Here is a 57,671-nt window from a genome sequence, read left to right as displayed (position 1 = left end):
CGCCCGCGATCTGGGTCGCCCACTGCCAGCAGACGGCCACCTGGCTGCCCACGTTCAGCATGGAGAACACCGCATCGGTGATCGCCCCGCCCAGGTTGTCGAAGTATTTGTCGACGCCGTCCGGGGCCGCCGCCCGCAGCGCCTCGCGGACCTTCTCCGGGGCGTCCCCCTGCTGGTAGTGGACGACGTCGTCGAAACCCAGCTCGGCCAGGTACCCGGCCTTCTCCGGTGAGCTGGTGGTGCCGATCACCCGTGCGCCGGAGCGCTTGGCGAGCTGGCCGGCCAACGAGCCCACCGAGCCGGAAGCACCGCTGATCACGAACGTGTCGCCCGGCCGCACGGTGAAGAACCTGGTCAGCGTGCCCCAGGCGGTCAGTCCTGGTGGGCCCATGACGCCGAGCGCGGTCGAGAGGGGCAGCGCCTCGTCGTAGTGACGCGGATCCAACTTCCGGTACGCGGGGAACGGCACGGGGAACTCGCCGTGTTCCCACCGCCACCCCGCACCGGTACTGACGACATGGCTGCGCCAGCCGCCGAAGCCCTGCACCAGGTCGCCGACGGAGAAGGACGCCCGCGGACCGGCAGCGATCACCTCCAGGATGCTGTGCGCGACCATGTGTGCGCCGATGGGCGTCTCAAGGGCGAGGCCCTGCAGATAGGGATCCAGGGACACATAGAGGGTCTTGAAGAGCATCTCGTCCTCTCTGAGGGAGGAGATGTCCACCTCCTCGACCACCTTTTCGTAGATCCGGTCGACATCGGGAGAGCCCGGCACGTGCTCGCGCACGGTCCACTTCTCGATCTTCATTCACACTCCTGGACGGTGGGGGCCGGTGCGCTCCGGGACGGGGCGGGGCGCCGGCCGACCGGGATGACGATGTGTGTGGGCGGCGGCTGGGTCCGGTCGATGTCGGCGGTGAACCCCACGCCGTCGTCACGGCAGATGAACTGCATGACATGGCGGCCCGCGGCAGCCGCCCGGATGAGACCGCCGATCGTGGACCAGACACCGGCGAGGTAGAAGTTCTCCAGTCCCGGCGCCACCGGACCGTTCTTCTTCACTTCCTCCTCGACCGTCTCCGCGCTCTCCACGAACGGCAGCCAGCCGGCGATGGTTCCGTCGTAGTTGCCGGTGTAGCGGACCTGGGTGAGCGGCGTCCCGATGTCACGCGCCACCACCGCCTCCGCCAGCCCCGGGAACTGTCGGTCCAGGAATTCCGTGACGGCTCGCTTCACCTGGCGCTTCGCGGCGTAGTACGCACGGCCGCGGCGTACCGCCAGGGTGTGGATCTCCTCTCCCTTGTGCATGCGGCTCCGCTGCTCCGGCCCCTCGCTCAGCTTCCGCCAGACATCGGTGTCGGAGAAGTAGCTGACGAATACGACGGTGCTCTCCCGCGGTGACAGCTCCGGGTAGTGGATGCTGCGGAACTGGACGTTCATGCTGGGCTTGCCCATGCCGACGAATTCCGCCGCCTCCTCCTCGCCCAGCAGGTACGTCGTACAGGGCTCGCCCGCCGGGAAGGGGCGGTCCAGACCCAGGAACACGGTCACGTAGCCGGGGTAGAGCATCCCCGGTTCGTCGATGGTCTTCGTGTAGAGGCGCTCGTAGGTCTCGTTGAGATACCGGCCGCCGAGCAGCCGCATCATCGTGGTGTGGCCGTCGCAGGCCGAGACCACGATGTCGGCGCGGAACTCCCGTCCGTCGCTCAGCCGGACTCCGACGGCACGGTCGTTCTCGACCAGTACCTCTTCGACCTTGGCGTTGTAGGTGATCCGCCCGCCGAGCCGCAGATAGCGCTCCTCGACCGACCTGGAAAGGCCGAGCGAGCCCCCTTCCGGCACGCCCGCCGTTGCGTTCGCGTGCGACGCCAGCTGGAAGTGGAAGGGCAGCACCGGAAACGCGGGGTGGTACTCGTAGAGAATGTAGTTGAATGCCTCGCGCAGGAGCGGGTCGGTGAACTTCGCGGAGTAGTCCGTCATGAGCGTCGTCATCGATCGCCGGATGACGTTGATGTACGGGACGAACGCGGCCAGCGTCCTCCAACGCTCAAGCCGTCCCATCAGCCCCATCGGTTTGAGGAAGGGGTAGACGGCCATGCACTGCTTGAACTTCCGCAAGTCGTCGCAGAATTGCCTGATCGGCTTCGCGTCGGTGGGGGAGAGGTCGAGCAGGTGCGCTTCCAGGCGGTCCGGATCGGAGTAGAAGTACACCGCTCGGCCGTCACGGGCGCGCACGACGTTGAAGACGTCGAAGTTGCGCATCTGTTTGCCTTGCAGCGCGCCGAGCTCCAGCCAGATCTGGTGCATCTCGTTGCCGGGCCCCGACCCGAGCAGCCAGCTGACGCACCAGTCGAAAGTGAAGTCGCCCTTGTCCCAGGAGGTACAGCAGCCGCCCGGGATCTCGTGCATCTCGAAGATCCGGGTCTGGTAGCCGTTCATCTGCGCGTAGCAGCCCGTGGACAGACCGCCGAGCCCGGCACCGATGACGATCATTGTCTGGCGTCGGCGTTTGCGCACGTCACGAGCCACACGCCTCACCTCCCAGCGCGACGTCGTAGGCGCCGATGCCGGTCTCGCTCAGACACCTGGCAAGGGCCGAGCGGGTCAGGTCGGCGTTGTGCGTGACATGGCCCGGGTCGAGCATGTCGGCGTGGACGCCGGAGCCGCACAACACCGTGCTGTGCGTGGCGGAGCTGTCGTCCCAGGTGCCGCGCTCGCCGGCCGCGTAGAAGGCGACCTTCCGCTCGTCGGAGATCACGGTGATGGGAGCGCGCACCATACCGAGATTGGGTGTACGACCGCAGAAGCCGATGTAGTCCCTGGCCTGGTCGAGGGTCTCCTGGGCGAGGTGCTCCGACCCGGTGTGCTTGCGCAGGTGCTGGCGCAGTTCGCGCTCGAACTCCTCCAGATGGTCGGCGCTGACGGTGAAGGAGGCGGGGATGCGGTACGAGTCCAGGATGACGACGTCACCGACCTCGCGCCCGCGGTGTTCGAGTTCCTTGGCGACCTCGAAGGCGAGGTTGCCGCCGAGCGAGTAGCCGAGCAGTTCGCAGGGGCCGTGCGGCTGGAGGGCGTCGACCAGATCGGCGTAGCGGGCCACCTTGTCGTCACCGGTGATGTAGTTGAACGCGACGAGTTCGAACTCCCGCAGCTCCGCCGCGAACAGCCGGTAGACCAGCCCGTGGCCGCCGGCGGGCGGGAAGCAGAAGACGACGGACCCGGCGCCGCGGTTGAAGCGCAGATAGGGCTGGGCGCCGGGGAGCCGGCCGGTGACGATGTGCTCCACCGTCCTGGCCATGCCGTGCAGCGTGGTCACCTTGAAGAGCTGGCTGACCGGGATGGTGATGTTGAACTCGTTCTGCAGGCCGTGGATCAGCTCGATCAGCTTGATGGAGCTGCCGCCGGACTCGAAGAAGTCGTGCTGGAGACCGACGTGGCCGAGTCCGAGGACGGCTCGCCAATGCTCGGCCATCCGCGTCTCGTAGAGGGTCACGGGCGGGTCGTGCCGTTCGTCGTCGGCGGGATACCGGGGCGCGGGCAGCGCCGCGATGTCGACCTTTCCGTTGAGGGTGAGGGGCAGCTCGGGCAGCTCGGTGAAAGCGGCGGGGATCAGATACGTCGGCAGATGCCCGGCGAGGTGACGGCGGAGCTGCCGCCAGTCCAGCTCCGTACCGGGAGCCGCCACGCCGTACGCGCACAGCGTGCTTTCCCCGCGCTGGTCCGGCCGCAGAGTGACGACCGTCTGCGCCAGCGCGGGCCACTGCGCGAGACGGGACTCGATCTCGCCGATCTCCACGCGATGGCCGTGCACCTTGACCTGCGAGTCGGCGCGGCCGAGGAGATGCACTCGCCCGCCGCTGTCCCAGCAGGCGAGATCGCCGGTGCGGTAGAGACGCACAGGTCGTGCGCCCGGCTCGCGGCTGAGGGTGCGGGTGACGAAGCGGTGCGCGGTCTGCTCCGGGTCCCTGGCGTATCCGGTGGTGACACCCGCGCCGCCGATCCACAGCTCGCCCGGGACTCCGGGCGCCACCGGATCGCCGTGCTCGTCGAGGATGTACACCTCGGTCCCGGGGAAAGGCCGCCCGATCGGCACCATCCGGCTCGGCTCCAAGCCGTCCGTCGGCCCCTCGAAGTAGGTGCTGTCGATGGTGGCCTCCGTGAGGCCGTAGGAGTTGACCAGGCGGGTGTCCGGACCGCACAGGGCGCGCAGCCGGTCGTACTCCTCGACCTTCCAGCTGTCGGAGCCGACGATCAGCAGGCGCATGAAGTCCAGGCGGCTGCCCTCGTGCTCGCAGTGGGCGATCAGGCCCCGTACGACGGAGGGCACGAACTCCCCGCAGTCGACGCGCTCCTCCCGCATGGCGGTGTACAGCCGCGCCGTGTTGAACAGCAGCTCGCGTCCGATGAGCACCAGGGTGCCGCCGGAGCACAGGGCGCGCACCAGGTCGCCGGTGAAGACGTCGAAGGACGGGCTCGCCATCTGGAGGTGGACGGTGACCTCGTGGCCGAGGCGGTACTCCACCCGCCATGCCTCGTACGCCGAGGCGATGTTGCGGTGGCTGACCGACACCGCTTTCGGGTTGCCGGTGGAGCCGGAGGTGTAGATGACATAGGCGGGGCCGTCCATGTCGACAGCCGGCTCAGGTGCGTCGCCGGACGTCTCCACGGTGAGGTCGCCGAGGGTGAGCACCTGGCACGGCAGGCCGGCGAACCGCTCGCGTCCGGCGTCGTCGACCACCAGCACCGCGGCTCCGACGTGCGAGACCATGTACGCCAGCCGGTCGGCCGGGTTGTCGGGGTCGAGCGGCAGGTAGGCGCCGCCGGCCCTGAGCACCGCCAGCAGGGTGACGACGAGCTCGGGTGACTTGTCCAGGCAGACGGCCACCACCGCTCCATCGGCGACGCCCAGCTCGCGCAGCCGCCGGGCGCGGCCGCGGCTGCGGTGCTCCAGCTCGCCGTAGGTCAGCCGCCTGCTTCCGCCGTCCTCGGTGGGAGCGGAGACGGCGATCGCTCCGGGCCGCTCGGCGGCGATCCGGCTGATGAGCCGGTGGACCGGCACGTCGGGCGCGGCGGCCCGGTTCCCCGCTCCGCTCCACTGGCCGACGATGCGCTCGCGCTCCTCATGGCCGAGCATCTGCAACCGGCCGGCGGGCTGCGAGGAGGCGGCGCGGGTCAGCGCGTCGAGCAGGTTGACATAGTGGGATGCCAGCCGCCGCATCGTCGAGGCGAGGAACAGGTCGGTGTTGTACTTGAAGACGCAGTGGAAACGCCGGTCGGCTTCGTCCTCGTACACCGAGAGGGTGAGGTCGAACTGCCCCTCCTCCTCGGGCAGCTCGATGTACTCCAGGCGGTAGCCGTACTTCTCGGTGGCCACCTTGTGGGTCAGGAGGATGAACATCGCCTGGAAGACGGCGGACCGGCTCGGGTCGTGCCGCAGGCCGAGTTCCTCCACCAGAAGGACGAACGGGTACTCCTGGTTGTCCAGTCCGCCGAGCACGATGTCCCGGACACGGGCGAGGAGCTCGGCCACGGTCGGTGAGTCGGCCAGGTTGAGGTGAAGCGGCAGCGGGTTGACGAAGTAGCCGTAGACCCCGGCGAACTCCTCCTGGGTGCGGCCTGTCACCGGACTGCCGACGATGATGTCGTCCTGGCCGGAGTAGTGGTGGAGCATCAGGTAGTAGGCGCTGATGAGCACCATGAAGACGGTGACGTCGTGCTCGCGGGCGAGGGCGTGGACGCGTGCGCTGAGGTCGGTGTCGAGGACGAAGAACTCCGAGGCGCCGTTGTGGGTCTGGACGGCCGGACGGGGCTTGTCCGTCGGCAGGTTCAGGACCGGCGTGTCGGCCGGCAGATGACTCTTCCAGTAGTCGAGCATCCGCCGGGCGTCGCGGCCGGCGAGGAACTGGTTCTGCCAGTTGAGGAAATCGAGGTAGCGGGCCGGGACGGGCGGCAGCTCGGGGCGCCGGCCCCGGCTCAACGCCTCGTAGATCGCGAGCAGCTCCTCGATGAAGGTGAACGTCGAGATGGCGTCGGAGATGATGTGGTGCACAGCCTTCATCAGCACCCAGCGGTCACGTCCGCGTTGGAAGAGGCGCAGCCGGATCAGCGGGTCGTGCTCCAGGTCGTACGGCTTGCGGTACTCACTGACGATCAGATCGTGGATCTCCTCCCACGGCCAGTCCTGGACGTCGAAGACTCCGACGTCCTGCCGGAACACGGCGTCCTCGGGCGGGGCGACCTTCTGGACGGGCCGGCCGTCATGATGCGTGAAGTTGGCGCGGAGGCTGGGATGGCGTTCGATCAGGGCGCGGAACGCCGCGAACATCAGGTCGGGGTCGAGCTCCACGCGTACCTCGACCGCGCCGCCGATGTTGTAGGCGAACCCGTCGGGGTTGAGCTGCTTGAGGAACCACAGCGCCTTCTGGTTCTGGGTCAGGGGATGCTGCCGCTCGTCGTGGAAGAGTTCGACGACGGCCTCGTCCGCGGAGGCGTCCGCGTCGGCTGAGACCAGGTCGACGAGTCCGTCGTACAGCTGGCTGACCAGGTCGCTGACGGGTGCGCTGCTGAGCAGGGCGACGACCGGCAGCGCGATGCCCAGCTCGGCCTGGACACGGGAGCGCAGCTCCATCGCCAGGAGGGAGTCAAGGCCGAGGGCGCCCAGGCCGGCGTCGGGGTCCACTTGTTCGGGCCGCACCCGCAGCACACCCGCGACGATGTGGGTGAAACGGTCGGTCAGCAGGGCCCGGCGGGTGTCGGCGTCGGTGTCGCGGAAGGCGGCGTGGAGCGTGTCGAGGCCGCTGCCGTCGCTGTCCGCGGCGGAGGCACCGTCCGTCGCCGCGGCCAGGTCGGTGACCAGCAGCGGTGGCGAGGGGTACCAGGCGAGGAAGACCGGCCAGTCGACGACGGTGGCGACGAGCAGCTGCGAGCGGTCCTGGCCGATGACGCGTTCGAGGACGGCCATGCCTGCTTCGGGGGACAGCGAGCTCATGCCGCGATGGGTGCGGTAGTGCTCGATCAGCCCCAGTTCCTCGATCATGCCCGTGGCCCAGGGACCCCAGTCCAGGCTGAGGGCGGGCAGGCCGCGGGCGCGGCGGTGGTGGGCGAGCGCGTCGAGAAACGCGTTGCCCGCGGCGTAGTTGGTCTGGCCGGCGGTGGTCAGCAGCGAGGCGATCGAGGAGAAGAGGACGAAGTGGTCGAGCGGCTCGTCCGCCAGATGACGGTGCAGGAGGTACGCGCCGAGGACCTTCGGGTCGTACACGGCGTCGAAGGCCGCCCGGTCCATCTCCGGCAGGAGGGTGTCCTGGACCTGGCCGGCGAGGTGGAACACGCCGCGGATCGGCGGTGACTCCCGCCGCCTGTAGTCGGCGAGCCAAGCGGTCAGGCTCGTCTCGTCGCTGATGTCGAGCGGGGCCAGGATCGGCTGGGCGCCTAGCTCCTCCAGCTCCTTCAGGAAGCGGACACGGTCGCCGGCGGCGGAGCCGGGGTCGATGGTGCGCCACTGGTCCCGGTCGGGCAGCCGGGTGCGGCTGACGATGACGAGGCGGCGGGCACCGCGGGCGACCAGCCGGCGGCAGAGGTGCCGGCCCAGCGCGCCGAACGCGCCGGTCACCAGGTAGGCACCGTCGGCGCGCAGACCCAGCGGCAGCGGGCGGGGCAGGTCGGCGACCGGTGTGAGGCGGCTGGTGTAGCGGCGGTCGCCGCGCAGCGCGATCTCCTCCTCGCTGTCGGCGGCGGTCGCTTCCCGCAGGATGGCCCGGGCGTCCGCCGTACGGGCCGCGCTGTCGTCGCCGGAGGCGGGGTCGAGGTCGATGAGCCTGCCGCGGTGGGCGGGCAGCTCCTGCTGCCCCAGTACGCGCCCGATGCCCCAGGCCGGTGCGGACAGCGGCTCGACCGGATCGCCGGGGGCGGCGGCCTGGCAGCCGCGGGTGACGATGTGCAGCCTGCTGCCCGGATGGTGGGCCGGCAGCGTCCGGGCGAGCGCGACCAGTGCGTAGCCGCCGAGGCCGGCGCGCTCGCGGAGGCCGACTGCGGTCCGGACCGCGTCGATGGGCGGGAGGTCGAGACTCCACAGATGGGCTACGTGGTCGTAGGGCCCTTGCCCGGCCGCGCTCAGCTCGGCGAAGAGACGTTCCAGGTCGGCGGAGGAGCCCGGTGCGACCGTCGACTCGCGCCGGTCCGGGGACATGCGGTAGCCCGGGCCCGGCCGCACCAGATGGCAGCGCCCGCCGCGGGCGGTGACCTGCGCCGCCAGCTCATCGGCGACGCCCTGCGCGTCGGCGAGGACGAGCCAGTCCTGGGCGGGAGCTTCGGACGTACTCGCCGGCCCGGACTCATGTGGGGTCTCGACCCAGGAGATGTCGGCGAGCCAGGAGTCGATGGTGGTCAGGCCGACGGCGGCGGATGCCTTCTCGACGTCGGCGGCGCGGAAGCCGGTGATGCCGCCGAGCGGAGTGCCGTCGTCGGCGTAGACGGCGATGTCCCCGACGAGTTCGCCGTCGGCGCGGCTGGTGAGGGTGGCGTGCGCCCACAGCGGCTGGTCCCCGACGGCGTCGAGGCGTACCTCGGCGATCGAGAGCGGCAGCCGGATGCCGGTGCCGGGCGCGGCATCCTGGCCCTGGGCCACCAGGAGTTGCGGCGTCAGCAGCGTCTGGAAGCAGGCGTCGAGCAGCACAGGGTGCAGATGGTGCCGGGCGGCGTCGTCGCCGATCGGCGCGGGCGGTCGGATGCGGGCGAGCGCCTCGTCGGGGCCGGTCCATACCTCTTCGATCCCTTGGAACGCCGGCCCGTAGTGGTAACCGAGCGCGGCGAGTGCCGCGTAGCACTCGGCACCGTCCATCCGACGGGCGCCGCTCCCACGGATCGCGTCGGCGTCGAGCCGGGGTGCGCTCCCGCGGAGTCCGCGCTGGGCGGAGCGCAGGACGCCACGGGCGTGCACGCTCCGCTCACCCGTGTCGCCCCGCGGAACGCCCGCGATGGTGAACGCGGCGTCTTCGGTGCTGACGGACAGCTGCACCGTCGCACTCTCGCCGCCGGGGCTCTCGGGGCCGGTCGGCAGGAACAGCGCCTTGCGCAGGTCGACGTCGACGAGGACGGCGTCGCCGCCGGTCAGTACCCGGGCGGCCTGCGTCGCCATCTCCACATAGCCGGCCGCCGGGAAGACCGTGCTGCCCTGGATCCGGTGGTCCCGCAGATACGGCAGGGACTCGACGTCGAGCCTGGCTTCCCAGACCGGTTCGGCGGTATCGAGGCGGCGCCCGAGCAGGGGGTGGTCCAGGCGGCCGAGACGGACCTGCTCGACCGGCTTGGGCTCCGTCCAGTACCGGTCTCGCTTCCACGGATAGCGGGGTAGCGGCACCGGCCGGCCTGTGGGATGGAGGACGTCCCAGGCGATGTCGACGCCGAGGTTGTGCAGCGCCGCGAGAGAGAGGGTGAAGCGCTCGCTCTCGTCCTCCTGGCGGCGGATCGACGGCAGGACCCGCACGTCGCCGCCCCGGGCGCCGACACATTCGTTGATCGAATGGCCCAGGACCGGGTGCGGGCCGATTTCGAGGAAGACCCGGTGGCCGTCATCGGCGAGACGATCGATGGCGTCACTGAACCGGACGCTGTCACGGACGTTGTGCCACCAGTAGTCGGCGTCCAGCTCGGGACCCTCGGCGCGTCGGCCGGCCGCCTCCTCGCCCGCGGTCGTGTAGAGCGGGACGCACGCCGGCCGCGGCTCGATGCCGGCGAGCGAGGAGAGCAGTTCGTCTCTGATGGGGTCCATGTACGGCGAGTGGTACGGCACCCGCACGGTCAGGAACTTGGCGAAGATCTCCTCGGACCGCAGCTCGTCGGCGAGCTCGGTGAGGGCCTGCTCGTCTCCGGCGAGGGTGAGAGCGCCCGGACTGTTGACGGCGGCCACCGACACGCGGCCGGCGTAGGGCTGAAGGCGCCGCAGGGCATCTGCCTCGGACAGGCTCACCGCCAGCATGGAACCGGTGCCCACCAACCGCTGCTGGAGACGGCTGCGGTGGACGACGATCCTGGCCGCGTCACGCAGGGTATAGACACCGGCCTCGTAGAAGGCGGCGACCTCACCGGTGCTGTGCCCGACGATGGCGTCCGGTCGCACGCCATGGCTGCGCCACAGGGCCGCGAGGCCCACCTGCACGGCGAAGTTGGCGGGCTGGGCCAGCCAGGTCTCGCTCATCTTGGAGTCGGCTTCGTCGGCGGCCAGTTCCTTCACCAGCGACCAGCCGGTGAGCTCACGGATTTCGCGGTCGCACGCCTCGACCGCCTCCCGGTAGACCGGTTCGGTGTCGAACAGCTGCCGTCCCATGCCCCACCACTGGGGCCCCATGCCGGTGAAGACCCAGACCAGCCGCCGGTCCCGCTCCTCGCGCTGCTGGTCCAGGAGCACGCGGGGGTGGGCTTCGCCCCTCAGATGGGCGCCGAGGGCTTCGTCCAGCGAGGCGGGCGAGTCGTAGACGACGGACAGCCGCGACTCCAGATGCTGGCGGCGCCGGGCCAGGGTGTAGGCGAGGTCGGGCAGCGGCGCTGCCGGACTGTGGACACCGGACAGCTCCTGCCGGATGTTCTCGGCTACGTCGAAGAGGCGCTCAGGATCCCGTGCGGTCAACGGCAGGACGGAGTAGCCGGGGGGCGACGGGAGTGGCTTCGGTTCGTCGGTCGCCTCAGGCGTGGGGGCTGCTTCGAGCAGTACGTGCGCGTTGGTGCCGCCGAAGCCGAAGGAGTTGACACCCGCGCGCGCCGGACCGTCGTGGCAGGGCCAGGGAACCGCGCGCGTCGGGATCTCGTAGGGCAGCGACGCGAGGTCGATCGCGGGGTTGATCTCGTCGAGGTTGATGTGCGGCGGGATGGTGCGGTGCTTCAGGCTGAGTACGGTTTTGACCAGCCCGGCGATACCGGCGGCCGATTCGGAGTGGCCGATGTTCGTCTTGACCGACCCGACGTAGCAAGGAGCGCCGGGCGAGCGCCCGATCGACAGCGCGTGGCCGAGCGCGCCCGCCTCGATCGGGTCGCCGACGGGTGTGGAGGTGCCGTGCGCCTCGACGTACTGGAGGCTGCCGGGGGTGATGCCGGCCTCGGCGCAGGTCCGCTCGATGAGGGTGATCTGGGCGTCGGCGCTCGGGACGGTGATGCCGTTGGTACGGCCGTCCTGGTTGACGCCGCTGCCGATGATCACCGCGTGGACGGGGTCGCCGTCGCGCAGGGCGTCGTCCAGACGCTTGAGAGCGACCAGGCCGACGCCCTCCGCTCGGACGTAGCCGTTGGCCGAGGCGTCGAAGGTGCGGGACCGGCCGTCGGGGGAGAGGAAGCCGCCCTTGGTCTCGGCGATGGTGTATTGCGGGGCACTGTGCAGCAGCGCCCCACCGGCGAGGGCCAGTTCGCTCTCACCGCGGCTCAGGCTCTGGCAGGCCAGGTGCACGGCCACCAGGGAAGAACTGCATGCGGTGTCGATGGAGACACTGGGGCCGCGGAAGTCGAAGCAGTACGAGATGCGGTTCGACACCATCGTCATCATCGTGCCGGTCGCGGTGTGCGCGGCCAGGGTCTCGAAGCTGAGATCGGCGAACTGGAGGATCTTGTAGTCGAGAGTGAACGCGCCGACGAAGACGCCTACGTTCCGGCCCGCCAACTCCGCGGGCTTCTGCCCGCCGTCCTCCAAAGCCTCCCAGGCGACCTCCAGCAGCTTGCGCTGCTGCGGATCCATATGGGCGGCCTCACGCGGGCTGATACCGAAGAAGGCCGGGTCGAACTCGTCGAATCCGTCGATGTATCCGCCGCGGCCGCCGACCAGTCGCCCAGGTTTCGACTTGTCCCGGCTGGCGAGTGTGGCGATGTCGTACCGGTCGGACGGTGTCGGGGTGAGGCAGTCCTTACCGTCGACCAGGTTCCGCCAGAAGGCCCGATAGTCGGATGCTCCGCCGGGCAGCCGACAGCCGATTCCGACGATGGCGATCTTTTCGCGCTGTGCGTGGTGTAATTCCGACATGGCTGAATCCTTGAAAAATATCGGGGTGGCGGATTTTCATCGTCAGACGGGCTGTCGGCCGGGTACCGCTCGGCGACGCACGATCTGGACATGGCTGGCGACGATGGCCTCGGTCCTCGGAAAGGACGCCGGATCGTACAGACCGACCTGTTCCGGTTTCCGGCCGTCATACCAGGTGTAGCTGCCGAATATCCGGTCCCACACAGCCAGGTCCGAGCCGTAGTGACCGGCTTCGGAGAGATCGATGCTGTGATGCAGACGGTGTTGCTCGGGGCTCGCGAGGATCTGGTTGAGCACACCGATGCGCACATCGATATTGGCGTGGATGAAGTAACCCTGGGTGATGACGAAAAGGCCCACCACGAACACCGCGTCCTGGGAGAATCCGACCAATGCCAGAGACAGCTGTACGGCGCTCTGCGCCAAGGCGATGTCGAGAATGTGGTTGACGCCGTTGCTGGCGACGTTGACCTTGTCCGGGACGTGATGGATCCCGTGCAGACGCCACAGCCACGGGATGACGTGGCTCAGCCGGTGCACCAGATAGCTGGCCAGGGAGCCGACGGCCAGTGCCAGCGGAATGTCGGCCCACAATGACAGTTCCGGTCTCGCCGGAGAGATGACACGGACGCAGAGCGACACCAGAAGCTGCGCGGCGATGCTGCCGGCGACGGTCAGCAGGAAATATGCGCCGCACCAACCCCATTCACCGCGGCTCGGATGCCATTCGCGATCGTAGGGGATAAGTCGCTCCAGTGCCGCGAGATAGGAAATGACGGCTACTTGGAAAAGAGCGGTGACCGGGCCCGGATCGAGATGGAAATAAAGTGCCGTCGAGGCCACGATGGTCATTGTTAGCAAGAGCGCCGGATAGGCGATTCGACACACGACACGACGGACACCGTTCCCGTTCAGAGCACACCTCCCCGCGGACGGGTTCTTCGTTGCGAAGATTACCCTCTGTGAGGCAGGATAATCTCCGCGCAGAATAAGTATGAAAATCGATCAGCCTGAAGGTGGTCGGTGATTTTCCAGGAACGTTTCTGTTAAGGCCAAGTCGTCACGGATTCCAACCGCAACTGCCGGATCGGCCAGGGCGGAGGAGTGGCCGGGCCGAACCAGACCCGGACGTCCTCCCCGGTGCGGACGGGCAGGCGGGGGTAGTCGTTCTCGCTGTGCTCGGTGCGGTGCAGCGCATGGCCTGGGCCCAGGTGCCGGGCGGCGTACGCGTCGAAGGCAGCCGTGTCCAACGGTCGGCAGATCGCCGCGACCACCTCGCGGATGCCCGGCTGTGGCGCGAAGCCCGGGCCACGCAGCAGCAGGACGTCGTCGCTGTCGACCATGGTGGCGTTGGCCGCGTCGCGGTACTCGCGCCAGACCGGGCCGGTGTAGAACGCCTCCAGCGCGCGCCGACGGTGCACCATGTCGGGGAAGGCGCGCAGCCAGACGAAGCGGTTCGGGTCGTCCAGATCCCGGAAACGGCCGCCGACGGTGATGCCGACCGCCTGCTGCCCGGTCACGAACTCGCGCTCGAACAGCTCGATCAGCGTCTCCCGGGCTCCCGGATGCAGGGTGTACTGCCGGAGTTCGACGATCCTCATGCGCCGGCCCTGCCGGTGCGGGTGAGGTCCATGGTCCAGTTGAGCTCCCAGGTGCGACCGCCGTCGGCGGAGAACTCCTGCTCCCAGCGGGCGGTGTCCGGGCCGAGGCGGTACCAGATGAAGTGCACCCGGATCGGGCGGCCGTCGTAGGTGTCCTTGCCATGGAAGTCACCGCGGTCGCCCGTGAAGCCGCCGGTCACCGGGGGATCCAGCCGGCCTGTCCGGCTGTCGGACCAGTGGATCGACCACTGCTTGGTCTCCTGGTCGAACAGGCGCAGGGTCACGCCCTGGCGGTCGAGGGTGGGGAAGGTGATCTCGTCGATGTTGCCGGCGCCGCCGAACAGCGGCCGGACCACCGCGTGACCGGGGAACTCCACCCAGGTCCCGGGGCCCGGGCCCAGCGGTGCGGTGAGACGGCGGTTGGCCACGTCCCACGAGCCGTACAGGAAGTCGAAGTCGTTCATGCGCCGCAGGTTAGGGACACTCCACTGACATCTCATGTCAGTGGATACTGGGCGGCATGCGCGCGAGCCGACTGCTCACCCTGCTTCTGCTGCTCCAGAACCGGGGCCGGATGACCGCCCAACAGCTGGCCGAGGAACTGGAGGTCTCCGTCCGGACGGTCTACCGGGACGTCGAGGCGCTCGGCGCCGCCGGAATCCCGCTGTACGGCGACGCCGGACACGCGGGCGGCTACCGGCTGGTCGACGGCTACCGGACTCGTCTGACCGGACTGACCGCACAGGAGGCCCAGGCCGCGTTCCTTGCCGCGCTCCCCGGCGCCGCCGCCGACCTCGGCGTCGGCGAGGCACTCGCCATGGCCCAGCTGAAGTTGCGGGCAGCCCTGCCGGCAGAGCTGCGCGAGCACGCCGGGCGGATCCAGGAGCGCTTCCTGCTCGACGCTCCCGGATGGTACGGGGACGACGACCGTACGCCTCATCTGGCCGCGGTCGCCGCCGCGGTGTGGGAGCTGCGGGCAGTGGTCTTGAGGTACCGGCGCTGGCGGGCGCCGGAGGAGATCGAGCGGCGGGTGGAGCCGTACGGGCTCGTGCTCAAGGCCGGCCGCTGGTACCTGGTTGCCGGCGGACCGTCGGGAATCCGCACCTACCGAGTCGACCAGATCATCGAACTCCGGCCTCTTGAAGAGGAGTTCGCCGTCCCGGACGGGTTCGACCTGGCCGCGTACTGGAACGGCTATCTGGCCGAGTTCCGGGCCCGGCTGCACACCGGGGAGGCCCTGGTACGGCTCACCCCGAAGGGCGCTCGCCGCCTCGGCGTGACACCCGCGGGCGACGGATGGACAGAGACCCGGGTGCCCATCGAATCGATCGACCACGCCCACGGGGAGTTCCTTCGGCTGGGCAGCGACGTCGAGGTCATGGCACCGGCCGAACTCCGCGACCGCATCGCCGAGACGGTACGGACCCTGGCCACCCGCTACGAGGACCGCGACCCACCCGACACCCTCACACGCGTGTAGGACGTCGCGATACGCGTCTTCGCCCGAGAGGGTTTCCAGGGTCGGGTCAGCCGGGCGACGACGTGCGCACCGACGAGCGCCTCGCCGCCGGGGTCACGCTTCACTTCGGCCGTTCGGTGGGGCGCCGACCCCCGGGTGTTCAGCAGACGTGGTGCACGACACCAGGTGATCGACGACGTCGGCGAGGTGCCCGCGGCGCCGGTAGGCGGCGCGCTGGCGGTCGGCGCCGTTGCCGCCGGAACGCAGGCGGGACCATCCGGCGCGCACCAGGTCCAGATCGCCGAACCGCTCCAGTGCGGGCAGGACCCAGTCCAGCAGCAGCTCGACGCGGGTGGTGGCGGGAACCAGCCGGCTCGTCGGCAGGTCGACGGCTGTGCCGGCCAGACCGTCGCGGGCCGCGCGCCAGCAGGCCGCCCGCAGGATCTCCGGCTGAGGACGCGGTGCGGACTCGCCCGCCCCGATCGCCTTGAGCGCGGTCGCGACCATGGCTCGCACGAGGGCCGCGAGCACGACGGTCTCATCGGCTGCGGCGGCGGCGTCGGCCACCCGTACTTCCAGGGTCGGTACATGGCTGGAAGGCCTGATGTCCCAGTACAGGCCGCCTCGGTCCATGACGGCGCCGGTTTCGATGACGCCGCCGACGACGTCCTCGAAGTGCGCCGGAGACTCGAAGTACGGTGGCGGGCCGGCCACCGGCCAGCGCGCCAGAACCATCGTGCGCCAGCTGGCGTAGCCGGTGTCCCGTCCCGCCCAGTAGGGGGAATTGCCCGACAGGGTGATGAGCGCCGGGATCCAGGCGCGCAGGTGGTTGCTGACCTCGAGAGCCAGAGTCAGGTCGGGCAGGCCTACGTGGACGTGGCAGGCACAGGCCGTCTGCTCGTCGTCCAGCGCGCGGAACGTCGCAAGGCTTTGGGCATACCGTGGCCCCGGCGAGATGGCCGGGGGAGCCGACGGGCCGAGAACGGGTGCCCCGCTGGACATGATGTCGAGACCATGCCGCTTGGCGGCGGTCGCGACGACGCTGCGCATGGACCGGATCTGCTCGCGCAGGTCCCCCATGGCGGTGTGCGGATCGGTCCGGGCCTCGACCTGACAACAGGTCAGTTCGGGGCCGACCCGGTCGCCCAGTCCCAGACAGGAGGCCTGTGTCACCACCTTGTGCGCCTGCGGGGTCACCTCCCGGGTCAGCGGATCGACCAGGAGGTACTCCTCCTCCACCCCCACCGTCAGCAGCTCCGGTACCGCCGCGGCGGCACGGCGCCGGCCGCGGACGAGACACTCTTCCGTGCCTGCAACGCCTTCGGCTTCACTGTCCACGTGACCATGGTGTCACGGAAAGTAATCCACGCGGAGTGCTGATACGGCCAACAGCGAGCGCCGGCCCAGGTGAGGAGTGTCGACATGCGTGAGACGACGCAGGTGCTGGTCGCCGGAGGCGGCCCTGCGGGAACGACGGCAGCCACGGTACTGGCTCGACAAGGCTTCGAGGTGACCCTTCTGGAGAAGGAGGGCTTCCCCCGCTATCACATCGGGGAGTCGTTGCTGCCGTCGCTGCTGCCCGTCCTGGACGTGCTCGGCTCCCGCGAGGCGGTCGAGCGGCACGGATTCACCCGCAAGACGGGAGCGTTCTACGACTGGGGCGGGCAGGAGTGGCAGCTGCGCTTCGATACCCCCGACAGGCCGGCGAACCACAGCTACCAGGTCATCCGCTCCCAGTTCGACCACATCCTGCTGGAGAACGCCCGCAGGCAAGGCGTCCGCGTAAGGGAACGGACGAGTGTGCGGCGGGTGGCCTTCACCGAGGGCCGTGCGACCGCCGCTTCCTGGACCTCCCCGGACCGGGGCGACGGCGAGACGGCCTTCCAGTGCCTCGTCGACGCCTCCGGCAGGGCCGGGATCCTGGCCGCCCGGCAGCTTCGCACACGGCGCTTCCACGACGTGTTCCGCAACGTCGCCACCTGGGGATACTGGCGCGGAGCCGGCCCGCTGCAAGGCGCTCCGGAAGGCGCCATCGGAGTGTTCTCGCTTCCCGGACACGGATGGCTGTGGGCCATCCCCCTCCATGACAGCACGCTCAGCGTCGGCCTGGTCACCGACAAGCGCTCCTTCAACCGGGCCCGGTACGAGCACGGCTCCGTCGACGCGGTCTACGGCAAGGCTCTCGGCCAATGCCCCCTGCTGAGCGGCATCCTCGACGGCGCGGAACTGATCACGCCGCTGAAGACCGAGAGCGACTACTCCTACGTGAGCGAGACGTTCTGCGGCCCCGGCTACTACCTCGCCGGAGACTCCGCCTGCTTCCTCGACCCCCTGCTGTCCACCGGCGTCCACCTGGCGATGTACAGCGGGCTGCTGTCCGCCGCCGCGATCTGCAGTGTGCTGCGCGGCGAGGTGCCCGAAACCCACGCCCAACGCTTCTACCAGACCGCCTACCGGCATGCCTACGAACGGCTGCTCATCCTCGTCAGCGCCTTCTACAACATCCACGACGGTCGCGACACCTACTTCCGCCGCGCGCAGGCACTCAGCCACCGCGACCAGCAAGGGCTCCGCCTGCACGAATCCTTCCTCAACATCATCACCGGCATCGAGGACCTCGCTGACGTCCAGGACGACGCCGTCCATGCCCTTTTCACCCGACTCCGCCAGCCCGTCGACGACCGGCACCCCCACGGGCTCGGAGGCCACGGCACCAGCCACATGCTGCCCCTGCCCACCAGCCCCCAACAGGCAGCCGCGGGCCTGTATCTGACCCTCACTCCACGGGTCGGCCTGCGCCGCACGACATGACGGAGCGTTCACCATTCCGGGACACACGCAACTGCGGCGATGCGTACACGAGCCGCTAAAGGGGTGTTGCACGAGGGGTGTTGCACGAGGCTCTGAGCTGGGCACCTCCCCGGTACGGCCCGGGTGTTCAGGGCCGGCCGCGTGTGCTTGGCTCACGCGCGGCGGCACCAGGTGCTGATCGGATACTCGCAAGACTCCGACGTGGCGGCTGTGGCAGCCTGCGGACATGCCAGAGCTGCGCGTTCACGCAGGACGCCACTACGCCATCCAGTTCCACTACGCCTTGCCGGACGACGCCTGGTGTGTGGAGCTGAGCGAGGCTGTCCCGGCGCCGACTGCGTGGGCTGAGATTCCCAACGCAGAGACTCGCCTGCCCGGAGCTCCCTTCGTGGTGGCGGTGATACCCGATGAGGACCCGAGCCTGGAGCCGGCCGTCCACATCCAAAGCCACGACGAGCACATCATCCCCTACGAGATCATGCGCTGGTTCATGGAGCAGGTAGCCGAGCAGGTTGAACGCTGCCGTCTCGCGTTCGAGCAGGGAGCCGCTGAAGCAGTGGAGTGATCACGCAGTGACACGGGAGCGCGGACCCCGTTCGCAAGGGACGGCCATGGAGCCGGCCAGCTGAAGGACCGGGTCCTGCTGGTCGCCGCGTACTGGCGGACGAGCCTGGCTCATCGACCATCTCGGGCACTCGCCGGCTTGCCCACTCGCGAACACACCATCGCCGAGCAGTCGAAGAGCTACCGTCACTCGACCAACGTTCATCTCGTCGTCGACGCCGACCCCCGACTCATCGTCGCCGTCGGCCGGCCCCTGCCCGGCGACCGCAACGACTGAGCCGTCGCTGTCCATGGATCTGCTCCAAATGCGCGTTTTCTGCGCTCTCCCCGGGTATCTTGACGGCTGAAAAGTCAAGGAGTAGCCGGGAGGAAGCCCAGTGTCCCACCCCGTGTCCGACTCACCACGGCACCGCATCTTCGCCATGCTGGACGTGGACGGCGATGGCGTCATCACTCATGCGGAATACGTCGCACGGGTCGACCGCGTGGCGTCGGCCATGGGGCGCGATGCCCATCACCCCGTTGTCACCGCTTCGCGGGCCGCCCATGAGGCGGTCTTCGAGGACATGGACGCCGACCACGACGGCCGCGTGACCTTCGAGGAGTACCACGCCTGGGTGGGGCACGATGCGTTCGAGCGATCCTGCCGGCCCGCTCTGGGGTCCTTGTTCGACATCGCCGACACCGACGCCGACGGGCGTTTGGACCGCGAGGAGTTCACCCGCCTGCGCACGGCGGCGGGAAACGCCGAGAGCGACGCCGGTGCGGCCTTCGACGCCCTCGACACCGACCGCGACGGGCTGATCGACCGTGACGCCTACCTGGCGGGCATCCGGGACTTCGTCACCACGGGCACTTCCCCCATGGCCGCGGCGTACGGCGCCGACCGACCGGTGCTCAAAACCCAGTGACGACGAGCCGCGGCGGAGGCCGGGCTGAAGGAAAAGCCCCCGCTGTCTGCAGGGAATGCAGGGACTCGACCGCTGCGTCCTCTGTTCTGCTTTGAACACGTCGGTTCATTGGCCATCGCCATCCCAGACAGAGGCGCCGGCGCTTCCGGATGGCGGGCTGCGGGCAAGGGAATGGCTCGCAGTGCTCGGATCTGGCGCGCTGTGTGACGGCAAGCGCGCCAGGAGTCGGGCTAGTCGGTCCAGGTGCAGTGGAGGGCGGACACGGAGAACCCGGGCCCGTACGCGACCATCAGAGCCTGCGCGCCGTCGGCGGGTGGCTGGGCGTGGGTGCGTTCGAGGACGCGCAGAACCGATACGCCGCCCAAGTTGCCCTCCTCGCTCAGGGTGTCGAGGGAGTGGACGGCGTCGTCCTCAGCCAGGCCGAGGGCCGCTGCGGTATCCATGATGATCGGCTTGGAGCCGGGGTGGATGACGGGGACGTCGACAGGGCGGCCGGCGAGCCAGTCCACAACGGCGGGCATGACGTGCTTGGCCCCGCCGGTGGCGACCTTGGCGGAGTCGAAGTGGAGGCCCGCGCCGTCGATGCGGCCGGAGTAGAAGTGCATGCTGCCCGGGAGGGCGTACTCGAACAGGCCGTCGGCTTCGACGGCGAGGCCGGGCCCGAGAGGGTCGCTGCTCACGATGGTTGCCGCGCCGGAGTCACCGAACAGCGCCTTGTAGATCATGTGCTCGATCTTGTCGTCAGCGTGGTTGTACGCGGTCGACAGGACTTCCGCGGCCACGACCAGAATTCGGGAGCCGGGGTGGAGAAGGGCTTGCTCCACGGCGCGGATGAGAGCGTGGGCTCCGCCGGCACAGGCAACGGTCGTCATGGCGGTGCGGCGGACGGTCGGCTTGAGGCCCAGCCGGTCGGTGAGGTGGATGTCGAGGTTGGGGACGGCCCAGCCGGTGGCGTGGGTGGTGATGAGGCCGGTGATGTCGGCCGGCTGCAGATTGTGGCTTCGGAGGGTGGCGCGAGCGGCTTCCTCCGCCATGGTGAGGCCGTCGGCGAACGCCTTGGTGGCGCGGTCGGCGATGGGTGCTGTGCCGGAGATGGTGTCCGCGGTGAGCGGCTGGGTGAAGTAGCGACTGGTCACCCCGCAGTTGGCGAGTACGCGGAGTATCGCGGTGAGCCGGGGATGGTTTGGGTGGTGACTACGGATGTCGTCGGCTATCTCATCTGTGGTGATCTTGTGGGCGGCGAGGATCGTCGTGGGCCGGGCGATGTATGCGGGCATGGGTCCCCCCTCGGACGCGCGTAACCTGATGGGGTCAAGGTACGGCAAAGCTGGCTGGAACATTTCCCCAGCCGACCCAGCCATGCTCTCGCACGGTCCACCAAACCCGGGCAAAGCCCGGCGTACGGCGAGGCTAATGCGCCTGAAGCATCTGCGGACGCGGGACGGTCCGGCGCGCGCCCGGCCGAAAGACGAGGATCATGAAACGGGATCCGGGAGCCGTGAGCGGTTGTGCCACGCACATCGTCACCCAGCCCGGGCCTTCCACCGCGTGCCGGATCGGCCGTTCGTCACCGTCGGGGTGGATGCTGGTGCCGCCGGCGTCGTACAGGGGTCGGGACACGGGGTCGGCGAGGACCTCGTCCCGGATCTGGGAGAGGACCTTGTCGTCGGGCCGGGTAGCGAGTGCGTTCTGCAGCTGTGGCATGACGAGCGGCGCCCACGCCGTCTCCCAGTCGGTGAGCTGCTCGCGACCGTCGATCAGCATCCAACGCATCGTGTTCACGGGGGCCTTGCCGCCGTCGAACAAGGCGTGGAACTGAGGGTTGCAGGTGAGCAGGTTCCAACTGGCGTCGGTGACGTAGGCGGGGTGAGTGATCCCGTTGACGGCGTCCTCCCACGCGGACGGGACGGCATCACCGGAAGTGTCGTAGAGGGGGCCGGGCGGGTTCTCGCCCCGGGCGAGCCGACAGAGGGTGATCCACTGCTGTTCGTTGTAGCCGAACAGGCGGGCGATGTCACGGAGCAGGTCGAACGGGGGGCTGTCTGCGTGGCCGGCTTCCAGGTGCCGATAGGTGCCGAGGGACCTGTTCAGGAGTTGGTCGATCTGGTGCTGGGAGAGTCCGGGGGCTCGCCGGCCGGGTCCAGTGGGTCTGGGCAGGCCGTGCGTCTCGGGGGCTATCTGTGCGCGGCTGGTTTTGAGCAGGTGTTTGAGTGCTCGCTTGTCCACTGGTGCGGATTCCCCCCAAGGGCGACTGCTGACTGTTGATCAGTGTAATTAGCGTGCCGCGCTTTGACGTTAAAGATCTCCCGTAGAAAGAGTGTAGGTGTGTGTTGCATGCTCAGTGCTGCGCGGCGCTGGCCTGGCAGAGTGGTCAACCAGTGACGCGTGGATACACCCCCCTCGCGGGCACTGATCGGCACGTTTCTCGTTACCGACCGGTATCCGTGGGCGGGGCCGGGAATGGTGGTTGAACCTCCATCCGGTTTCTCGTGCCGCCCCTTTCGGGGATCACAGCGCGGCACCAGGATCGGGACGCAGGCTCAGCAACACACTTCCTGGCCTGCCGCACTGGGGCCGGTGCCCTCCCGCCCCACACCAGGGGACTCGGCACCGGCCGCCGGCATGTTCACAGGCCCTCGTCCCCGACGTGTTGGCGCTCTTCCCGGTGATTTCGGGCGTGGATCCCGGCTGTTGCCGTCGAAACGGCACGACGGTCCACGCGAGGCCGCATCCGGACGGCCGACCGGCACCACCGGACAGGGACTCACCGGGCGGGGATTCACCCGGCTCGCGCGCGTATCAGGTCCGCCCGCGCCAGTTCCGTCCTCGGGTGGTCCTCACCCAGCATCCGCGTGAGACCCGCCACCGCACTCTCGAGGACCGGGACAGCCCGGTCCTTGTCACCGGCCTCCAGATAGGCGTTCCCCAGATTGCTGCGGGTGCTCACCGTGTCGGCGTGCTCCTCACCCAGTTCCCGCACACTGTCGGCCAGCAGGTTCTCGAGGATGGGGACGGCCCGCGCCGCGTCCCCGGCCTGCAGGGACGCGACCGCGAGGTTGTTGCGGGACTTCAGAGTGCTGGGATGTCTCTCGCCCAGGAGCCGCACACGATCGGCCAGCACGCTCTCGAAGAGCGACACCGCCCGGGCCAGGTCCCCCTTCGCCGCGTACGCGAGGGCTTGGTTGGTGCGGTGGGTCAGCGCGGCGGGGTGTTCCGCTCCCAGGCTTTGTATCCTCTCCGTCGTCAGTTTCTCCATGAGCGGGATCGCCCCGATCAGATCACCCGCCGCCATGAGGGCACCGGCCCGGCCCAGGTCCGGGTACTTCTCACCCGACTGCCGCGCGAAGTGGATGACGGCACGCCGCAGGTACCACTCGGAACGTGCGCCGGCCCCCGTTTCGACTCCGGCGACCGTTCCGACCTTCCCGAGCAGTCCGGACGTCGCTTCGCTGTCGTCCTCGAAGGACACGTGCTCGGCGAGTGCTTCGACGTGGGGCATCAGCGCCCGGAACGACAGCCAGTCCTCGGCGAACCGGATGCCGTTGGGGAACGCCTTCATGAGGCCGGTGGCCGCCCGGTCGCGTGCGCTCTCCACGTCGCGGGCCAGCCGGTGCGGATCGTCCGGATCCGGCGTACGGGCCAAGGCCTGGACCAGGCGGTGGACGGTGAGGGTGCCGTCGCCGTTGTCCGTGACCATGCTGTACGCGATCAAGCGGCCGAGAGCCCTGGTGAGCAGGGGAGGCGGGGCCAGGCCGTCGAGGAGGCTGCGGGGGATGCCGTTGGGGGCGTACCAGGCGAGGATGCGGAGGATCTCGGCCGTGAGCGGGGTGTCCGCCAGGCGGTCCAGAGTGAGGCGCCAGATCCGGGCCACCGTACGCGCGGAGTCACCGCCCTCGGAGGTGGCCGCGAACATCTCCGCCGGCCAGGAGGCGAGCATCTCCACGTAGGCGCGGGGCGTGGTGCCGGTTTCGGCGCAGTACGCGGCGGCCTGCTCTACGGCCAGGGGCAAGTGACCGAGCTCCGCGCACAGTTCCGCGCTGCCGTCGGTCTCCGTACGGCCCGCGTGGTGCAGGACGCGGGTGAACAGCTCCGTGGCCTCCTCGTCGGCGAGGACGTCCAGCCGGACGGGCGTGGCCAGGCCGTGCCAGCCGGTGGCGCGACGGGTGGTGATCAGAAGTCGGCCCGTCGCGACCCGGTCCAGTAATGGGCGGATGTCGTCGGGCTGTTCGACGTTGTCCAGGACGAGGAGCCAGTCGTCGTGGGACGTCAGCCACTGCACCGCCCGCTCCGTGAGCATCTCCGCGGGCAGGCCGGGCAGGCCCGCGAGCGCCGGTTGCAGGGCGCGGGCCAGGTCGGCGAGGCCGGAGTCGACGGCCGCCCTGCTGTCGGCGGTGATCCACCAGCGCGGGTTGCCGGTGCAGCGGTGGCCGGCCCACTGCGCGGCGAGGGCCGACTTGCCGATGCCACCGAGCCCGTGCACGGCCTGGACCACGACGCCGCCCGGGGTGGCGAATTCCGCCTCCAGGCGGTCGAGGGCGTCGGTGCGGCCGACGAACAGAGTCGATCTCGGTACGTTGCACAGGCCCGCCGGAGCCTGCACCTCCGTGACCGGGCCGCACGCCTCCGGCGGCAGCACGATGCCGTTCTCCATGAAGACGTTCTGGGCGACGGAGTTGACGACGTCCCGGCCCGCGGCGTTCGAGCCCGCGCTTGCCGTGACCCCTGTCGGCTGCGGGGCCGGGGCCTGACCCGTGTCCGGAGCCTGGTCCGGAGTCGCGTCCGGCTTCTCCGGCCCTGCCGCGTCGCGTCTGCGGCGACCGAAGAGCGCCATCACCCACCCCTGTGCGCGGTCGAGCCGTCGATGTCACCACCGGCCGCGTTCGAGCCGCCGCTCGCCGAGATCCCGCCGTTCCCGCCACCGGTGTCCGATCCGGCCGGGGTCGTACCGGTGTCCCGTGCTGAGGCGCCGCGGATGCTGCCACCGGCGGCGTTCGAGCCGTCCCGCGCGCGTACGGGCGGGACGGGCGACGGCGTGGGCCGGAGCGCCGCGTGCACCGACGGGCCCAGCACGGCCAGACCCGTGATCGCACCCACGACACTCGCCACCTGACCCGCGGCGTCCAGATCACCGGCCACCGCCAGTACGGTCAGGCCGACTGCCACCGCTCCGCCCAGAACCGCCGATGCCCACCACAAGAAGCGCCGCCACCCCGCCATGACTCCATCTTGGCCGCACGGACGGGACAGGACAGCATGATCCGGCCAAGTCGACGCTTCTCTACCTCAGATGTGGCCGGGAGCCAAGTACCGGTCGACGTCACAGGGTGAGCGATCGATGTGTGGTTCGATGCGCGGTCAAACATGAAAACGGGAGTGCGGTTCGGCTAGGGTGTGGAGCGGAGGTGAGCCCTGTGCCCACTGAGGACGAGCTGGCCAGCGCCGTGGACGCCCTGCTGGAACAAGTCGCCCGGGACGATCTCCCGGACCCCGCCGAGCGCCGACGGCTGCGGGAGGCCGCCGGGCTGAGTCAGGACCAGATCGCCAAGGTTCTGAAGACTCGCCGCGAGACGGTGGGCAACTGGGAGTCCGGTCATACCGAACCCCGACCGCCGAAGCGCGCCGCCTACGCCCGCCTCCTCGAAGGCCTCGCCGCGCGCTTCCCCGCCCCCGCCCCCGCTCCCACCTCCGAGGCCGCACCGGCCCCGGCCGCGCGGCCGGAAGCATTCGCCGGCCCCGCGCCCGTCCCCGCCCCGGCGGCCGAAGCGCCAGTGGCCCCGGCCGCACCGGTCCGCCCGGCCCCCGCTGCCGGTCCCACCGCATCGTCACGGCGCCCCGGCGCGAAGGAAGCGACAAAGAAGCCGGCAGAGAAGCCGGAAGGGAATGCGGTCAAGAAGGCGGCAAGGAAGCCGGCCGCCCCGGCGGCGCAAACGGACCCGCGCTTCGAGAACGGCCCGCTGGCCGTGGTCGACGTCGACGGCGACCAGTCGGTGGCGTACTGCGTCGGCGGACTGGTCCTGGACGTGCCCGCCAAGTCCCTGTCCGCGCTGATCGAGTGGACGCTGGCCGAGGCCGGGCTCGGGCAGGCCCGCCTGCACCGCAACGGCCGCGACGCCGACCCGGTCCTCGTCCTCACCCCGGCCGCGCTGGAGCGCTACGGCCTGCCCGTCACCCTGTCGGAGGAGGAGCGGCGCGCCGGACGGCTCGCGGACGGCCACAAGGTGGTCAGGCAGCTCACCCGCGCCGACTGGAGGCTGACCCAGCGCGGTTTCGGGCCGTGGGCACGGATCTACCGTCCGGCCGAGGGATCGCAGCGCCGCTGTGTCCAGCTGTGCATCCCGTCCTGGAACGCCCTCGACGCCCGGGAGTGGGACAAGAAGGACGACCCCGTCCTGCCGACGATGCACCCGGCCGACCTCGCCCGCTACCTGGGGGCGTACGCGGAGCGGGTGATGACGCCGCGCGGCACCGCCGCCGTCACGGGCCTGGAGCTGATGACCGCGCTGCGTCCGCCGACCCGCGCGGAGAAGGACCCGGCCACCGGCGATTTCCAGCGGGCGTTCAACACGGACGCGCTCACCGCCGTGTACGACGTGGTGGAGTGCGAGGTCCCCGACGAACACCCCGTCCTCAAGGGGAAGTTCGCCCGGCACCATCTGCGCACCCCGGCCGAGATGCTGATGGAGGAGCCCTACGACTGGTGCCGGCCGCTGACCGATGAGGAGTGCACGCGCCGGTACCTGGTCGCGGTCGACATCAACATGAGCTTCGCCGCCGCCGCCAACGGGCTCACTGTCGGGCTGAACGGGCCGACCCACCTCACCGGCAACCCGGCCTTCGACCCGTCGCTGCCCGGCTCGTGGCTGGTCGACCTGAGCCACGTCGATCTCTCGCGCGTGGACGTCGGCGGCCGGACGGTCGACGGCGACCGGCTCCCGAGCCCGTTCACGCCGAAGGGCGACCACCCGACCGGACCGGCCTGGTACGCCACCCCGACCGTCGCCTACGCGGTGGAACTCGGCTTCCGGGTCGCGCCCATCGAGGCGTACGTGCGCACCCGGACCGGCCGCTACCTGGACCCCTGGTACAAGCGGCTGCGTGACGCCTACGTCGCGACGATGGCCGACCTCGGCGTCACCACCGACCTGGGCGGTCAGGAGTTCCTGGACGCGATGGCCCGCTCGAAGAACGTCGACCCGACGATGGCCCTGCTGGTCGGCGCGATCAAGGCGACGGCCAAGGGCGGCATCGGCAAGCTCCGGCAGCGCAACCGGGGTCAGGTCCCGTACTACGAGCCGTGGCCGGCGCTCGCGAGGGAGACCTGGCGCCCCGACATCCGGGCCGCCGTCCTGGCGAACCAGCGGATCGGCCTGCACCGCAAGCTGATGAAGACCGCCGCCGCTGCCGATCTGTACCCGGTCGCGATCGGCACCGACGCCGTCGTCTACCCCTCGCACGGCCCCAGCCCGCTGGACGTCCTGCCGCACACCCCGGAGGGCAAGCCGGTGCCGGGCACGTTCCGGCTCGGCATCTCGCCGGGGATGGTCAAGCATCAGGGCACGCAGACGGTCCTGTGGGCCGAGGAGCAGTTCGAGGCGCACGGCGTGTTCAACGTCGCCAACCTGATCAAGAACGATCCGACGGCCGGGGAAGGGGAGTAGCAGGCCATGGCGGACTCGGTCGGGGACAGCCTGGACCGCGCGCTGGAGGGGGCGTTCACCCGCCCCATCCCCAAGAGCGCCCAGGCACAGATGAAGTACCTGGTCAAACAGCTCAAGAGCACCAGGGCGGTCGCACAGCTGCTGGGGGTGTCCCAGCGCACCGTCGAGCGGTACGTCGCCGGCAAGCTCAAGCGGCCCCGCCAGGAACTTCGTGCACGCATGGAGCGTGAGGTCAAGAAGCGGTGGCAGCCGCAGATCAGGGCGAAGGCCAGACAGAAGGCCGCGTCCACGGACGGGCTGGTCGTCTCCACGCGGGCGCGGTTCGGGTTCACCGCCGCCCCGGGTACGACCGACGACGCCCGGATCCGCGACATCACCCAGGCTCTCCCGCCCGACTTCGCCGACCGCCTGTTCACGGCCCGCGAGCAGGGCGCCACCGAGCAGCAGCTGCAGCACATCGCGGCCGAGGGACTCGCGCAGATGTACTTCCGCGCCAACGACACCAGGGCCCACGGGCTGGGCGTGGAGTTCACCGACGTGGAGCAGATCGACATCGCGCTGTAGCGGGCCGCAGCACACGGGGGAGGCTTCGGTCACTCACCGCCGATCGCGTGACCGCACTGGTCGCGGACCTCTACGATCACGCACGCCGCAGCAGCGAAAGCCGGCGATACGGGGGCGTGGTGATGGGCGCATTCAAACGGGCGTTTTGGGCGGTGGACCGCTGGTTGGGGGGGCGATCGGCCACCCCTCCGGCCACGCGGGAGGTTCCTGCGCCATCCCCTGCTCTGTGGACTCGCCGGCGCCTTCTTTTCCGGCAGCCTCTGCGCTGTGGCGATGGGGAGGGTGGACTTGCAGGTCACCCTTTTCAGCTTGGCAATGGGTGTGTTCTGGGGCCTCCTCGTCATCGGCGAACGGAAGCGTTTGGACCACTACGGCTACCCATGGAGGAAGGCGCACGACGACTACTGAGCTTCAAAGCGTGGTGTCGGCAGAGCTGACGGCCCGTGATCCCTGCGGTATGCCGCGTGAGGTATGTGCAAGGGGATGGGCTGACCGACGAGCGGCGGGCGTTCCGCGAGAAGTTGAGGGAGGAGCTCGACGCATGGCTCGTCTTCGAGGACAAGGCCGGCTTCTCGATGACGCCGCTGACCGCTCGCTGGATGGACAGAGAGGTCCAAGCTGCAGAAGGTCAAGCCCCGTGCAACCATGTTGGGTATATGACGAAGCGGCGTGATCTGGCCATCGCAGTGACCACCACACCGACGGCTGTCCCGCTCGGCACCCTCCCTGCCAGCGTCATACACACCGCATCCCACCCCCTCTTGGGCTCGTGGCGTCGCGCGGTGTGTCTGTCCGTCAGGACGAGGTGAGGAAATGACTCTTCCCGGATGGTATGACGTCGCCGAATTCGGCGCGATCCAGAATTACAATCCACGCACGGGCCAGATATCGGATGACGGGACGGCGAAGACGAATCTGGCGGCGTTCCAGGCCGCGCTCGCCGCAGCGGCGACAGGTACGAGTTCGGTCAACAAGATGGCGACTGTGTACGCAAACGGTCACTATTACTTGTCGGGCACGCTGGAACTGTCGAAATCAGTCACGCTGCAAGGCAACGGTACGGTCAAACAAATTACACCGAACCCTCCTTATGACAACTATCGCTCAACCCCCGGAACTGTTCTTGCGTTCCCCGCGGAAACGACCGGCATTCTGGTGCACTCGACATTGGACGGAGGAAGCGCCAGCGCCGAGTACTCATGCATCCGCGACATGCAGATCAGAAGAGTTGGAACTCCTACCCCAAGCGCCGAACCCGGCACTGCCGGTCACGGCATTCACACGAAGAACGTAATTTTTGTGCAGAATGTTACGTGCTACGGGTTCGCCCTGCATGGATTCTATATCGATTCGACGTCTTACTCGGGTATATGTGATGGATCGAGGTTCGACAACTGCCACGCGTGCGAAAACGGCGCGGACGGATTTCACTTCGAGGGTATCGACTCACAGGTCTGCCTGATTTCATGCTGTACGACCCTCAATAATCGCCGATGGGGCTACTTCAGCGGTTCTTACGGCAACTGCTTCGTCGCCTGCACCGGCCAGGGCAACGGACAGACTGACAACGGCGACGTTCCCGGCACGGGGAAAACCACGTCCGGCAACCCTCGGATGACGGTCACGGACACTACCGGCCTGGCCGTCAACGACTGGATTAAGATCGCTTCGATGCCGGAGGTCTACCAGATCACCGATATCGCCGATCACCAGGTCACACTGAGTGCCCCTGCCTCCGCCACAGTGAACATAGCGCCGATCTATCAGTACTGGAAAGGCACGATCAACGGGGGCGATGTCAAGCTTCACATGTCAAGTGTATGGAAGTTGGCCGTCAACGACTGGATCACCATCGACACGATCGACGGCATCTACAAGATTTCAGATATCTCAGATCGCACTATTACGCTGGCGCAACCGATTCCACCCGGCACCAACGTGACCACGAGGAAGATCGAAAAGCTTGCGCTTGGCCGTCCGAGCTTGGAGCTGCCGTCCGGTGTCCACGCAGGCGGAAACTATTGCGTGCTAAGCCCCGGCGACACCAGCGTCTTTATCGGCTGCTGGAGCGAGGGGGAAGGGGGAGCAGATTACAATCGCCTGGCGCAGGCAGCTACCATCATCGGAGGCGGATGGCACACGAATGCGATCAGCCCCGACAGCCGGGCTTTTCTGCAGTACGCGAACATCGCGCGCATAGCCCCGTACCGGTTCTCTCATTCGAGAGGACCACTCCCGATCGAATCGATGCTGGGGACGCCGGCCGGTCTGAATGACATGGTGGCGTTCAATTGGTGGGCGGGGCTGCCCAACCAAACGGATAATTGGCAGCGAATGCAATACTACACTGCTGATGTGCCCGCGAGATACTGGTGGTGCATCCGGGGGAATTCCGAATACAAGCACATGCTTCGCTTCCCCGACAAATATGCAGATGGCACAGGAAAAGACGGGAGTATCGACGGTCGCGCGCCCGCCCCTTGGGCACCCAACGGACTTTTCCTGGGAGACAGCGGGTCAGCCGAAAAGAACATACGTATTCTTTGTGCAAAACAAGGGCCTCCACTGACGCAACGCGGGAGTGCAGTAAACGGCCAGACCTACGAGACCGGGGACACTATTTTCGACAGAGAGGCAGTAAGCGGTCGAGAAGGCTGGAAGTGTACCGAAGCCGGCACCAACGGTTCGCTCAGTGGCGTATCGGGGACCGTGAGCGTTGCGGGGACCCTCATGGTGAATAATGTGGCCGGCTTGTGCGTCGGGCACCGACTTAATCTTGAGGCTGGCGGCATCAAGGGTGCGAAGAAGATCACAAGAATCGAAGCCAACAAAGTGACCTACGAGTCGGCCGGGACCGAAACCCACGAGTCATCGTTCGCTGTCACCTACTGGCCACCCAAATTCCAGGCGTTCGGGAAGGTCGGGGATCTGAATCTTCGAAAGAGCTTCAGCGTCACGAAGAATGATGCGACCGACCTGAAGCTGACCGAGGAACAAGGCGCTTGTGAGATCGTCAAGGTTGGCGGGAATCCCGGCGGAGCATACAGTGTCATCGGGCCGGACACACCGGACAAGGAATTTACGTTCATCAACCGCACGTCGAGTCAGGCAACATTCAAGAAGACCGGTGGTACCGGTGTCGTCGTCCTTGGCCACATGGGGGCGAAGATTTGGCACAACGGCACGGATTACGAACAGACCTGTCCCAACTTTCCGACCGCCTAGAGATCTTTAATGGCTGGGGTTACGAAGCATCCCCCTGGACGCGCCGTGGGCGCCGCGCCGAACCATCGATCTGGCAAGGTCGACCGCCAAGGTTGGCGGCAGGCCGCTGATCGCTGCGACCGTCGCCTACGACGTCTACGATGTGGCGGCCGCACCGAGCGGACCCAGACGGCCATCCACGACGGTGTCAGCCTCGCGGGCGGGGGTTACGGCGCCAGGCTCGGGGCGGACCCCGGGTCTGTCGGCGGCCCTGTCGGGCCCGTGGCCGACGGGAACTTGGGAGGTGGCGTGGTCGGCATCGGCACCGGCGAGGGCATTGTGGACGGGATCGAGGATCTGTTGTAAATGAGGACTTGGCTGGAGGGGCTGTTCAGAAAGGGACGGCCACGCACCGCGGACGAGATCCCCCTGGAGAGCCGGGCGATGACCTCGCCCGAGGATGCGGCGGTGGACCGGGCGGAGATCTCGCCCGAGGAGCGGGCGGTTCTGCTCGTCGGAATCCTCGACGACCCCGCGGCGCGCGAGGATGAAAAAGACGACGCGGCGATGGACCTGGAGGACTTCTCCGGCCCGCTCGTCGAAACGTGCCTGACCCGTACCATTCGCGCCGAGGACTTCACCAGCGTGCTGGCCCAGACGTGCGCTGAGTCCCTCGGCGGAATCTGGGCCAGGACGGGCCACGTGGACCCCGCCTTCATGGCGGAACTGCGGGGGCCGGCGAAGGACGAGGTCTTCGGCATCCTCCGCATCCGCGCCCCGCACCTGCTGCCCCCTGACGTCCCTCTGAAAGATCTTTAACGGCTGAGGTTGCGGAAGTTGGAAGTCAAGCCCGGTTTTGGCGATGAGGACCTCGATCGGGCGGCGATCAGCTCGCGCATGGTGCGGCTGACGTGTGTGTTCAGATTGTCCCGGACAAGGACGACGGGGCCGCCGAGCTGCTGGTGAGCGGCATCCAGCAGGCGGGCGTAGTCGGTCTCGGTGAAGCCCTTGCGACGGCCCTTGGCGGGACCGCGGTCGAGGTGGATGCGGTAGATCAGCCGCGGCCGGTGGCTGGCTTTGGTGCAGATCAGCGCCGCCATGGAGACACGTTTGGTGCCTGCGGCGGTGACCCGCACCGTCGGGGTGTGGCCTCGACGGCCCCAGGTGCGGCCCTTGGGCGGCCTCAGGCCCTGGCCGGCTTCGGCCTCGAAGCAGACCCAGGCGTCCAAGTCCGCCGCCCTCTTTTTATGACGGGCCCCTGCTCGTCCTTCCACGCGGCGATCTTCGCCTCGTCCCGCTCGGTGGCCTTGCGGGAGGGGACCTGCACGCTCCAGCCGATGCGGGGCAGCAGCAGGTCCAGCCGGGCCAGGGTGTAGTCGACGCTGAACCGGCGGTGCACGATCTCGGCGATCCTCGCCGGCGTCCAGCACTGGTCACTCCAGCCGGAGGCGGCAGGACCGGCATCCAACACCGTCTCCAGAACGCGAAGTTGTTCCGCATCGAGCCTGCAGCGGGCGCCGCCGGGGCCCTTGGAGGCCAGGGCCTGCCGACCACCCGAAGCCAACGCCCGCCGCCAGCGGTTCGCCGACATCCGGGTCACCCTGAACCGCCGGGCCACCTCCCGGTCTCTAGACATGGATTGCGTGATCTCGTCATGGTGGCAGTCGGAGGCCGGTGCCGGTGAGGCAGCCTTCGAGGACGTCGTGGCGGTACTGGAGCTGGCGTAGGCCGCGTCGGACGGAAGCGATCAAGTCATCGGGGTCGGCGAAGGCCCGAGCGTTGTCCGCGGCCCGGGCACCGGTCGAGCGCGGCGTTGCACGACTGAAGTCGTGGCGGATCTTCCGCAGGTCCCGGTGCAGCCCGAATCGGATGTCGTCAATCGCCGCCGCCATCCTCGCCCTGGAGCGGCAACTCTGACAGAGCGCCGTGATGGGGCCCACTGCAATCGATTCTCGGGTGCGAGGCGCACGGATCAAGGTCATCGCAGGTTCTCGTTGGTGCGGGCGCACCAGACCGCCAGTGCGGCTGCCAGGGCGCAGGCGCCGCCGAGCCACAGAACGCCCTGGAGGGTGAGCGTGTCGACGATGACGCCGCCGGCCAGCGCGCCGAGGCCGATCGACAGGTTGAACACGGCCACCCACAGGGAGGAGGCGGCTTCCACCGCCTGCGGGGCGGCTTTGATCATCCAGGTCTGCAGTCCGACCGGCACGCCGCCGTAGGCCAGACCCCAGACGATCAGCAAGATGGCGCCGCCGACCGTCGTCCGGCCCAGCAGCAGGAAGAGCGGCATCGCGACCGTGAGGGACACGGCGATGATCAGCACGCTCCGGTGCACCCTGCGTGCCAGTGCCGCGCCGGCGACGAAGTTGCCGATCATGCCTGCCATGCCGAACCCGAACAGCAGCGGGCCGACGAATCGTTCGTCGATGCCCGACAGCTTCTGAAGTGCCGGGCTCACGAAGGTATAGGCCGCAAAGTGGCCGAACACGATGAGGAACGTCGCGATGATGCCGATGCGCACACCTGGGTTGCGGAACTGCTCAGCCAGGAGACGCGGCCGAACAGCGTGCGAGGCGGCCAGCGACGGCAGCACGGCCATCAGGGCGATCAGCACGATGAGGGCCAAGGCGCTCATTGACGCGAAGGCGATGCGCCAGCCGGTGAGTTCACCGATCAGAGTGCCGAGCGGGACGCCGAACACGTTCGCGGCTCCGACGCCGCCGAAGATGACCGCAGTGGCGCGTGGCACGTTCTCAGTGGACACCAGCCGGACGGCCAGGCCGCCGGCGATGGCCCAGAAGCCGCCGATCGCCACCCCGACCAGCACTCGGGAGGACACCAGAACGACGAAGTTCGGCGCCACCGCCGACGCCACGTTGGAAAGGGTCATCAACGCCATCAGCCCGAGCAGCAGGAGCCTGCGGTCCAGTGCGCCGACGAGTACTGGAAGCACTGGTGCCGCGACCGCAGCGACCAGGCTGGGCACCGTCACCATGAGCCCAGCTGTTCCTTCGGAGACCGACAGCGCCGACCCCACGGAGGTCAGCAGGCCGATCGGCAGTTGCTCGGCGGTCACCAGCAGGAACGTACCCAAGGCCACTGCGCTGACCGCCAGCCAGTGATCTTTCTTTGATGTCTGCGGGGCGCTCGCCAGGGCGGCGGGCTGTTCTGCGGTCGTCACCGGTGTCTCCTCCATTCATTCGGGAGCGACCGCTCCCATATGTGGGGGAACATAGTATGGGAGCGATCGCTCCACAAGTTCGGTAGACTCGGGGCATGGCACGCCCTCGACAGTTCGACGAGCAGGACGCGGTCGTCAGAGCGACCGAGCTGTTCTGGCGACACGGTTACCACGCCACTTCGGTGCGTGATCTGGGTGACGAGCTCAAGCTCACGCCCAGCAGCCTGTACCGGACGTTCACCGACAAGCACACGCTGTTCCTGCGCGCGCTCGACCACTACCGGGCCACGGAGTCCGCTCAGGCCGAGCGATTGCTTGGTGCCGACAGTCGGCCGATCCGGCACGTGCTGCGGGACTGGATGCTGTGGCTGGTCACCTGCCCGCCCGACGGCGAGCCCGGTCGGGGCTGCTTCGTGGTCAACACCGCCACCGAACTCGGCACCAGCGACGACCAGGTCAGCCGGCGAACCGAGGCCGCCTTCGAGGTCACCCGGCAGGCGCTGCGCTCGGTGCTGCTCCAAGGGCGGCGCAAGGACGAACTGCCCGCCGATCTCGACGTCGACGCCACCGTGGAGCTGCTGTTCACCACGGTCCTCGGGCTGCGGGTACGGGAACGCGCCGGCCACGACCCCGCACGCCTGGCCACCGCGATCGACGTCGCGATCCGGGCGTTGGGGCCCACGCCGACGACCCCTTCCTGACCACCCGGCGCGGACCTGTCCGGCCGATCATGCGGCTACGTCTTCCTCGGCAGCGCCACCGCGGTGTCCGTCGCCATCTGGCTCCGAACATGACCACCTTCTTCAGCGGCTGGACGCCGGGGCCCGCAAAAGGGGGGCCCCGGCAGGCGAACCTGCCGACCACGCCATCGGCCGGTCCCGCGGCGGACTGACCACGAAGATCCACCTCGCTGCCGATGCCCGCTGCCGGCCTCTGGCGTTCGTCCTCACCCCAGGGCAGGCCGACGACGCGCCCACCTTCACGGACGTCATGGCTCGCCTGCGCGTCCCCCGACGGCGTGGTCGCCCGCGCACCAGGCCGGACGTGGTCCTGGCGGACAAGGCCTACTCGTCCCGCGCGATCCGCGACCACCTGCGCAGACGCCGAATCCGGGCGGTCATCCCGGTGCCTGCCGATCAGCGGGGACACCGGCTGCGACGCGGCAGTCGGGGCGGCAGACCACCGGCCTTCGACCGCGAGGCCTACAAACAGCGCAACACCGTCGAGCGGTGCATCAACCGCCTGAAGCAGTGGCGCGGTATCGCGACCCCCTACGAGAAAACCGCAACCATCCACCTGGCCGGACTCCACATCGCCGCCAGCTGGGCGCTGCTGATGAGAACAGCCAGATCACTCACGATCGCGTCGTCGATCTCCGTGATGTGTTCGGCTGATCCCAGCAGGACCGGTTTCACAGGCGCGCGGCCATGCCTCAGGCCGAGACAGGCACACGGGACAGGGCGGTGCGCAGCGCGAAGACGCCGAGCAAGCCGCCTGACGCGAACCGCTGAGCGGTCATCACGCGGGGCCGGGCGGCCAGAAACCCCGACACCCGTGCTGCGCCCAGCATGATCAGAGCGTTCACGGAGATCCCCACGATGATCTGCACACCACCGAGCTGGAGCAGTTGCGCCCAGTCCGGGCCCGCCTGCGGATCCATGAACTGGGGCAGAAGAGCGGCGTACATGAGAGCGATCTTGGGGTTGAGTAGGTTGGTCAGGAGCCCCATCGAGAACAGGCGGGCGTCAGAGACCGGAGTCAGGTCCTGGGCGGGGGCGAAGGGCGAGCGGCCACCGGGCTTGAGCATGTCCCAGGCCAGGTAGGCCAGGTATGCGGCCCCGGCGAGCTTGACCACCATGAACGCCACCGGCACGGCGGCGAACAACGCGGACAGGCCCGCGGCCGAGGCCAGCAGGTAGCACAGGAATCCCACGGCGGTCCCGCTCAGGCTGACCAGGCCCGCCCTGCGGCCTTGGGTGATCGCGCGAGAGGCGAGGTGGATCATGTTCGGTCCGGGAGTCAGGGCCATGCCCAGTTCGACCAGGGCCACTCCCCCCACTGCGGCCAGACTGATCACCGGTCAACTCCTGATCGTTTGCCGGGTACCAGATCCCGGAGTGGGGCGGCGCCCGGCTGCGACGGGCGGCTGCGACGCATTGGCAGTGCCTGCATCGCCTGGCTCAGGATACGGCCCTGCCGTTCGGTGCCTCCGTGCACCCTGGCTCCAGCCGGCCGACGACATCAACGACTGCAGCCGGATCGCCCACGATCGCGTCGGCGATCTCCGCGTGATCGGCACCAAGAAAGGCGGCCGTACCCACCAGATCGTGCAACCACGCGTTCTCCCGTACCCGTGCCCCCGTGGTGCGGGGCGTGGCCCGTCTGAAGTCCTGGCGCATCTGCCGCAAAGCCCTATGCAGCCCGACTCCCAACATCGTCAATCTCCGCGGCCGTCCCCACTCAGGAGTGGCAATGCTGAAGAGGCTCAGTGAGCCAGTCGCGGTCGGCGATGTATCGGCGCATGCCGGCGGTGAGGTGGGTGTTGAGGTTGTCCCAGACCAGCACGATCGGGCCGCCGAGCTGCTGGTGGGCGGTCTGGATCAGGTCGCGGTGGTCCTTCCAGGAGAAGCTTTTGCGCCCATCTGGCCGGGCGTCCGGGCAGGGCCGGTAGATCAGCCGCGAGGATTCGCCGGTCTTGTAGCAGGCCAGGACGGCCACCGATAAGCGGCGGCGGGAGCGGCCCCGCACGCGGACCACGGGGGTGTGTCCGCGGCGGGACCAGGCGCGGGTGGTCGGCGGCGTCATCGAGAATCCGGCTTCGTCCTCGAAGACGCGCCAGGCGTCCAGCGCCGCCACGGTCCTTCCACCTGGGGCCAGGTCTCCTTCATCCAGCCGGCCACCAGGTTCTCGTCCCGTTCGATGGCCCGCCGGGCGGGGGCCTGGCAACTCCAGCCGTGCCGCTTGAGCAGGGCGGCCACCCCTTGCAGGGTGTAGCTCTTGTGGAAGCGGTGCCCGATGAGCGTCCTGATCCGCGACAGGGTCCAGGTCTGGTCCGGCCACCCATGTGCCACCGGACCCTTGGCCAGCTCACGCTCCAGCACGGCGAACAGTTCGTCGCTGAGCAGCGGCAACGACGCCGGACCATTCGAGGCCAGGGCTCTCGGCCCGTCCTGCGACCAGGCCTTGCGCCAACGCTGTACCGACCGGATGCTGACCCGCAGGTCGTGAGCGATGACCACGTTCTCGTCGCCCTGCCTGAACCGCTCGGCTGCCTCCAACCGCAACTGCTCACGGAAGGCCCGCCGTTCGTCGGTCTGCCCGCCCCCTTGCGCATACCTCATGGGGAGGGCATATCGCAGGGACCACGAGACGTCAGCGTCACGTCCTACGGCGTACGGCGCAAAAACTTGACGATGCGCACCCGTCGGCGTCCACAGCGGATCACCCGCTGCGGGATCGCCGCGTAAGTCGAGAAGACCGAGCAGGTGTCCGACCGCCTTCTCGAGGCAGGCGCGGGTTTCCGCGACGGCGACTCACGGGCCGGTCACAGTGTCCTGGCAGGCGGAAGGCATGCCAGGACCAGAGGCGGCTAGCGAAGGGCCTTGGACGTGCTCGGCTCCTCGGCGGCCTTCCTGAGCCGGTCGAGTACCGCCCGCTCTGAAGGCCACAGAGGCGGCTCGGACGTCTGGGGGAGGAGAGGCCCGGTCAGGGCGGCCATGAGCGCCTTCGGCCGCAACACGCGCGTCGGAGACGCCTTGAGACTGGTGACGTCCCACAGCGCGCTCGCCGCGTCGAAGGAGCCCGTTGCCGCCTTGGTCAGCCGACGTGCGTAGCGGGCGGCCAGCCGGTCCGCGAGGCGCGGCTCTCCACCCACCACGTCGGGGTACAGGACGTCCATGCCGATGGCGGTGGCCCACGCCGTGTCCACGTGGTGGGCCGCACCACGAAGAACACGCCGGGACAGGCCGGGGTCGGCGATGCCGCTCTGCCGTACTTCTCGTGCCAGGACCAGGGCGCCGAGTGCCGCTACCGACATGCCTTGCCCATAGGCGGGGTTGAAGGTGGCCAACGCGTCTCCGAGCACGACGAACCGCTCCGGCCAGTGCGACGACTTCTCGAAGTACCGGCGCGCGTTGCTGGTACTGCGGCCACGGCTGACCACCACGTCGGTGAGGGGTTCCGCGCCCGAGATGAGGTGACCGACGATCGGGTGCGGAAGGTCGAGCGTGTACTGCAGGAAACCCTCGGGGTCGTGGGGCGGTTCACCGCCTCGGGTGCCACCGGCGCTGATCATCCACCGGTCTCCCTCGATCGGGAGCACCATGGCGCTCCGGCCGGGCAGGCCGTTGTAGGGGTTCGCCTGCACCACCGTCAGCGGGAACGACTCGGCACCCGCCGGCGTGCGGTAGATCCGGGTGGCGTTGGTGAGGCCGGAATCGACCTTCCTCTCTTCGACGCCGGTGATGCCGATGGCGTCGAGCCACTGCAGACTGCCCGAGCCCCGCCCGCTCGCGTCGATGACGATGTCCGCTTCCAGCTCGGAGCCCATACCATGGTCTCCTCCGCTGATCCGGACTCCACGGACGCGCTGAGCGTCGCCGAGGAGCCCTTCCACGGTGACCTGGTGGATCGAGATGTTGGGGCCGGAGTCGAGCAAGGCCTGCCGGAGGACCCAGTCCAGCAGGGCGCGTGTGCAGGTGACCACGTGAGGACCGTTCCGCTTCCACCGGCGGAACCACCCGCTGTCCGGAGTCAGAGCCAGCATGCCGTTGCCGAGGGCGATCTCGTGCGCCCCGGCGTCCAGGAGGCGGTCACGCACTCCCCCCGGGAAGAGAGCCTCCATGGCAGACAGCCCGCCGGCCATGAGCAGGTGGGCATGCCGGCCCTGGGGAACACCACGGCGATTCTCGGGGCCTTCTGGAAGCTCATCTCTGTCAAGAAGGAAGATCTGCAACGCGGGCTCGGCGCGGGACAGGGCCGCGGCGGCCACCAGTCCGGCGATGCCGGCTCCGATCACGACAGCTTTTTGCGACAACTGGTTCTCCTCGTAGCGCGCATGAGACGGCCTCACTGGGTTCTCACCTGCTCCGGTGCCGCCTCACGAAGGCGGTGCACGGCGTTCGCCAGCTCCACCAGATCGACGGTGACGCGGAATTTCTCCGGCGGATCGGCGGGGCTGCCTTCCTTGCCCGTTGCACGGCGTATGCCGTCAATGATCATCGCCTTCTCCGAGTCGATGCGTGCCCTGTCCTGTCGCTCCCCACGCCGCACGGCGGCTGCGTACGCCGTGTGGCCGACGCGCTGGTCGAAGTACGCCGTCAATTGCAGCAGGGCGTCACGGATGTTCGCTTCGAGCAGGTAGAGACGGCTGCTCGGCCACAGCCGCCAGGGCTGCCACCACGTCGGCTCCGCGACCGGTGGTGCCGTCGCCACGTCCTTCACCGCGCACCACAAGGGCTTCAACGCGCGGTAGATGGCCACGCTTTCTCTCTCCGCGGCGGCGGCGGACGCGAGACGGGGCAGGACGAACCCCACGGAGTAGATCAAGGCGCCGAGCGAGGCGGCCGGCGGGGCGACGCTGGTGGACAGGAAGTCCAGGTCGTATCCCAGCCAGCGCGCGACGACCGCGGTGACCTTCGCGAGAGTGAAGCCCAGGGCGTCGAGCAGCAGGCCGGCGAGGATCAGCCGGAGGCCGAGGCGGAGCAGCCCTGTCACCTCGTCGCGTGCCCACTTCAGGCAGACAGCGCTCAGGACGATGGTGCTGGCCAGATGACCCATGAGGTAAAGGGTGATCATCTCCCGCATGTACGGGGTGTTCGCGTAGTAGGTGTCGAGGTCGGTGAGGCGCTCCGTGTGCGCGTCCGCCAGAGCGAACAGTACGACGATGGCGATGATCAGCGTTCCGTAGACGGCGACGGTCATCCGGGTCATCCGCCGTATCCGCTCCTTCGGTCCGCCCCTCCAGTGGATCAGCAGAATGATCAGGGAGCAGCTGAGGGCGGAGATCGAGACGTAGGTCAGCGGGGCGCCGATGTTGGGAATCCCCGTGGCGTGGTTGACCGCGGCGAGCGTCACCGGAGCGGACCAGAAGAAGCACACAGCGGCGATGAACGCGGTGGCCCGCGTGGCGATGGACAGCGGTGAGCGGGGAGTCCTGCGTGGTCTGCGAAGCAGTATGGCGGCCAGAGCCAGAAGGAAGGACGCCATATACACGACAAGACTCATGTTCCGGGGACTCCGTTCAGGTCCTCTGACTGTGGGGGGATCGGTGCAGGCGGTCAGCGGTCACACCGACTGAGCCCTGGCGGGGCTCGGCGTGTCGGCTCGTGTCTCACGCTGGTATCTCTTCACAGCGTCGGCGATGAGGACCAGGGACTCGGCATCACGCGGGTGGCACAGCGGAGTTGTCGTGCCGACCGGGTCGAGGACGGGCTGGGTGCTTTGCCTTACGGCTGCCGTGATGGTCGCGGCCCACGCGACGGAAGCGGACTTCTGCCAGTCGCCCGTCCTCTCCAACTCCACGTCGAGCGTCTCGTCGTAGAGCCTCCCGTCGTACAGCGTCTCGATCGCGAGGAGGCCGTTGTGGACGGTGCTCCAGCGCCAGGTGCCCCACAGGAACGGGGAGCGCGGTCGTTCGAGACGCAGGGCGCGCGCCGTGAGCACCGGATCCAGCACGGCATCGAGGGGGGCCAGCCGGAAGAAGTCACGCCACGCCGAGATGTGGTGACCCACCATGGGGAGGAGGACCCCCACCACAGTCAGCAGTGCACCCAGACCGGCGCAGACGGGCGGTACGGACGTCCCGAGAGCCGCCCATTCCCGCCCGGTCCACCGCGCGATCACCGCCACCAGCTTGGAGACGCTGTACCCGGCACTGACCACCGTGCCGGCGCCTATCGTCAGCAGACTGGCCCGCAGCCAGGGGCGCTTCCGGACCTCCGCTTCGAAGCCCCAGCGCAGCGACCAGACGGCACTGACCGTCACGGCCGTCAGATGGGCCACCAGATACAGGACCACCAGCTCGGCGATCCAGGGCGTCGTCGCGTAGTACGTGTCGAAGTCGGTACGCCGTTCCTCCGCGGCGTTCCCGAGAGCGAACAGGGCAGCGATTCCGGCGAGTACGGCGGCGTAGCCGTAGATCCAATTCCGCGTCGTCCGGCGCGCCGCGGGGCCGCCTCGCCAGCAGGCGATCAGGATCAGCAGGGCTGCGCTGTACGCCGTGATGGACACATAGGTCAGCGGAGCGGCAAGGTTGGGCACGCCGCTGACCTGGTTGATCACCCGTACCGAACTGGGCGCCCCGAAGAGGAAGCACAGCGACGCGAACGCCAACACGCCGCTGATGGCGCGGAGCGAGGGGTCGCTCCAGTGCCTGATCAGGTCCGGCAACTTCACCAGAAGTCCGATGCACAGCAGGCCGAAGCTTATGTAGTTGATCGACCCACTCATTTCCGCTTCCCCCGATAGTTGAGGGCATCTGCGATGCGGCGGGCCGTTTCGCCCGTGATCACGTCCCGCTCCATCAGTGCCCGCATCTCCTGTCCGATCCGGATCCCGAACAGCTCGGCTTCCTTCTCGGGATCCTCGTCGAAACGCGAACGTGTGGCAGCCGGCTCGGCGCCGTGCACATGTGCTGACGCCAGGGCCTCACAGGCCCCTGCCGCAAGCTCCTCCGGCGTGAAGCCGTCCTGTTGCCGCATGTGCCACAGCTCGTGACCGAAGATCTGCGCCTGATGCCAGACCTCCGCGTCCTGCTCGATGATGACGTCGTCCCGGTCCGCTCGCTCCAGCCACATCCCGGTGGCCTTGAAATGACGCGGGATGTGCACTTTGTGCACTTCGAGTCGGCGATCGCCACGCCACTGCCTGGCTGACTCGACCAGAGCTTCGAACAGGGCCTCGGAGTCGGGCAGGGCATCGCCTCCCGACCCGTCACCGTCTGCGCCGATACCGCTCAGCCTTTCCCGAATGGGAGCGATGAGCGTTTCGGCGAACTGTCGCATCTCCCGGTCGCGCTGGCGTAACCGCTGCCACTGGCGAAGCCGGGTCAGAGGAGTCATCGTCCGTCCCCGGTACTCGAAGAAGGTCCGTACCCGCGGGCTACGGCAGGCCGGGTGACCGCTTCCGCCCACTGGGCCATCGCCTGCACCCCGCTGGGTGACACGAGCCCGCGCGCGGCCAGCCGAAGGATTTCGGGCGTCCGGAGTTGCCTCAGGGGGTCCGATCTGGACTCCAGGTCCTGCAGGTGGTGCTGAAGCGCCTCATCGAGCGCTTCCGGCTCGTCGGCGAAGAAGAACCCGGGCGGCAGGGAGAAGAATCGCCGGAGCCGGTCGGCGGACTCCAGGCTGGGCATGCCCTTCCTGCGCCATTCGCTCATCGTCTGACGGGTCACGCCCGCGGCTGCGGCGATCTCTTCGAGGGTGTACTTCTTTCCGTCGTCGCGCAGGCGGGTCTCGCGGAGGAAGTCGAGCCTCCGCCGTACGCGCTCCGTCACCGATATCTCCTCGGCCCGCCCGCCTGAGAGCAGGGCCCTCACGACGGGCTCAGGGATCCCGGTCTCGAACGACAGATCCTCGACGTCGACGATGTCGACCAACTCGGCGTGGCCGGAGGCGTGTTGAATGCGCTCCAGGGTTCCGGCCAGTCTTGCGTAGGCATCGTCTGCTGCCACTGAGCATTCTCCTGGGCGCGTCGCTGATCAGGGGCGGGGCTTAACGCGAGGGTATCCACATCACCTCAACCGGTCGACAGTGTTGAGGGAGCCTGCCTACGTTCGCAGATTCAGTTGACATCGTATGGGATCCTGTAGCAGGACCAGAGCGCAGGGTGATCAACCAAACCAGCCGAGAAGGGCCACAGGACCCCTAGTCTGCCGACTTCACAGTCAGGTCGCCGTTCGTCGTCGACAGGTCCAGGTGGTACTTGCCTGACGGGTCGTTCTTGAACGCCACGTGCTTGTCGCCGTTGGAGTGGTCCGCCGAGATCTGGTACTTGGCAGACGGTGCCGTGACCGTGAGGTTGCCGTTGGTCGTGCGGGCCTCGATGTTCTGCGCGGTGGCCGTCTGGATCGTCACCTCGCTGTTCGATGTCTGTGCGTCGATGCCGCCGCCCTTGACGTTCTTGACGTCCACGTCACCGTTGGACGTGCGCAGCTTCACGGGGCCCGTCGCGTCGGTCACCGCGATCTCACCGTTGCTCGTGTGCACGTCGACCGTGCCGACATCGGTCAGCGTGAAGTTCCCGTTGGACGTGCCACCCGTCACCGGAAGACCGGCAGGCACTTTGACCACGTAGTCGACGCCGCACTTCCTGCCGCAGCCGGAGAGCATCAGGACGCCGTTCCTGACGCGGAAGGACGTCCCACTCGGCTTGTCACCGCGATAGTTGACCTTGCGATGCACGGAGACCGTGGAGGCGCCGGCCGAAGCGTCCACCTTCACATCTCCGTTCCTGTTGTCGACACGGATCGAGGTGACGGTCTGAGACACCTTGGCGTCGTCCTCGAAGGTCTTCTCACTGACGGCCGAGCACGCGGACAGCCCGCTGACTGTGAGAGCAGCCAGAGCCGCTGCTGCAAGAAGGCGTGCCTGTGCGCGTTGCATGAAAGTTCCCCCGTGTGGAGCGAGTTGAGTCGACGATCAGTCACCGTGATCCTACGCACCCACACTCCCGGCGCCACTGGGGGAGACCCCGGTCCAGAACGCCGGTCCGTGGCCGGAAGAGCACGCTAGGTGCGGCTCCAGTCGAGAGCCCACTCTCGATCCGACAGATCACCCCGCCTCACACCGCGTCGAACGATCCACTGATGAGACCGTTCCACGGGTATCCGGACGCTGCCTAGTTGTATGAGGCCAGGACGTTGGTTACGCCAGGCGTAGAGGAACTCTTCGGCGATGATTCGGTTGTAGCGCTCCACCTTGCCGTTGTGGCGAGGCGTGTACGGCGTGATGCGCTGGTGTCGCGCCCCGAGCATGGCCCGGGCGAATGTGCCGGCGCGGTAGCAGGCGCCGTTGTCCGTGACGATGCGTTCGATCCGGACGATGCCGTGGGCTGCGAATCAGGCCCTGGCCCGGTGCAGAAACTCGATGGCGGTGACGGCCTTCTCGTCGGGCAGCGCTTCGGTGTGGGCAAGCCGACTGAATCCGTCGGCGGCGGAATGCAGGTAGACGTAGCCGCCGCGTGCGCCCTTGTTCTTGCGCCGCTCGACAGTCCTGGCCTGGCGGCTTCCGCGCCGAGGGACCCGCCGGCCACCGCCATCCGGGATCCGGCCGGCCTTCTTCACGCCGATGTGAACCATGTGTCCAGGACGGCGAGCGGTGATCTTCCGCGGTTCCCGGTTGAGGTCGCCGCTGGGATCGATGAACCGGCGCCGGTTCAGGCCCAGGGCGAGCAGATGCCGCGACACGGTGCGGCGACTGAGCGAGATCCCTTCGGCCTGGAGCTCGAATGCGATCCGGGAGGCGGACCACCTTCTCGGCACGGCGGAGTGCCTCGATCCTGGCGACGACGTCAGAACTCGTCGCCGTTGGCTGGCGCCGAGGTGCGGAGGAGCGGTCCAGCAGCCCGATTTCACCGTGCTGACGGTAGCGGTTGACCCATTTCGACGCGCAGGCACGGGAGATCCCCATCTCGGCTGCCACGTGGGCGATCGGGCGGTGCTGACAACGCTGCACGAGCCGAAGTCGTCCCTCGGGGGACAGCGGAGCATTGCGGTGAAGCACCGGCGTTCCTAGCGCCAGGGATCGAGGGCCAGCTTGCCCCGGGTCTGGCCCGCTTCGAGTTGCTGGAGCACTGCCGGTCCTTCGGCCAGGGGATGCACGTGGGGGGTGCCGGGCGGGTAGACGCCGTGGGCGATGAGAGCCTCGATCTCGACGAGCAACGACTGGTAGAGGGATGGGGCCGCGACCGCCAGCGCGCCGATGTGCAGGCCCTTGATCTGAACCTGGTGGGTGAAGACCAGGTCGTGCGTGGTCAGAGTGGCGTCACCGGAGGCGGCGCCGAACACGACGATGCGTCCGGTAAAGGGCTTGGTAACCGACAGGCTGGCCTCGAACGTGGCCTGGCCCACCGATTCCAGGACCAGGTCGACCCCGCCGGTCAGGCGGGTGATCTCCTCAGCCAGATCGGGGCGTCGACTGTCCAGCACCTCGTCGGCGCCGAGGGCTTTGACGGTGTCGTGCTTCTCCGGCGAGGCCGTCGCAATCACCCGCGCACCGTAGTGGCGGGCGAGGCGAACGGCAGCCTGCCCGACGCCGCCGGCCGCGGCATGAACGAGCACCGCATCACCCGTCTTGATCTCGCCCAACGGCTTCAGTGCCGCCAACGCGGTGGCCCAGTTCAGCACCAGACCGAGAGCCTGGGCATCGTTCCAGCCGGAAGGCACCGGAAGCACCCCCGCGGCCGGCATCGTCATGTACTGCGCGAAGGCGCCCGGGCCGGCTCCGACGACATGGGTGCCGAGCGGCAGCGGCTTCTCGACGTCCGCGCCGACCCCCACGATCTCACCGGCCGCCTCAAAGCCCGCCACGTAGGGCGCCTGCGGGCCTCCTCCGTAGGTGCCATGGGTCTGCATGACATCGGCGAAGTTGACCCCGGCGGCGCCGACGCGGATCAGGTACTCGCCGGGTCCCGGGGCAGGGCGGCGGTGATCCGTCGCAAGAGTCAGGTCCTTCGGCCCCCGGTGCGACCGCTGGACCAGTGCTCGAACGGTCTGCTCGGCGGCGTTCTGCTGGTCGTTGATCTCCATGCACCGACCGTAGGAACCTCACACTTACGTCAAGGTCAAGCGGCCGTCAGAGATCAGTACGGCGGGCCTCTCTCAGGTAGGTGTCGAGTGCCGCCTGCTGATCGCTGAGAACGGCAATGCGAGCAGCGAGCCGATCGCGATAGCCCTGCACCTCGTGCAGGAATTCCGCACACACCACCTCGGTGCCGGCATCGGATCCGTCAGTGAGGCTGGGCAGGACTTCCCTGATCAACCTCACGGGCAACCCGGACTCCAGCAGCGACCGGATGACGAGCACCCGATCGATCGTGGACTGGCAGTAGTCACGGAACCCATTGCTGAAACGCCCAGGGACGATCAAGCCCTCGTCCTCGTAGTGCCGCAACGACCGCGCACTCACACCGCTGGCTCTGGACGCCTCGCTGATCTTCATACCTGCCACCAACGTCCAGCCGCACCGCAATCTTCCGGCACTCGCTGCGACGAGTTGAAGACCTGCTCAGGCGTCAACAACCTCATGTCCCGCAACACCTAGTCGATGAACTGCACCTCCGGGAAGGCCGGGGAGGCGCCGTCGAAGAGGCCGTGGTCCGGCCGGTGCCGCAGGTGCGCGTCGAGGAAAGCGCCGAGGTAGGTGCGCTGGACGTGCAGGCTGCGGGCGGGGGTCACCGTGCCCACGGCGTCGACGAGCCTGCCCGTCGGCATCGCGCCCGCCTCCGCGATCCGGGGGAGCTGGGCCTGCAGATCCGTGTAGGAATAGTGGCCCGCCGAGAGCATCTGGATGTTGTGGTGCCAGCCGCGCAGATGCTGCCAGAACGTGGCGTGGACGGGGTGACGGCAGTTGCCCAGAACGCTGCTCACCAACAGGAACGGGCGGTCGAGACCCTCCTCGACGACCGTACCCACGGAATCGGCGCCCGAGCCCATCCCCCCGTCGAGGTTCGCTCCGGCGACGACCCGATCGTCGTCGTGCATCACCTGCGCCGTGGTGGCCCCGCCGAGCGAGTGGCCGAACATGCCGATCGCGGACAGGTCCAGGCCATGGGCCAGCCCCGCCGGCAGCGGCCGCCGGGACGCGTCCGGGGTGCCGCCCGCGTTCAGCGCCTCCAGGCAGTCGAGGACGAACCGCACGTCGGCCACGCGGACGTCCACCAGCGCGCGCAGCACCCGCGTCTCCGTCGCGGGCTGCTTCTCCTCCAGCCGGCCGCCCGGGAACTCCACCGCGAGCGATTCGTGGGTGTGGTCCACGGCCACCACGACGTAGCCCCGGCTCGCGAAGTCCTCTGCCAGGACCGTGCCGAAGCCGCGCGGCATGTCCTTGCCCGGCGAGTACAGCACCACGGGCAGGCCGCCGCGCTGCCGCAGCACCGGCGCGCCGACAGCGCTGTGCGTACGGGTGGCCGCCCAGTCGACGGCGCCCGCCCCGATGGAGAACCCCTCCTCCGTCTCCGCCAGCGCCCCGAACCGCGCCGCCGTCCCGGCGGGCAACTGCGGTGCCATGCCCTTCCCCTGCCCCGGCCGGGCCGGGTACCAGAGGCTGACCATCAATTCCCGCCGGCGCTGCGAGGGCACCCAGGGGTCGCGGCGTGCCGCGTCCACCAGGTGCATCGACGTCGTACCGACGCGGTACGGGCCGGTGGGCGCCGGCAGGGCCGGGGTGAGAGGCGCACGGCTTCTCCCCAAGAGCCTCGGGGCGGTCGCCGCCCGCGCGGTGGTGGCCCCCACGGTGGGAGCCAGCAGGGCGAGGCCGAGTACGCCGGCGACGCGGCGGCGCGTGGGGTTGTTCTGGGGCTGGTCGTGGTTGTCCATGGCTCGACGCTACGGGCGGGCCCACGGGCACCACATCGCCCCCAGGGCGTGCCCGCCTCCGCCACGCGGCGTAGGCGGACGTCATCCGCCGGATCTACGGCTGCGTCCGGTTTCACGACTGATCGGGCTGGGCTCCACAGCTCCGGTTGCGGTAGTCCAGGTTCACCACGACCGTTCCCGGACGAGGCCCGTCGTCAGGCCGGTACGAGCCCGAGTCCCCCCAGCGCCAGGATGCCCTGCGACGCAGTGACGTCCGCAGTGCGGTCACCTTCGCCCTCGACCGGCACGTACGTCCGGGAGATGTACTCGCGCCTGACCTGAATGCCGCCAGGCCGTGGCGAGGTTCATGACCTCACTCGCCTGCGGAATGTGTGCGCCTCGGTGCCTCGGAAGGACCAGCAGGCCAAAGGCGACTGCTACCTGCGGTGATTGATGCTGGACGGTCGCCGCGAGTCCATGTGGGCGATGAACTCGCGGCTGACCGCCGGGCGGCGACGAGCAGATCTGCGACGCACCGCCCGGACGCCGCACCGGCTGTGTGCCGGCCGTCCGCGCGGATGCGACCGCCTATTCCTGGTAGGCGAGGTCGCTCTCGGAGAATTCGGGTTCGCTCATCGCCGGGCCGGCGAAGAAGCCCTCCATGAGTTCGTTCAGGTCCAGCTTGGTGGCACCGGCCGGGGCGGTGGGCCTGGTGCCGTCGCCCACCCGCAGTGTCAGGCCCAGCTTTTTGACCTTGGCGTTCTCGGCCAGTTTGGCGAGGTCCACATGCACCTCGGTCAACTCACCGTTCTTGAGTGTGAAGTCCGCCGTCACCTTGGCGTTGGGGGCGTCCTTCAGGTCCTTGTCCGTCGGCAGCTCCATGCCGGGCGGCAGGTCCTTCGCCAGGGGGCGGAGCTCGCCGAACAGCTCAGTGATCAGCGTGCGGAAGGGGGCCGTGGCGGTGATGTGCTCGGTGCCGTCCCCACCGCCGGCTGTCTTGAAATCCACTTCACGGGCGACGACCTTGCGAAGGGCCTTCACGAGCCTCTTCTGCGTCTTGGCGTCGAGGGACGGGTCGGGCTCGGGAGTGCCCTGGGCTTCCCGGCCCTCGGCGGCTGCCCGATCCATCTCCTTGGTGCTGAACTTCACCCACTTGCCCTCGATGACCTTCTTGATCGCCCCGGCCTCCGGGGGCAGGTCGTCAGCGCTCGGTACGGGGCTGCCCATCATCTTGCCCATGGTGTTCATGTCGGCACGGACGTAGGCGTAGTCGCCGATCACCCGGTACTCGGCGAGGTCGCCGTCCGAGGTGCTGATCTTCATGGCCGTGCCGACGAGGTCCTTCTCACCGGACTTCTCGATCGGCTTCTTCGACTGCACGGTCACAGTGATCTTCGCTCCGCTGATCAGCTCAGCGGCCTCGTCCGGGATCTCCTCGCCGGGCCTGGGCTTGGACTTGGCGTCCAGAGCCTTCAGGGACGTGACGTCGGTGTCCAGGTCGAGCTCGAAGGAGAGCGTGTTCTTCTTGCCGAGCTTCTCGAAGGCCCGGTCGAGCTTCTTGCCGGCGGAGTACTGCTCCACCGTTCCGCAGGCGGCGGAGCCCGCGAGGACGACACCGGCGACGGCGGCGGCGGTCAGGGTCTTGTGTATGGCGCTGATGATGGTCTCCTCGTGGGTCCGATCACGGTGTGATCGATCAGAAGACTCCCGGCCTGCCCACATGGTTGCCCTCACCTGCGTGAAGATGTCGCGCGGCTGTGGGGCGGCGGCTCTCGGCGCTTCACGCTTGACTCTGTGCACCCGCCGGACCGGGGGGCCCGGAAGACCACCGAGGGCCCACCCGGTCATGCTGCGCCTGCGCCGGCTGAATGCCCCGACCGGGGAGCCCCTCGCGTACGACAGGACGCGCTGACACCGCTTACGGCTTCACGGCGTACACATAGCGGCTGAACGGCGCCCGGCGGTCGAGGTCGCTCGGCTTGTCGCTCTCATGGTCGTTCGCGTATTCGCCGAGGGTCCAGAGCGCCGCCCGGCCGTTGATCCGGCTGTAGCTGAGGTCTTCACAGCCGACGTTGAGGTACGACTCGCGCCTTCCCGTGGCCGCCCCCTCCCGCCACGACCTCAGCTGTCCCGGCTTCTTCGTACCGCGACTCGACGTGAAGTAGTACCTGCCGTCGGCCGCCCTGACCGCGCCCTGCACACGGCCTTCCCGGTTCGCCGTGGCTTGCCAGGAGGATCGCGTACTGCTCAGGTAGCCACTGCTCCGGCTGCCCAGTTCCCATCGCGCCAGCCGGCAGCTCCCGCCCGCCCGGTACTCGCTCACCAGCAGCGCGGGCCGGCGCCTCGTGCGGTCCAGCGAGACCTGCGAGAACGTGAACCCTCGTGTCGCGCTGCCGGTGGCGTCGTAGGCGTAGCACTGAGGCAGGACATAGTCGTACTCGTACGCGTGGAACGTACCGTCTGCCTGACGGCCGAGCCCGGGGCCCTTGGTGACCTTGAAGATCCGGTTCAGGTCGTACACCCGAAGGCCGGTCGTCCCGACCGTGCTGTCAGCGACGTAGAGCTTGTTGCCGTACCAGGCGATGCCGCCGGCGTGCAGGTCCGACTCGCGGAAGTCGTACTGATCTCCGCCGTCGTCGCGGAGCCCGTACGGCTCCACGAGCAGCACGTGCTGGTACGTCGGGTCGCCTGCGGCGTTCCAGTTGACGACGGTGATCCGCGCGCCCTGCTTTTCGGCCGCGAGCCTGCCGTACCAGGACACCAGCAGCGTCGCGGGTGCGGAGCCGTTCGCGTCGTAGTTGGTGGTGATGCCCTGCGGGCGCCAGTTCTTGTCGACGAAGTCGGCAGTCGCCCAGCGGAACGCGTACAGCAGCTTTTCCGGCTCCGTGTCGGGGCGGGGCTTCGTCCCGTCGTCCTGGTCCTCCGGCCACCGGGTGATCCGGCGCGCTTCGAGGGCCGGGGTCCTCGTCAGGACCTCGCCGAGGGAGACCGGCCCCCCGAGTAAGGAGCTCAGCCCGTTGATGGCTCTTCGGTAGCTGTACGCCGACGTCCACGTGGGAGCGCCGCGTCCCTTGAGCCTGTACCGCTCCGCCGCCGCGGCCTCGCCGGGGACGGCCAGGCCGCCCACGGCCGCTGCCACCGGGGCCGCTGCCATTCCGCGCAGGATCGTTCTGCGTGTGGTGTCCATGGCGAAGGAGCGTAGGGCGGAACGCCTCGTTCGACTCCGGCTTGGCTTGTCCCGGACATGTTCCGGACAGCGTCGAGGGGCCGTGTCCTGACTCCGCCGTGGGATGACCGGGTACCGCCCTCGCCGTGGCGCCGCGCCGGCCGATGCCACGCTACGGAAACGGGCACCGGTTACATCCAGATCGAAACGGCGTTCCCGCTCGCCACCGCCAGAGCCTCGCCGTTGGCGGAGAACGCAACCTGGCAGTCCTCGTGTGTCGTGAGCGTGGCCTCATAGCTCAAGGCCGAGTAGTGCCACAAGCGTATGAGGCCGTCGGAGTAGCCGCAGGCGATGGTCTTGCCGTCCGCATGGAATGCCACAGATGCCCCCTGGGGGGTGTCACGGTCGGTAGGCAACGAGACGATGAGACGGTTGCCCGGTATCTCGAACAAGTGGGCGGTGCCGAAGCCTCCGTCTCCGGAGGCCGAACGGCCCGCGACGTCCTGCCCGCCGACAGCAAGCATGCGGCTGTCCGGTCGGAATGCCAGGGAGCTGACGAACCCGGTGTCGGCGAGGATCACCGACGGGAGCCCGGGCGCGAGCTGCACGACCTGGGCGGAGTCGAAGCCGCCGACGGCCAGCGTCTTCCCGTCTGCGGCCAACGCCAGGCAGCTGATGTACGGATGGCGCAAGTCGAGGTCGATGGCACCGAGTCGCTGCCGCCCGACCACGTCGAACAGCTCCACCGCGCGGTTGGTGAGGTTGCAGGCGAGGAGCGGCGCGAAGGGACTGAACGCGACCGAACACCGTGTCAGGGCGGGTGATGAGGACCACCTGGCGATGAGATCCCGATGCTCGACGTCCCAGATGAGGACAGAACCGTGGTCGCATCCGCAGGCCAGGGTCTTTCCGTCGGGGGAGAAGGCGAGCGAGCTCAGTGCCGCACAGACTCCCACGTGGCCGGTGAGTGTGGCGACGTGGGATCGGGCCCCGACGTCCCATAAGCGGACGGTGCCGTCCCGGCTGCCGCTGGCAAGCATCAGACCGTCCCGGGCGAAGGCCACCGAATCGACACGGTCGCTGTGACCGAGGAGGCTGAACGACGGCTGGAGGCGCAGGGGCTGGGACGGGGCGCCGGTGTGGTCGGCGGGTACACGGAAGTACGCCTGTGACTCCAGTTCCACCGGGGCCGTCAACGCGTCCATCGCCATTCGGACATTGTGACCTCCCGATCGTCGGGTTGACCATTACGGTACGCCGGCGTGCCAGCCTCTCTTATGATTCCGTGAGCGTCCTCTTCTGACGAGGGAAGGTGCGGCATTGGAGAGCGAACCGCAGGAGTGGCGCGTGGTCATCACCTCGGCGTCATCGCGGTCGGCCGAGGTCGCCGAGGTGCTCCGGAGCGGCAACTGGGAGGACGGCGGCGGCTCGCTGGCCCTGGAAAAGCCCGCACTCCAGTTCCGCGCCGGCGACCCCTCCGTACTGGTCGCGACCATAGCCGCCGTCAGCTCGGCGCTGGTCACCCTGGTGTCCGCACTCCTGCAGCGTGGCGCCGCCAAAGACGGCCGGCATATCGTCCTGGAATTCGACAACGTGAAGATCGATGTGCCCGCCGACATCGACCCGGAGCAGCTCGATAGGCTGATGGAGCAGGTCAGCAGCAGGCCCAACCGCATCATCTTGCCCTGAGGTAGGCACCGGTGCGCGCGCTGGACGACATCGTGACCGCTTGGGAACTGTGCCGGACCGGCGATGTCTCCGGCTGTCTGCACCGGCTCCGCAGACTACCGACGCCGACGGCACTTGACCCGGCCACCCGCGCCGGGCTGGACCGGATGATCGACGACATCGCGGCCGTGCTCCCGCTCCGGCTCCAGTCCGCGGCCGGGATCGGATGCGAAGCCGCATGCCTGGACCTCCTGCACGCCATGAGCGAGCGGGACCTATTGCCCGGAGCCGTCGAATACGAGTCGCTCGGCGCGGCCCTGATGCAGGGTCTGCGCGCTCCGCTCGACGAATCCGATCTGCCGGCCAAACTGGTGGCGCATGCCCGGTCGGTCCTGACCGGCCCAAGTAACCGCGCTGACGGGGCAATCCACTCGTGGGAAAATTCCCTGCACGCACTCGGAGAGTTCGTCACGGCGTTCAGGCCGAGGCGCCGAACCGGCCACCCGGGCAACGCCGTCACCCGCGTGCTCAGCGTGACCGCGCGCGCTTTCCTCGGCGGCCACGACCAGAACAGCTACGCGACATGGCTCGGCCAAGGTATCCGGCTGCTTGCCGATGAAACGATCAGCGACGGGTCGCACCCCAGGGCCAGAATCCACCTGATCTACCATCGCTCGATCATCCAATTCTACAGCGCTCAGGTACGCGAAGACCACGAAACATGCCGCAAAGTGTTGAACACGCTTGGGAAAGTCGGCGTGGCCTGCGGCCGTGCGGGCCTGGTCGAGGAGTCATGGGCGCTGTTGGCGCGCGTCGCCTTCCTGGCCGGCCACATGCCCTGGGACAGCCCGCAGACGCCGGTCAGCATGACCGTCGCCGCGCAGATCGCCTTGCGGGACTGCAGCACCCCCCGCGTCGCCCTGCTTGAGGACATCATCAACGCCGCCGCCCTGCCCCACGGCGACGACCAACCCAGGCTGAGCGATTCGGCGCGACGCTGCTGGGGCAGCGTCCGGGGCACGCTGGCCTCCTTGGGGGCGCCCATGCCCGCAGCGTCACGATGGCGGGCCGCGAACGCGGTGGCCAACGTGCTCGGCGAATTGCCGCTGCTCTCACTCCTGGACGACGTCCGGCACCACCAGCCCCAGCAGTGGGCGAATGCAATGCTGCCGATGTTCTTTGCACATCCCTACGAATGGCGGGACACCGACTCCGGCGCGCCTGGATCCACGCGTCCGATCACAGGCGTCTCCATGTCCGGCGACGGACACATCTGGCATGTCAACGCCGACACCGCGTTCACCTCAGTAGCCCACTCCAATGAACTGAACACCGCACTGTGGCAGTCCACGAGATCCTGGGTTTCCATCGCCGGCCCGGACAACATCAGAGACGCGTTCGTTCAGAACCTGGAAGGCTACGCCACGGCGGGCCTGTTCCCGGTCATCCGCATGTTCAACAGCGTCACCCGGAAAGGGATCAATCACATCGATTTCGGCGGGACGGAGCGCGAGTTCGCACAGCTGGTGGATCTGGCGTCCGGCCGGCTGGAAAATGTCTACGAAAAACTCGCCGAACACTCCTTACTGCACACCCGGCCCGACGAGATGATCTGTACCGTCGGACCCTTGACCCAGATCCCCTGGGAGTTGGCGTGGGACCGGGGCACCCAGTCGGTCAACGTCTGTCTGGACCCGCGGTCGACGGGCTTCGACACCGTGCGCATACCGGCTGTCGCCATCGGACCCGACACCCGGGTGGCGGTCTTCATCGACTCCGAGAGCCTGGACCGCGCAGGGCATGAACTGGCGGGAATCGAAGCCGCATTCGGAGCAGCGTCCGTGGAGAAGCACACGGACTTCGCGGCGGACCGCATCGCGAAGGCCGCAGCAACCTGCGACGTACTCCACTTCATCACACACGGCGAGCAAGTCTGGTCGGACGCGCGGAAGAACGCCATCGACCCCGATGGCCGGCGCGTGACCGCAGAACAGATCGCCCGGCTCGACCTGTCCCGCGTGCAGCTCGTGGTGCTCAACGCCTGTGACGCCGCTGCCCCGGGGCCGTGGAGCCTGGCCGGCGACCCGACTTTCGTCGGCGCGTTCCTCGCTGCCGGCAGCAAAGCGATCATCGCGAACCTGTGGTCGGTCGAAGACCGTCTGGCAGAGACATTCTCATCCGCGCTCTACCAGGAACTCACCACGGGACGGCCGCTGACTGACGCATTTTGCAGAGCCCGGCGTCACATGCGAACAGAAGCCGAGACCCTGATGGCATCGCTGAACGGGACCGGGAGCGCTGCGTTCCTGGCTGATCCATTCAAGCTGACATTCCGCGGCCTCGTAGTGGCGGCGGCTACGCAATAGGCCAGGACGTCCGGCGTGACCGCGGTCCATACCTGGGGCCAGCCTGCTGCGCCGAGAATGGTGCGGCCGTACGTCAGCGTGCATCCAGCCCGCCTGGTGGGCGGGGGAGAGCGGGGGTGTGCTCCACAGCTGATGCCAGACCTGGATCGGATCCGTGTACCGCGTCAAGGCGGGGCCACCCGCGCACCCGGCCCGACCATCTGGGCGGTGACAGGGCGTACAGCTCTCGGCGGAACCGACGCTACCTGCGACGCCACCAGATCAAGCACACCACCCCCGAACGCCGGGACCAGCGAGCCAGCCGACTTCGCCGCGGCAGCGCCGACGGCCGCACGTGACTCGCCGGACAGCGCCTGAGGCGGATCCAGCCCGTTTCGGCGCTGTGCGCAGTGAGCGGCGGCGTACTCACAGCGCCTTCCTGACTGGGGTCAGCGGCGGGCCGCGCTGGGGAGTGCCAGGGCGCCAGGACCACCCTTGGGCCCGAGAGCGGCAGAGAACCGAACTCGCTCCACTTCAAGTCCGTGCTGTTCAGGGCCGTCGGCTGAGGAGCGCTCTTGATACGCCAGGGCTTCCGCAATGTCCCCGCGCCTTGGCTACCTACGACGCGTTCCTCCGCGGCGAGTTCGTCTCCCCCCGAGCCCTTCGTCCAGCAACTGCCAGGGCGAGCGGCCCGAGACGCCCAGGTCACGGGCGAGGCCGGCGTCCAGGTTCGGGAAGAAGCCGTCCACGTCACCACTGGCCAGCGCGGCGGCGATCCCCGCGTCGATCTCCTTGGCCCGTGGGTCGGGGTGTCGGGTTCCGTCCGCGCCGACGCGCGTCGGACCGTTCCCCATCACCAGCAGCCCGACGCGGTCCGCCCACCCCGCCGTGTGGAGGCCGTCCTCGCCGTTCGTGGGCCAACTGCGGTCGTCGTCCACCTCGTAGGCACGCACGGGACCGGTCCAGCCGGTCTGCTGCAGCAGCCACGCACCGACGCCCAGCGACATCGGGAGTCTGCTCGTGGGCGGCTCCGTGGCCCGGCCCCGTCCGAGCCGAACGTCCACGGGGCTCCCGAGGCCGCGGAAGGCCCAGACAACGCCCTCCTCGTGGAGGTGGGACCGCTCACCCGGACCGACCACGGCCATGATCTCGGGCTCCTCGGCCAGTACGGTCGCCACCGCCTCCGCGCACGCCGCACGCAGCAGCTCCGGCGCCGCGGCTGCGCCCGCGTCCGTCTCGTCGAGTACGAGCGACGGCAGGCAGGGACAGACGGCAGCGGCCACGAGCATGCTCGGCAGCCTAGCCGGGCGGGCCGGTGCGGGGGCGTGCGCGCGGCTGCCACACCTATCCGCTGACTATTAGTCAAAGGATCACCACTCCTACCCCTTCAGCTCTCAAGATCCACGGGCTACTGTCCCGCCCCCGCTGAAGGAAGGAATCCGCATGCCAAGACGCGTTGTCACCGTCTCCGCGCTCGCCCTGGCCGTCACCCTGACCCCCGTTGCCGCCGAGGCGACCCCGCACCACCACGCGCCCGCACACAGCACCGTCACGGCCTCCCGGGTCCTCTCGATCCCCGGCACCGTCAACGCCCGCGACATGGGCGGCTACCTCACCTACGACGCGAAGAGCACCCGATGGGGAGTGCTCTACCGCTCCGAGAGCCTGTCGAAGCTCACGCCGGACGGCGTCACAGCGCTCGGGAACCTCAAGCTGAGCGAGGTCATCGACCTGCGTACCAGCACGGAAATCCAGTACGACGGCATGGACCGGCTGCCGACCGGACTCGCCTCGGACCTGCACCCGGTCGACGACACCGGCCTGTACTTGTGGATGCGGCAGGTGATCGGCTCGAAGGACGCCGCCTACCAGCAAGCGCAGCTGGGCGATGGCAAGGCGCAGGCTCGTATGGTCAGCCTGTACAAGGGCTTCGTGACCAACTCCGCGAACCGCTCCGAGCTCGGTGCCGCGATCAAGAGCGTCGCGAACTCCACCGGGCCCGTGCTGTTCCACTGCACGGCGGGCAAGGACCGTACCGGCGTCCTCGCCGACACGATCCTCCGTGCGGTCGGGGTCCCCGCGACCACCACCGCGCAGGACTACCTGCTCTCCAACCAGTTGCGAGCGGCCTCGGACCAGGCGCAGCGCGACCAGCTGAAGGCCGCCGGGTACATGCAGAACCCGGATCTCCTGATCCCGCTTCAGCGGGTCGATTCCAGCTACCTGGACGCGTTCCGGGACCAAGCTGTGCAGTCCTATGGCAGCTTCGGGAGATTCCTCACCGACGGTCTCGGCCTGGACGCGGCGACACTGGCCAAGTTGCGGTCTCGGCTCGTCGGCTGACGTCATGCATCGACCCCGCATGGGCCGGTCCACTGCGGCGTGCCGTCTGTTCCAGGGCGATGCGCAGCACGGTCAGGCAGGGCGCGGAGCCCTTCGGTCCTTGCGCCGCGCCAGCTCTTCCTCGTCGACCAGAGTGAGCATGGGCTGACCCGGCGCGCACATCATCGTCATTAGGAAGCGGCTCCAGGAATCCGTTCGGTTGTTCCCGTCCTGATAGTGGATGACGTCGCCGCCGGGTTCCCAGAACGTCTCTCCCGCCTTGATCACGCGCTCCGGTTCGCCTTCGAGTTCGAAGAGCATTTCCCCTCCAGCATGTAACCGAATGCGGGACCGGAGTGCCGGTGCGGAGGGGTGCCGGGGTCGCCCGGAGGAAATGCGATGAGAACCGTCATTGCCTCCGCCCCCGAGGTCCCTGTTGTGCATTGGTCGACTCATTGCTCGACATGGATGCCTCCATGGGTGCCTTGCGCTCTACGGAGCCACCCGGACGTGTGGGAACGGCCACCGCCGGCCCGCAAGGTCCAGTCTCGCACCGGCTCACCCCTACCGCCTGGCGGTCGGTGGTGTGAACGGGGTTGAAGAGCGGCAGCAGAAGATGATCCCAGCACGACGCCGATCACCGGCAGAGCGCGCGCAGCGCCCCGTGCGGCGGTAGCCGGACGGCCACGAGGTCGTTCCCGTGGAT

At 68.5% G+C, this 57,671-nt stretch carries 42 protein-coding genes and 8 pseudogenes (1 of these 50 only partly in view); 17 read left to right on the top strand and 33 right to left on the bottom strand.

The window, feature by feature from the left end; all coding sequences use genetic code 11:
• The 6 genes from ABZ937_RS25660 to ABZ937_RS25635 all read right to left on the bottom strand — a co-directional run.
• On the bottom strand, positions 1–808 hold the 5' portion of the coding sequence (locus tag ABZ937_RS25660; protein ID WP_361695650.1) for an NADP-dependent oxidoreductase. 251 nt of this gene lie to the left of the window's left edge; only the first 808 of its 1,059 coding nucleotides appear in the window; its start codon is at positions 806–808; its stop codon lies beyond the left edge, outside the window.
• Positions 805–2,493, bottom strand: coding sequence for an NAD(P)/FAD-dependent oxidoreductase (locus ABZ937_RS25655; RefSeq protein WP_361695680.1), 1,689 nt, complete (start codon positions 2,491–2,493; stop codon positions 805–807). Before ABZ937_RS25655 ends, ABZ937_RS25660 begins: the two co-directional genes overlap by 4 nt.
• A 25-nt stretch (positions 2,494–2,518) precedes the next feature.
• Entirely contained in the window at positions 2,519–11,998 is a 9,480-nt protein-coding gene (locus tag ABZ937_RS25650; RefSeq protein WP_361695649.1) for an amino acid adenylation domain-containing protein, read from the bottom strand.
• A gap of 42 nt (positions 11,999–12,040) precedes the next feature.
• A complete protein-coding gene (locus tag ABZ937_RS25645; protein ID WP_361695648.1) occupies positions 12,041–12,850 on the bottom strand; it encodes a sterol desaturase family protein in 810 nt (269 codons plus the stop codon).
• A gap of 194 nt (positions 12,851–13,044) precedes the next feature.
• Positions 13,045–13,599, bottom strand: coding sequence for an NIPSNAP family protein (locus ABZ937_RS25640; RefSeq protein WP_361695647.1), 555 nt, complete (start codon positions 13,597–13,599; stop codon positions 13,045–13,047).
• Positions 13,596–14,063 carry a hypothetical protein gene (locus ABZ937_RS25635; RefSeq protein ID WP_361695646.1) on the bottom strand — a complete coding sequence of 156 codons (468 nt, stop codon included), beginning with the start codon at positions 14,061–14,063 and terminating at the stop codon, positions 13,596–13,598. Before ABZ937_RS25635 ends, ABZ937_RS25640 begins: the two co-directional genes overlap by 4 nt.
• A 56-nt stretch (positions 14,064–14,119) precedes the next feature.
• Here ABZ937_RS25635 and ABZ937_RS25630 point away from each other — a divergent pair, with 56 nt between their 5' ends.
• Positions 14,120–15,079 carry a YafY family protein gene (locus ABZ937_RS25630; protein WP_361695645.1) on the top strand — a complete coding sequence of 320 codons (960 nt, stop codon included), beginning with the start codon at positions 14,120–14,122 and terminating at the stop codon, positions 15,077–15,079.
• Positions 15,080–15,172: 93 nt separating this feature from the next.
• Here ABZ937_RS25630 and ABZ937_RS25625 read toward each other — a convergent pair whose 3' ends face one another.
• Entirely contained in the window at positions 15,173–16,396 is a 1,224-nt protein-coding gene (locus ABZ937_RS25625) for a glutamate--cysteine ligase (protein ID WP_361695644.1), read from the bottom strand.
• A gap of 84 nt (positions 16,397–16,480) precedes the next feature.
• Here ABZ937_RS25625 and ABZ937_RS25620 point away from each other — a divergent pair, with 84 nt between their 5' ends.
• The 4 genes and pseudogenes from ABZ937_RS25620 (at position 16,481) to ABZ937_RS25605 (ending at position 19,344) form a co-directional block, all read left to right on the top strand.
• Positions 16,481–17,869: an NAD(P)/FAD-dependent oxidoreductase gene (locus ABZ937_RS25620; RefSeq protein WP_361695643.1), complete on the top strand. Its 1,389-nt coding sequence runs from the start codon at positions 16,481–16,483 to the stop codon at positions 17,867–17,869.
• Between the two features lie 226 nt (positions 17,870–18,095).
• Positions 18,096–18,434, top strand: a complete 339-nt coding sequence (locus ABZ937_RS25615) for a hypothetical protein (RefSeq protein WP_361695642.1) — start codon at positions 18,096–18,098, stop codon at positions 18,432–18,434.
• Between the two features lie 20 nt (positions 18,435–18,454).
• Positions 18,455–18,707 (top strand): annotated as a pseudogene (locus ABZ937_RS25610) (IS5/IS1182 family transposase); the annotation flags it as partial.
• 103 nt (positions 18,708–18,810) lie between these two features.
• Complete coding sequence (locus ABZ937_RS25605; protein ID WP_361695641.1) at positions 18,811–19,344, top strand: EF-hand domain-containing protein; 534 nt, start codon at positions 18,811–18,813, stop codon at positions 19,342–19,344.
• A gap of 230 nt (positions 19,345–19,574) precedes the next feature.
• Here the strand turns inward: ABZ937_RS25605 and ABZ937_RS25600 are convergent, their stop codons facing one another.
• From ABZ937_RS25600 to ABZ937_RS25585, 4 genes are all read right to left on the bottom strand, one after another.
• Positions 19,575–20,621, bottom strand: a complete 1,047-nt coding sequence (locus tag ABZ937_RS25600; protein ID WP_361695640.1) for a PhlD — start codon at positions 20,619–20,621, stop codon at positions 19,575–19,577.
• Between the two features lie 133 nt (positions 20,622–20,754).
• Positions 20,755–21,570: an XRE family transcriptional regulator gene (locus ABZ937_RS25595; RefSeq protein ID WP_361695639.1), complete on the bottom strand. Its 816-nt coding sequence runs from the start codon at positions 21,568–21,570 to the stop codon at positions 20,755–20,757.
• Positions 21,571–22,123: 553 nt separating this feature from the next.
• Positions 22,124–24,175, bottom strand: coding sequence for a tetratricopeptide repeat protein (locus ABZ937_RS25590; RefSeq protein ID WP_361695638.1), 2,052 nt, complete (start codon positions 24,173–24,175; stop codon positions 22,124–22,126).
• Entirely contained in the window at positions 24,175–24,507 is a 333-nt protein-coding gene (locus tag ABZ937_RS25585; RefSeq protein ID WP_361695637.1) for a hypothetical protein, read from the bottom strand. Before ABZ937_RS25585 ends, ABZ937_RS25590 begins: the two co-directional genes overlap by 1 nt.
• A gap of 248 nt (positions 24,508–24,755) precedes the next feature.
• On the opposite strand from ABZ937_RS25585, the gene ABZ937_RS25580 reads away from it, so the two are divergent.
• The 5 genes from ABZ937_RS25580 to ABZ937_RS25560 all read left to right on the top strand — a co-directional run bounded on the left by ABZ937_RS25580 (position 24,756) and on the right by ABZ937_RS25560 (position 31,589).
• Positions 24,756–27,002: a helix-turn-helix transcriptional regulator gene (locus ABZ937_RS25580; RefSeq protein ID WP_361695636.1), complete on the top strand. Its 2,247-nt coding sequence runs from the start codon at positions 24,756–24,758 to the stop codon at positions 27,000–27,002.
• Positions 27,003–27,008: 6 nt separating this feature from the next.
• Entirely contained in the window at positions 27,009–27,566 is a 558-nt protein-coding gene (locus ABZ937_RS25575) for an XRE family transcriptional regulator (protein ID WP_361695635.1), read from the top strand.
• A gap of 464 nt (positions 27,567–28,030) precedes the next feature.
• Positions 28,031–28,375, top strand: coding sequence for a hypothetical protein (locus tag ABZ937_RS25570; RefSeq protein WP_361695634.1), 345 nt, complete (start codon positions 28,031–28,033; stop codon positions 28,373–28,375).
• Between the two features lie 4 nt (positions 28,376–28,379).
• Complete coding sequence (locus tag ABZ937_RS25565) at positions 28,380–30,791, top strand: hypothetical protein (RefSeq protein WP_361695633.1); 2,412 nt, start codon at positions 28,380–28,382, stop codon at positions 30,789–30,791.
• Positions 30,792–31,214: 423 nt separating this feature from the next.
• A complete protein-coding gene (locus ABZ937_RS25560) occupies positions 31,215–31,589 on the top strand; it encodes a hypothetical protein (RefSeq protein ID WP_361695632.1) in 375 nt (124 codons plus the stop codon).
• Here ABZ937_RS25560 and ABZ937_RS25555 read toward each other — a convergent pair.
• From ABZ937_RS25555 to ABZ937_RS25545, 3 genes and pseudogenes are all read right to left on the bottom strand, one after another.
• Positions 31,586–31,870 (bottom strand): hypothetical protein, encoded by a 285-nt coding sequence (locus ABZ937_RS25555; RefSeq protein ID WP_361695631.1) that lies wholly within the window; start codon positions 31,868–31,870, stop codon positions 31,586–31,588. The two genes, ABZ937_RS25560 and ABZ937_RS25555, sit on opposite strands and share 4 nt — an antisense overlap.
• 83 nt (positions 31,871–31,953) lie before the next feature.
• Positions 31,954–32,406, bottom strand: a complete 453-nt coding sequence (locus ABZ937_RS25550; RefSeq protein WP_361695630.1) for a winged helix-turn-helix domain-containing protein — start codon at positions 32,404–32,406, stop codon at positions 31,954–31,956.
• Positions 32,407–32,422: 16 nt separating this feature from the next.
• Positions 32,423–32,545 (bottom strand): annotated as a pseudogene (locus ABZ937_RS25545) (DDE endonuclease); the annotation flags it as partial.
• Here ABZ937_RS25545 and ABZ937_RS25540 point away from each other — a divergent pair.
• A pseudogene (locus ABZ937_RS25540) lies at positions 32,544–32,687 on the top strand (IS5/IS1182 family transposase); the annotation flags it as partial. The pseudogenes ABZ937_RS25545 and ABZ937_RS25540 sit on opposite strands and share 2 nt — an antisense overlap.
• 61 nt (positions 32,688–32,748) lie before the next feature.
• Here the strand turns inward: ABZ937_RS25540 and ABZ937_RS25535 are convergent.
• Positions 32,749–33,951 carry an MFS transporter gene (locus ABZ937_RS25535; RefSeq protein ID WP_361695629.1) on the bottom strand — a complete coding sequence of 401 codons (1,203 nt, stop codon included), beginning with the start codon at positions 33,949–33,951 and terminating at the stop codon, positions 32,749–32,751.
• Positions 33,952–34,046: 95 nt separating this feature from the next.
• Between ABZ937_RS25535 and ABZ937_RS25530 the strand changes: the two genes are divergently transcribed.
• Both ABZ937_RS25530 and ABZ937_RS25525 read left to right on the top strand, forming a co-directional pair.
• Positions 34,047–34,652: a TetR/AcrR family transcriptional regulator gene (locus tag ABZ937_RS25530; RefSeq protein WP_361695628.1), complete on the top strand. Its 606-nt coding sequence runs from the start codon at positions 34,047–34,049 to the stop codon at positions 34,650–34,652.
• 157 nt (positions 34,653–34,809) lie between these two features.
• Positions 34,810–35,271: pseudogene (locus tag ABZ937_RS25525) on the top strand (IS5 family transposase); the annotation flags it as partial.
• A gap of 112 nt (positions 35,272–35,383) precedes the next feature.
• Here the strand turns inward: ABZ937_RS25525 and ABZ937_RS25520 are convergent.
• From ABZ937_RS25520 to ABZ937_RS25445, 16 genes and pseudogenes are all read right to left on the bottom strand, one after another.
• Positions 35,384–36,028: a LysE family translocator gene (locus ABZ937_RS25520; RefSeq protein WP_361695627.1), complete on the bottom strand. Its 645-nt coding sequence runs from the start codon at positions 36,026–36,028 to the stop codon at positions 35,384–35,386.
• 410 nt (positions 36,029–36,438) lie between these two features.
• A pseudogene (locus ABZ937_RS25515) lies at positions 36,439–36,756 on the bottom strand (DDE endonuclease); the annotation flags it as partial.
• Positions 36,753–37,292: a winged helix-turn-helix domain-containing protein gene (locus ABZ937_RS25510; RefSeq protein ID WP_361695626.1), complete on the bottom strand. Its 540-nt coding sequence runs from the start codon at positions 37,290–37,292 to the stop codon at positions 36,753–36,755. The gene ABZ937_RS25510 and the pseudogene ABZ937_RS25515, both read right to left, overlap by 4 nt.
• Before the next feature lie 248 nt (positions 37,293–37,540).
• The gene (locus tag ABZ937_RS25505) at positions 37,541–38,986 is read right to left on the bottom strand and encodes an FAD-dependent monooxygenase (protein WP_361695625.1); all 1,446 of its coding nucleotides are present in this window, start codon (positions 38,984–38,986) and stop codon (positions 37,541–37,543) included.
• A gap of 32 nt (positions 38,987–39,018) precedes the next feature.
• Positions 39,019–40,176, bottom strand: a complete 1,158-nt coding sequence (locus ABZ937_RS25500) for an MAB_1171c family putative transporter (protein ID WP_361695623.1) — start codon at positions 40,174–40,176, stop codon at positions 39,019–39,021.
• 60 nt (positions 40,177–40,236) lie between these two features.
• Positions 40,237–41,400: an MAB_1171c family putative transporter gene (locus ABZ937_RS25495; protein ID WP_361695621.1), complete on the bottom strand. Its 1,164-nt coding sequence runs from the start codon at positions 41,398–41,400 to the stop codon at positions 40,237–40,239.
• Positions 41,397–42,011, bottom strand: coding sequence for a hypothetical protein (locus tag ABZ937_RS25490; RefSeq protein WP_361695619.1), 615 nt, complete (start codon positions 42,009–42,011; stop codon positions 41,397–41,399). Before ABZ937_RS25490 ends, ABZ937_RS25495 begins: the two co-directional genes overlap by 4 nt.
• Complete coding sequence (locus tag ABZ937_RS25485; RefSeq protein ID WP_361695617.1) at positions 42,008–42,622, bottom strand: helix-turn-helix domain-containing protein; 615 nt, start codon at positions 42,620–42,622, stop codon at positions 42,008–42,010. Before ABZ937_RS25485 ends, ABZ937_RS25490 begins: the two co-directional genes overlap by 4 nt.
• Before the next feature lie 193 nt (positions 42,623–42,815).
• Positions 42,816–43,439 (bottom strand): DUF4097 family beta strand repeat-containing protein, encoded by a 624-nt coding sequence (locus ABZ937_RS25480; RefSeq protein ID WP_361695615.1) that lies wholly within the window; start codon positions 43,437–43,439, stop codon positions 42,816–42,818.
• A gap of 383 nt (positions 43,440–43,822) precedes the next feature.
• Positions 43,823–44,672: pseudogene (locus ABZ937_RS25475) on the bottom strand (IS481 family transposase); the annotation flags it as partial.
• Between the two features lie 8 nt (positions 44,673–44,680).
• Entirely contained in the window at positions 44,681–45,697 is a 1,017-nt protein-coding gene (locus ABZ937_RS25470) for an NADPH:quinone oxidoreductase family protein (RefSeq protein WP_361695613.1), read from the bottom strand.
• Positions 45,698–45,743: 46 nt separating this feature from the next.
• Positions 45,744–46,109 (bottom strand): MerR family transcriptional regulator, encoded by a 366-nt coding sequence (locus ABZ937_RS25465; protein WP_361695611.1) that lies wholly within the window; start codon positions 46,107–46,109, stop codon positions 45,744–45,746.
• Positions 46,110–46,207: 98 nt separating this feature from the next.
• A complete protein-coding gene (locus ABZ937_RS25460) occupies positions 46,208–47,485 on the bottom strand; it encodes a hypothetical protein (protein WP_361695609.1) in 1,278 nt (425 codons plus the stop codon).
• Positions 47,486–48,052: 567 nt separating this feature from the next.
• On the bottom strand, positions 48,053–49,045 hold the full coding sequence (locus ABZ937_RS25455; protein WP_361695679.1) for a hypothetical protein: 993 nt from the start codon (positions 49,043–49,045) through the stop codon (positions 48,053–48,055).
• A 337-nt stretch (positions 49,046–49,382) separates the two neighbouring features.
• On the bottom strand, positions 49,383–50,651 hold the full coding sequence (locus ABZ937_RS25450) for a hypothetical protein (RefSeq protein ID WP_361695607.1): 1,269 nt from the start codon (positions 50,649–50,651) through the stop codon (positions 49,383–49,385).
• A 170-nt stretch (positions 50,652–50,821) separates the two neighbouring features.
• Positions 50,822–51,841 (bottom strand): hypothetical protein, encoded by a 1,020-nt coding sequence (locus ABZ937_RS25445; RefSeq protein WP_361695605.1) that lies wholly within the window; start codon positions 51,839–51,841, stop codon positions 50,822–50,824.
• A 136-nt stretch (positions 51,842–51,977) separates the two neighbouring features.
• Between ABZ937_RS25445 and ABZ937_RS25440 the strand changes: the two genes are divergently transcribed.
• The 3 genes and pseudogenes from ABZ937_RS25440 to ABZ937_RS25430 form a co-directional block, all read left to right on the top strand.
• Positions 51,978–52,319 carry a hypothetical protein gene (locus ABZ937_RS25440; RefSeq protein ID WP_361695603.1) on the top strand — a complete coding sequence of 114 codons (342 nt, stop codon included), beginning with the start codon at positions 51,978–51,980 and terminating at the stop codon, positions 52,317–52,319.
• A gap of 11 nt (positions 52,320–52,330) precedes the next feature.
• Complete coding sequence (locus ABZ937_RS25435) at positions 52,331–54,664, top strand: CHAT domain-containing protein (protein ID WP_361695600.1); 2,334 nt, start codon at positions 52,331–52,333, stop codon at positions 54,662–54,664.
• Positions 54,665–54,757: 93 nt separating this feature from the next.
• Positions 54,758–54,996 (top strand): annotated as a pseudogene (locus tag ABZ937_RS25430) (IS5/IS1182 family transposase); the annotation flags it as partial.
• A gap of 261 nt (positions 54,997–55,257) precedes the next feature.
• On the opposite strand, the gene ABZ937_RS25425 reads toward ABZ937_RS25430, so the two are convergent.
• The gene (locus ABZ937_RS25425) at positions 55,258–55,932 is read right to left on the bottom strand and encodes a hypothetical protein (RefSeq protein WP_361695598.1); all 675 of its coding nucleotides are present in this window, start codon (positions 55,930–55,932) and stop codon (positions 55,258–55,260) included.
• 154 nt (positions 55,933–56,086) lie between these two features.
• Between ABZ937_RS25425 and ABZ937_RS25420 the strand changes: the two genes are divergently transcribed.
• Positions 56,087–56,986, top strand: a complete 900-nt coding sequence (locus ABZ937_RS25420) for a tyrosine-protein phosphatase (protein ID WP_361695596.1) — start codon at positions 56,087–56,089, stop codon at positions 56,984–56,986.
• 72 nt (positions 56,987–57,058) lie between these two features.
• Here the strand turns inward: ABZ937_RS25420 and ABZ937_RS25415 are convergent.
• A pseudogene (locus tag ABZ937_RS25415) lies at positions 57,059–57,390 on the bottom strand (cupin domain-containing protein); the annotation flags it as partial.
• Between the last annotated feature and the right edge of the window lie 281 nt (positions 57,391–57,671).

The sequence above is a fragment of the Streptomyces sp. NPDC046727 genome (assembly GCF_040645635.1).
In the GTDB taxonomy this organism is placed as follows: Bacteria; Actinomycetota; Actinomycetes; order Streptomycetales; family Streptomycetaceae; genus Streptomyces.
This window is presented reverse-complemented; position numbering and strand designations above follow the sequence as displayed.

What these genes read in the sequence shown, in the direction of transcription:
- ABZ937_RS25655 (WP_361695680.1), bottom strand. Translation starts at nt 2,493, where the DNA reads ATGATCGTCATCGGTGCCGGGCTCGGCGGTCTGTCCACGGGCTGCTAC.
- ABZ937_RS25650 (WP_361695649.1), bottom strand. Translation starts at nt 11,998, where the DNA reads ATGTCGGAATTACACCACGCACAGCGCGAAAAGATCGCCATCGTCGGA.
- ABZ937_RS25645 (WP_361695648.1), bottom strand. Translation starts at nt 12,850, where the DNA reads ATGACCATCGTGGCCTCGACGGCACTTTATTTCCATCTCGATCCGGGC.
- ABZ937_RS25640 (WP_361695647.1), bottom strand. Translation starts at nt 13,599, where the DNA reads ATGAGGATCGTCGAACTCCGGCAGTACACCCTGCATCCGGGAGCCCGG.
- ABZ937_RS25635 (WP_361695646.1), bottom strand. Translation starts at nt 14,063, where the DNA reads ATGAACGACTTCGACTTCCTGTACGGCTCGTGGGACGTGGCCAACCGC.
- ABZ937_RS25630 (WP_361695645.1), top strand. Translation starts at nt 14,120, where the DNA reads ATGCGCGCGAGCCGACTGCTCACCCTGCTTCTGCTGCTCCAGAACCGG.
- ABZ937_RS25620 (WP_361695643.1), top strand. Translation starts at nt 16,481, where the DNA reads ATGCGTGAGACGACGCAGGTGCTGGTCGCCGGAGGCGGCCCTGCGGGA.
- ABZ937_RS25615 (WP_361695642.1), top strand. Translation starts at nt 18,096, where the DNA reads ATGCCAGAGCTGCGCGTTCACGCAGGACGCCACTACGCCATCCAGTTC.
- ABZ937_RS25600 (WP_361695640.1), bottom strand. Translation starts at nt 20,621, where the DNA reads ATGCCCGCATACATCGCCCGGCCCACGACGATCCTCGCCGCCCACAAG.
- ABZ937_RS25590 (WP_361695638.1), bottom strand. Translation starts at nt 24,175, where the DNA reads ATGGCGCTCTTCGGTCGCCGCAGACGCGACGCGGCAGGGCCGGAGAAG.
- ABZ937_RS25575 (WP_361695635.1), top strand. Translation starts at nt 27,009, where the DNA reads ATGGCGGACTCGGTCGGGGACAGCCTGGACCGCGCGCTGGAGGGGGCG.
- ABZ937_RS25565 (WP_361695633.1), top strand. Translation starts at nt 28,380, where the DNA reads ATGACTCTTCCCGGATGGTATGACGTCGCCGAATTCGGCGCGATCCAG.
- ABZ937_RS25560 (WP_361695632.1), top strand. Translation starts at nt 31,215, where the DNA reads ATGACCTCGCCCGAGGATGCGGCGGTGGACCGGGCGGAGATCTCGCCC.
- ABZ937_RS25555 (WP_361695631.1), bottom strand. Translation starts at nt 31,870, where the DNA reads ATGGCGGCGCTGATCTGCACCAAAGCCAGCCACCGGCCGCGGCTGATC.
- ABZ937_RS25550 (WP_361695630.1), bottom strand. Translation starts at nt 32,406, where the DNA reads ATGTCTAGAGACCGGGAGGTGGCCCGGCGGTTCAGGGTGACCCGGATG.
- ABZ937_RS25530 (WP_361695628.1), top strand. Translation starts at nt 34,047, where the DNA reads ATGGCACGCCCTCGACAGTTCGACGAGCAGGACGCGGTCGTCAGAGCG.
- ABZ937_RS25510 (WP_361695626.1), bottom strand. Translation starts at nt 37,292, where the DNA reads ATGAGGTATGCGCAAGGGGGCGGGCAGACCGACGAACGGCGGGCCTTC.
- ABZ937_RS25500 (WP_361695623.1), bottom strand. Translation starts at nt 40,176, where the DNA reads ATGAGTCTTGTCGTGTATATGGCGTCCTTCCTTCTGGCTCTGGCCGCC.
- ABZ937_RS25495 (WP_361695621.1), bottom strand. Translation starts at nt 41,400, where the DNA reads ATGAGTGGGTCGATCAACTACATAAGCTTCGGCCTGCTGTGCATCGGA.
- ABZ937_RS25490 (WP_361695619.1), bottom strand. Translation starts at nt 42,011, where the DNA reads ATGACTCCTCTGACCCGGCTTCGCCAGTGGCAGCGGTTACGCCAGCGC.
- ABZ937_RS25470 (WP_361695613.1), bottom strand. Translation starts at nt 45,697, where the DNA reads ATGGAGATCAACGACCAGCAGAACGCCGCCGAGCAGACCGTTCGAGCA.
- ABZ937_RS25465 (WP_361695611.1), bottom strand. Translation starts at nt 46,109, where the DNA reads ATGAAGATCAGCGAGGCGTCCAGAGCCAGCGGTGTGAGTGCGCGGTCG.
- ABZ937_RS25460 (WP_361695609.1), bottom strand. Translation starts at nt 47,485, where the DNA reads ATGGACAACCACGACCAGCCCCAGAACAACCCCACGCGCCGCCGCGTC.
- ABZ937_RS25450 (WP_361695607.1), bottom strand. Translation starts at nt 50,651, where the DNA reads ATGGACACCACACGCAGAACGATCCTGCGCGGAATGGCAGCGGCCCCG.
- ABZ937_RS25445 (WP_361695605.1), bottom strand. Translation starts at nt 51,841, where the DNA reads ATGGCGATGGACGCGTTGACGGCCCCGGTGGAACTGGAGTCACAGGCG.
- ABZ937_RS25425 (WP_361695598.1), bottom strand. Translation starts at nt 55,932, where the DNA reads ATGCTCGTGGCCGCTGCCGTCTGTCCCTGCCTGCCGTCGCTCGTACTC.
- ABZ937_RS25420 (WP_361695596.1), top strand. Translation starts at nt 56,087, where the DNA reads ATGCCAAGACGCGTTGTCACCGTCTCCGCGCTCGCCCTGGCCGTCACC.